56 protein-coding genes (2 of these 56 only partly in view) are annotated in these 56,679 nt (G+C 71.3%); 40 read left to right on the forward strand and 16 right to left on the reverse strand.

Annotation, left to right across the window (positions count from 1 at the left end):
* From ACWEFB_RS13915 to ACWEFB_RS14015, 21 genes are all read left to right on the forward strand, one after another.
* Positions 1-348 carry the final stretch of an ammonium transporter gene (locus ACWEFB_RS13915; protein ID WP_452285395.1) on the forward strand. 1,047 nt of this gene lie to the left of the window's left edge, so 348 of the gene's 1,395 nt are visible here — the last part of the coding sequence; its start codon lies off the left edge, out of view; its stop codon occupies positions 346-348.
* 25 nt (positions 349-373) lie between these two features.
* Complete coding sequence (locus tag ACWEFB_RS13920) at positions 374-712, forward strand: P-II family nitrogen regulator (RefSeq protein WP_173041812.1); 339 nt, start codon at positions 374-376, stop codon at positions 710-712.
* 10 nt (positions 713-722) lie between these two features.
* On the forward strand, positions 723-2,996 hold the full coding sequence (locus ACWEFB_RS13925) for a [protein-PII] uridylyltransferase (protein WP_452285397.1): 2,274 nt from the start codon (positions 723-725) through the stop codon (positions 2,994-2,996).
* Between the two features lie 330 nt (positions 2,997-3,326).
* On the forward strand, positions 3,327-4,883 hold the full coding sequence (gene ffh, locus ACWEFB_RS13930) for a signal recognition particle protein (protein ID WP_452285399.1): 1,557 nt from the start codon (positions 3,327-3,329) through the stop codon (positions 4,881-4,883).
* Complete coding sequence (locus ACWEFB_RS13935) at positions 4,880-5,977, forward strand: amidohydrolase family protein (RefSeq protein WP_452285401.1); 1,098 nt, start codon at positions 4,880-4,882, stop codon at positions 5,975-5,977. Before ffh ends, ACWEFB_RS13935 begins: the two co-directional genes overlap by 4 nt.
* A gap of 410 nt (positions 5,978-6,387) precedes the next feature.
* Positions 6,388-7,794 carry a proline--tRNA ligase gene (gene proS, locus ACWEFB_RS13940; protein WP_452285403.1) on the forward strand — a complete coding sequence of 469 codons (1,407 nt, stop codon included), beginning with the start codon at positions 6,388-6,390 and terminating at the stop codon, positions 7,792-7,794.
* 89 nt (positions 7,795-7,883) lie between these two features.
* Entirely contained in the window at positions 7,884-8,504 is a 621-nt protein-coding gene (locus ACWEFB_RS13945) for a DUF402 domain-containing protein (protein ID WP_452285657.1), read from the forward strand.
* 165 nt (positions 8,505-8,669) lie between these two features.
* Positions 8,670-9,236 carry a hypothetical protein gene (locus ACWEFB_RS13950; RefSeq protein ID WP_452285405.1) on the forward strand — a complete coding sequence of 189 codons (567 nt, stop codon included), beginning with the start codon at positions 8,670-8,672 and terminating at the stop codon, positions 9,234-9,236.
* Positions 9,237-9,251: 15 nt separating this feature from the next.
* Positions 9,252-12,965 carry a PKD domain-containing protein gene (locus ACWEFB_RS13955; protein ID WP_452285406.1) on the forward strand — a complete coding sequence of 1,238 codons (3,714 nt, stop codon included), beginning with the start codon at positions 9,252-9,254 and terminating at the stop codon, positions 12,963-12,965.
* Positions 12,958-13,974: a polyprenyl synthetase family protein gene (locus ACWEFB_RS13960; RefSeq protein ID WP_452285408.1), complete on the forward strand. Its 1,017-nt coding sequence runs from the start codon at positions 12,958-12,960 to the stop codon at positions 13,972-13,974. Before ACWEFB_RS13955 ends, ACWEFB_RS13960 begins: the two co-directional genes overlap by 8 nt.
* 1 nt (position 13,975) lies before the next feature.
* Positions 13,976-16,279, forward strand: a complete 2,304-nt coding sequence (locus ACWEFB_RS13965; RefSeq protein ID WP_452285410.1) for a geranylgeranyl reductase family protein — start codon at positions 13,976-13,978, stop codon at positions 16,277-16,279.
* 238 nt (positions 16,280-16,517) lie between these two features.
* Entirely contained in the window at positions 16,518-17,006 is a 489-nt protein-coding gene (rpsP, locus tag ACWEFB_RS13970) for a 30S ribosomal protein S16 (RefSeq protein WP_452285412.1), read from the forward strand.
* Complete coding sequence (locus tag ACWEFB_RS13975) at positions 16,981-17,241, forward strand: RNA-binding protein (RefSeq protein ID WP_326560423.1); 261 nt, start codon at positions 16,981-16,983, stop codon at positions 17,239-17,241. Before rpsP ends, ACWEFB_RS13975 begins: the two co-directional genes overlap by 26 nt.
* On the forward strand, positions 17,241-17,816 hold the full coding sequence (gene rimM, locus ACWEFB_RS13980; protein ID WP_452285414.1) for a ribosome maturation factor RimM: 576 nt from the start codon (positions 17,241-17,243) through the stop codon (positions 17,814-17,816). Before ACWEFB_RS13975 ends, rimM begins: the two co-directional genes overlap by 1 nt.
* A 56-nt stretch (positions 17,817-17,872) precedes the next feature.
* Positions 17,873-18,649, forward strand: a complete 777-nt coding sequence (gene trmD, locus ACWEFB_RS13985) for a tRNA (guanosine(37)-N1)-methyltransferase TrmD (RefSeq protein ID WP_452285416.1) — start codon at positions 17,873-17,875, stop codon at positions 18,647-18,649.
* A gap of 122 nt (positions 18,650-18,771) precedes the next feature.
* Positions 18,772-19,128 (forward strand): 50S ribosomal protein L19, encoded by a 357-nt coding sequence (rplS, locus tag ACWEFB_RS13990; RefSeq protein ID WP_326560420.1) that lies wholly within the window; start codon positions 18,772-18,774, stop codon positions 19,126-19,128.
* Positions 19,129-19,392: 264 nt separating this feature from the next.
* Positions 19,393-20,205, forward strand: coding sequence for a signal peptidase I (gene lepB, locus ACWEFB_RS13995; RefSeq protein WP_442792134.1), 813 nt, complete (start codon positions 19,393-19,395; stop codon positions 20,203-20,205).
* On the forward strand, positions 20,202-20,858 hold the full coding sequence (gene lepB / locus ACWEFB_RS14000) for a signal peptidase I (protein ID WP_326560418.1): 657 nt from the start codon (positions 20,202-20,204) through the stop codon (positions 20,856-20,858). The genes lepB (ACWEFB_RS13995) and lepB (ACWEFB_RS14000) overlap by 4 nt, the downstream gene beginning before the upstream one ends.
* A gap of 84 nt (positions 20,859-20,942) precedes the next feature.
* Positions 20,943-21,413, forward strand: coding sequence for an NUDIX hydrolase (locus tag ACWEFB_RS14005; protein WP_452285418.1), 471 nt, complete (start codon positions 20,943-20,945; stop codon positions 21,411-21,413).
* Entirely contained in the window at positions 21,413-22,225 is an 813-nt protein-coding gene (locus ACWEFB_RS14010) for a ribonuclease HII (RefSeq protein WP_452285420.1), read from the forward strand. Before ACWEFB_RS14005 ends, ACWEFB_RS14010 begins: the two co-directional genes overlap by 1 nt.
* Positions 22,222-22,545, forward strand: coding sequence for a DUF2469 domain-containing protein (locus ACWEFB_RS14015; protein WP_121158970.1), 324 nt, complete (start codon positions 22,222-22,224; stop codon positions 22,543-22,545). The genes ACWEFB_RS14010 and ACWEFB_RS14015 overlap by 4 nt, the downstream gene beginning before the upstream one ends.
* A gap of 71 nt (positions 22,546-22,616) precedes the next feature.
* Here the strand turns inward: ACWEFB_RS14015 and ACWEFB_RS14020 are convergent, their stop codons facing one another.
* Together ACWEFB_RS14020 and ACWEFB_RS14025 are read right to left on the reverse strand one after the other, a co-directional pair.
* Complete coding sequence (locus ACWEFB_RS14020; protein WP_452285422.1) at positions 22,617-23,738, reverse strand: sulfite oxidase; 1,122 nt, start codon at positions 23,736-23,738, stop codon at positions 22,617-22,619.
* Between the two features lie 118 nt (positions 23,739-23,856).
* Positions 23,857-24,462, reverse strand: a complete 606-nt coding sequence (locus ACWEFB_RS14025; protein ID WP_452285424.1) for a hypothetical protein — start codon at positions 24,460-24,462, stop codon at positions 23,857-23,859.
* A gap of 249 nt (positions 24,463-24,711) precedes the next feature.
* Between ACWEFB_RS14025 and ACWEFB_RS14030 the strand changes: the two genes are divergently transcribed.
* Entirely contained in the window at positions 24,712-25,350 is a 639-nt protein-coding gene (locus ACWEFB_RS14030; RefSeq protein ID WP_452285426.1) for a murein hydrolase activator EnvC family protein, read from the forward strand.
* On the opposite strand, the gene ACWEFB_RS14035 is transcribed toward ACWEFB_RS14030, so the two are convergent.
* The 4 genes from ACWEFB_RS14035 to ACWEFB_RS14050 form a co-directional block, all read right to left on the reverse strand.
* Positions 25,268-26,458, reverse strand: coding sequence for an aminotransferase class V-fold PLP-dependent enzyme (locus ACWEFB_RS14035; RefSeq protein WP_452285428.1), 1,191 nt, complete (start codon positions 26,456-26,458; stop codon positions 25,268-25,270). The two genes, ACWEFB_RS14030 and ACWEFB_RS14035, sit on opposite strands and share 83 nt — an antisense overlap.
* Positions 26,459-26,514: 56 nt before the next feature.
* On the reverse strand, positions 26,515-27,456 hold the full coding sequence (locus ACWEFB_RS14040) for a tyrosine recombinase XerC (RefSeq protein ID WP_452285430.1): 942 nt from the start codon (positions 27,454-27,456) through the stop codon (positions 26,515-26,517).
* A gap of 116 nt (positions 27,457-27,572) precedes the next feature.
* On the reverse strand, positions 27,573-28,337 hold the full coding sequence (locus ACWEFB_RS14045; protein ID WP_452285431.1) for a hypothetical protein: 765 nt from the start codon (positions 28,335-28,337) through the stop codon (positions 27,573-27,575).
* Between the two features lie 112 nt (positions 28,338-28,449).
* A complete protein-coding gene (locus ACWEFB_RS14050) occupies positions 28,450-29,418 on the reverse strand; it encodes a helix-turn-helix transcriptional regulator (protein WP_452285433.1) in 969 nt (322 codons plus the stop codon).
* 117 nt (positions 29,419-29,535) lie between these two features.
* Between ACWEFB_RS14050 and ACWEFB_RS14055 the strand changes: the two genes are divergently transcribed.
* A complete protein-coding gene (locus ACWEFB_RS14055) occupies positions 29,536-29,964 on the forward strand; it encodes a VOC family protein (RefSeq protein ID WP_452285435.1) in 429 nt (142 codons plus the stop codon).
* Positions 29,965-30,061: 97 nt separating this feature from the next.
* On the opposite strand, the gene ACWEFB_RS14060 is transcribed toward ACWEFB_RS14055, so the two are convergent.
* Together ACWEFB_RS14060 and ACWEFB_RS14065 are read right to left on the reverse strand one after the other, a co-directional pair.
* Positions 30,062-31,327 (reverse strand): DNA-processing protein DprA, encoded by a 1,266-nt coding sequence (locus tag ACWEFB_RS14060; RefSeq protein ID WP_452285437.1) that lies wholly within the window; start codon positions 31,325-31,327, stop codon positions 30,062-30,064.
* Positions 31,324-32,844: a YifB family Mg chelatase-like AAA ATPase gene (locus ACWEFB_RS14065; RefSeq protein ID WP_452285439.1), complete on the reverse strand. Its 1,521-nt coding sequence runs from the start codon at positions 32,842-32,844 to the stop codon at positions 31,324-31,326. Before ACWEFB_RS14065 ends, ACWEFB_RS14060 begins: the two co-directional genes overlap by 4 nt.
* 1,459 nt (positions 32,845-34,303) lie before the next feature.
* Between ACWEFB_RS14065 and ACWEFB_RS14070 the strand changes: the two genes are divergently transcribed.
* The 4 genes from ACWEFB_RS14070 to ACWEFB_RS14085 all read left to right on the forward strand — a co-directional run bounded on the left by ACWEFB_RS14070 (position 34,304) and on the right by ACWEFB_RS14085 (position 36,661).
* A complete protein-coding gene (locus tag ACWEFB_RS14070) occupies positions 34,304-35,305 on the forward strand; it encodes a helix-turn-helix domain-containing protein (protein ID WP_452285441.1) in 1,002 nt (333 codons plus the stop codon).
* A gap of 668 nt (positions 35,306-35,973) precedes the next feature.
* Entirely contained in the window at positions 35,974-36,246 is a 273-nt protein-coding gene (locus ACWEFB_RS14075; RefSeq protein WP_452285443.1) for a hypothetical protein, read from the forward strand.
* Positions 36,243-36,455, forward strand: a complete 213-nt coding sequence (locus tag ACWEFB_RS14080; RefSeq protein WP_363599180.1) for a hypothetical protein — start codon at positions 36,243-36,245, stop codon at positions 36,453-36,455. The genes ACWEFB_RS14075 and ACWEFB_RS14080 overlap by 4 nt, the downstream gene beginning before the upstream one ends.
* Complete coding sequence (locus ACWEFB_RS14085; protein WP_452285445.1) at positions 36,452-36,661, forward strand: hypothetical protein; 210 nt, start codon at positions 36,452-36,454, stop codon at positions 36,659-36,661. Before ACWEFB_RS14080 ends, ACWEFB_RS14085 begins: the two co-directional genes overlap by 4 nt.
* An 82-nt stretch (positions 36,662-36,743) precedes the next feature.
* Here the strand turns inward: ACWEFB_RS14085 and ACWEFB_RS14090 are convergent, their stop codons facing one another.
* A complete protein-coding gene (locus ACWEFB_RS14090) occupies positions 36,744-37,853 on the reverse strand; it encodes an NAD(P)/FAD-dependent oxidoreductase (RefSeq protein ID WP_452285447.1) in 1,110 nt (369 codons plus the stop codon).
* Positions 37,854-37,960: 107 nt separating this feature from the next.
* Here ACWEFB_RS14090 and ACWEFB_RS14095 point away from each other — a divergent pair, with 107 nt between their 5' ends.
* Positions 37,961-38,308, forward strand: a complete 348-nt coding sequence (locus ACWEFB_RS14095) for a winged helix-turn-helix transcriptional regulator (protein WP_326560396.1) — start codon at positions 37,961-37,963, stop codon at positions 38,306-38,308.
* Positions 38,309-38,444: 136 nt separating this feature from the next.
* On the forward strand, positions 38,445-38,984 hold the full coding sequence (locus ACWEFB_RS14100) for a GNAT family N-acetyltransferase (protein WP_452285449.1): 540 nt from the start codon (positions 38,445-38,447) through the stop codon (positions 38,982-38,984).
* Between the two features lie 50 nt (positions 38,985-39,034).
* On the opposite strand, the gene ACWEFB_RS14105 is transcribed toward ACWEFB_RS14100, so the two are convergent.
* Complete coding sequence (locus tag ACWEFB_RS14105) at positions 39,035-39,970, reverse strand: GNAT family N-acetyltransferase (protein ID WP_452285451.1); 936 nt, start codon at positions 39,968-39,970, stop codon at positions 39,035-39,037.
* 181 nt (positions 39,971-40,151) lie between these two features.
* Here ACWEFB_RS14105 and ACWEFB_RS14110 point away from each other — a divergent pair, with 181 nt between their 5' ends.
* Genes ACWEFB_RS14110 through ACWEFB_RS14120 form a run of 3 tightly spaced genes read left to right on the forward strand, consistent with a single transcriptional unit; the run spans position 40,152 to position 41,979 of the window.
* Positions 40,152-41,129 (forward strand): pirin family protein, encoded by a 978-nt coding sequence (locus ACWEFB_RS14110; protein WP_452285453.1) that lies wholly within the window; start codon positions 40,152-40,154, stop codon positions 41,127-41,129.
* On the forward strand, positions 41,126-41,491 hold the full coding sequence (locus tag ACWEFB_RS14115; protein WP_452285659.1) for a GNAT family N-acetyltransferase: 366 nt from the start codon (positions 41,126-41,128) through the stop codon (positions 41,489-41,491). Before ACWEFB_RS14110 ends, ACWEFB_RS14115 begins: the two co-directional genes overlap by 4 nt.
* Positions 41,491-41,979 carry a carboxymuconolactone decarboxylase family protein gene (locus ACWEFB_RS14120; RefSeq protein WP_452285455.1) on the forward strand — a complete coding sequence of 163 codons (489 nt, stop codon included), beginning with the start codon at positions 41,491-41,493 and terminating at the stop codon, positions 41,977-41,979. The genes ACWEFB_RS14115 and ACWEFB_RS14120 overlap by 1 nt, the downstream gene beginning before the upstream one ends.
* Before the next feature lie 3 nt (positions 41,980-41,982).
* Here the strand turns inward: ACWEFB_RS14120 and ACWEFB_RS14125 are convergent, their stop codons facing one another.
* Both ACWEFB_RS14125 and ACWEFB_RS14130 read right to left on the reverse strand, forming a co-directional pair.
* Positions 41,983-43,068, reverse strand: a complete 1,086-nt coding sequence (locus tag ACWEFB_RS14125) for a threonine aldolase family protein (RefSeq protein WP_452285457.1) — start codon at positions 43,066-43,068, stop codon at positions 41,983-41,985.
* A 52-nt stretch (positions 43,069-43,120) separates the two neighbouring features.
* Positions 43,121-44,065, reverse strand: a complete 945-nt coding sequence (locus ACWEFB_RS14130; protein WP_452285459.1) for a helix-turn-helix domain-containing protein — start codon at positions 44,063-44,065, stop codon at positions 43,121-43,123.
* Between the two features lie 111 nt (positions 44,066-44,176).
* Here ACWEFB_RS14130 and ACWEFB_RS14135 point away from each other — a divergent pair, with 111 nt between their 5' ends.
* A complete protein-coding gene (locus ACWEFB_RS14135) occupies positions 44,177-44,818 on the forward strand; it encodes a GNAT family N-acetyltransferase (RefSeq protein WP_452285461.1) in 642 nt (213 codons plus the stop codon).
* Between the two features lie 6 nt (positions 44,819-44,824).
* Here ACWEFB_RS14135 and ACWEFB_RS14140 read toward each other — a convergent pair whose 3' ends face one another.
* Both ACWEFB_RS14140 and ACWEFB_RS14145 read right to left on the reverse strand, forming a co-directional pair.
* Entirely contained in the window at positions 44,825-45,658 is an 834-nt protein-coding gene (locus ACWEFB_RS14140) for a GNAT family N-acetyltransferase (RefSeq protein ID WP_452285463.1), read from the reverse strand.
* Positions 45,659-45,845: 187 nt separating this feature from the next.
* Positions 45,846-47,078, reverse strand: a complete 1,233-nt coding sequence (locus tag ACWEFB_RS14145; protein WP_452285464.1) for an acyltransferase family protein — start codon at positions 47,076-47,078, stop codon at positions 45,846-45,848.
* A gap of 165 nt (positions 47,079-47,243) precedes the next feature.
* Here ACWEFB_RS14145 and ACWEFB_RS14150 point away from each other — a divergent pair, with 165 nt between their 5' ends.
* Complete coding sequence (locus tag ACWEFB_RS14150) at positions 47,244-48,590, forward strand: glycerophosphodiester phosphodiesterase (RefSeq protein ID WP_452285466.1); 1,347 nt, start codon at positions 47,244-47,246, stop codon at positions 48,588-48,590.
* Positions 48,591-48,679: 89 nt separating this feature from the next.
* Here the strand turns inward: ACWEFB_RS14150 and ACWEFB_RS14155 are convergent, their stop codons facing one another.
* A complete protein-coding gene (locus ACWEFB_RS14155; RefSeq protein ID WP_452285468.1) occupies positions 48,680-49,057 on the reverse strand; it encodes a YraN family protein in 378 nt (125 codons plus the stop codon).
* Between the two features lie 128 nt (positions 49,058-49,185).
* A complete protein-coding gene (locus ACWEFB_RS14160) occupies positions 49,186-50,334 on the reverse strand; it encodes a DUF2332 domain-containing protein (RefSeq protein WP_452285470.1) in 1,149 nt (382 codons plus the stop codon).
* Between the two features lie 209 nt (positions 50,335-50,543).
* Between ACWEFB_RS14160 and ACWEFB_RS14165 the strand changes: the two genes are divergently transcribed.
* The 6 genes from ACWEFB_RS14165 to ACWEFB_RS14190 all read left to right on the forward strand — a co-directional run.
* Positions 50,544-51,713 (forward strand): hypothetical protein, encoded by a 1,170-nt coding sequence (locus ACWEFB_RS14165; RefSeq protein WP_452285472.1) that lies wholly within the window; start codon positions 50,544-50,546, stop codon positions 51,711-51,713.
* A gap of 274 nt (positions 51,714-51,987) precedes the next feature.
* Positions 51,988-52,836, forward strand: coding sequence for a 30S ribosomal protein S2 (gene rpsB / locus ACWEFB_RS14170; protein WP_326560380.1), 849 nt, complete (start codon positions 51,988-51,990; stop codon positions 52,834-52,836).
* A gap of 132 nt (positions 52,837-52,968) precedes the next feature.
* Positions 52,969-53,796, forward strand: coding sequence for a translation elongation factor Ts (gene tsf / locus ACWEFB_RS14175; RefSeq protein WP_452285474.1), 828 nt, complete (start codon positions 52,969-52,971; stop codon positions 53,794-53,796).
* 182 nt (positions 53,797-53,978) lie between these two features.
* Positions 53,979-54,746: a UMP kinase gene (gene pyrH, locus ACWEFB_RS14180; RefSeq protein ID WP_326560378.1), complete on the forward strand. Its 768-nt coding sequence runs from the start codon at positions 53,979-53,981 to the stop codon at positions 54,744-54,746.
* Between the two features lie 208 nt (positions 54,747-54,954).
* Positions 54,955-55,512 (forward strand): ribosome recycling factor, encoded by a 558-nt coding sequence (gene frr, locus ACWEFB_RS14185; RefSeq protein WP_326560377.1) that lies wholly within the window; start codon positions 54,955-54,957, stop codon positions 55,510-55,512.
* Positions 55,512-56,679 carry the 5' portion of a phosphatidate cytidylyltransferase gene (locus tag ACWEFB_RS14190; protein WP_452285477.1) on the forward strand. The gene runs 323 nt beyond the window's last position, so the window shows 1,168 of its 1,491 coding nt (coding positions 1-1,168); its start codon is at positions 55,512-55,514; its stop codon lies beyond the right edge, outside the window. The genes frr and ACWEFB_RS14190 overlap by 1 nt, the downstream gene beginning before the upstream one ends.

Genomic DNA, 56,679 nt, shown 5'->3' on the forward strand with positions numbered 1-56,679 from the left:
GTCAACGCCGCGATCAGCGACGTGGTGGGCGGCTCCGACGGTCTCTTCTACGGCGGCGGCGCGACCCAGCTCGGTCGGCAGGCCCTCGCCGGCCTGGTCGTCACGGTATGGTCGTTCGCCATCGCCTGGGTGCTGGCCTTCGTGATCGAGAAGACCATCGGCTTCCGGGTCAAGTCCGAGGCCGAGGTCGACGGGATCGACATCGCGGAGCACGCTGAGGCCGGCTACGACCTCTCCACCGGTGGCGGTAGCGGCGGTGGCGGTGCGTTCGCCATGGCCGGGATCGGCACTCCCGGTAGCACCGCGGCCGAGCCGGCCGCTCCGGTCAGCGAAAAGGTCGCCGGTTAACGTTCCTGTGATGGAGGGGTTGGACATGAAGCTGGTGACCGCGGTCATCAAGCCGTACCAGTTGGACGCGGTGAAGGAGGCCCTGCACGCCCTCGGCGTGGCCGGCCTGACCGTCAGCGAGGTCCAGGGGTACGGACGGCAGAAGGGCCACACCGAGGTGTACCGGGGTGCCGAGTACACCGTGGAGTTCCTGCCGAAGATCCGGGTCGAGGTGCTGACCGACGAGATCGACGTCGAGAAGGTCGTCGACGCGGTGGTCACGGCGGCCCGTACGGGCAAGATCGGTGACGGCAAGGTCTGGGTCACGGCCGTGGAGGATGTCGTCCGCGTCCGGACCGGTGAGCGCGGCCTCGACGCGCTCTGAGCATATGGCGATGACCAGGGGAACACCGCCGGCAGTCGGACTGACCGACGACGGAACACCGCTGCTCACCGCCGGGATCGGCGCCGCCGCACGCGAACAGCGTGCGGCGGCGCTCGACGCCTGGTTGGTGACGCTGATGCCGGCAGTACCGGCCGGGGTGGCGCTGGTCGCGGTCGGCGGTCTCGGCCGCCGGCAGTTGTCGCCGTACAGCGATCTCGACCTGGTGCTGGTGCACGACGGCGTGCCCGGCATGGACGAGATCGCCGCCGCGCTCTGGTACCCGATCTGGGACGCCCGGCTCGGCCTGGACCACTCGGTCCGCACCATCCCCGAGGCGCTCTCCGTGGCGCACGACGACGTCAAGGTCGCCCTCGGGCTGCTCGACGCCCGGCACGTCGCCGGGGACGAGGCACTCAGCAACAAGCTCATCGCCGCCGCCGGTGACCAGTGGCGGCGTACCGCCGTGCGGCAGTTGCCGGTGCTGCACCAGGTGACCGCCGCCCGCTGGAAGGCGCACGGCGAACTCGCCTTCCTCCTCGAGGGCGACCTCAAGGAGGCCGCCGGCGGGTTGCGCGACGTGGGCCTGCTGCGCGCCATCGCGTACGCCGGGATCAGCGACGCCCTCCGACCGGCCGTACGCGCCGCCCACCTGCGGCTGCTCGACACCCGCGACGCACTGCACGTGTCCCGGGGCCGGCGGGTCGACCGCCTGGTCGCGCAGGAACGGGCCGCCGTCGCCACCCTGCTCGGGCTCGACGACGGCGACGCGGTGCTGCGCCGGGTGGCCGGCGACGCCCGTACGATCAGCCACGCCCTCGCCGACGCGTTCCGGTCCGCCGACCGGCTCCGCAGCGGACGGCTGCGCGGCCCCGACAACCGGGGCGCCGACGGCCGGCTGCTGCGCCGCCCGGTCGCCCGTGACGTGGTCGAACACGACGGCGAACTCGTCCTCGCCCGGACCGCGATCGGCGCCCGCCCCGATCCCAGCCTGTCGCTGCGGGTCGCCGCCGCCGCGGCCAGCACCGGGCTCCCGATCGCCCGCGCCACCTGCGAGTGGCTTGCCGCGTACTGCCCGCCGCTGCCGACCCCGTGGCCGGCGGCGGCCCGCGCCGCACTGATCACCCTCCTCGGCGCCGGCCCCGGCCTGGTGCCCACCTGGGAAACCTGCGACCGGTACGGGCTGATCGACGGCTGGTTGCCGGAATGGCCCCGGCTGCGCAGCCTCCCCCAGCACAACCCGGTGCACCTGTTCACCCTCGATCGGCACCTGGTCCAGGCCGCCGCCGAGGCGACCGCGTACGCCCGCGAGGTGGACCGGCCCGACCTCCTGCTGCTCGCCGCGTTCCTGCACGACGTCGGCAAGGGCCTGCCCGGTGACCACAGCACCGTCGGTGCCCCGATCGCCGCCTCGATCGCCGCCCGGATCGGCCTCCCGCCGGCCGAGGTCGACCTGATCGAGAAGCTGGTCCGGCTGCACCTGTTGCTCCCCGAGGTGGCCACCCGGCGGGACCTGCGCGACCCGGTGACGATCTCCGGCGTGGCCGAAGCGGTCGGCGACAGCCACACCCTCAGCCTCCTGCACGGGCTCGCCCGCGCCGACGCCCAGGCCACCGGCCCGGCCGCCTGGTCGGACTGGAAGTCCCGGCTGATCGCCGAACTGGTCGGCAGGGTGCACACCGCACTGGACACCGGTGAGCTGCCCGACCCCCCGACACCGGATCCGGCGCTGCTGGAGGGGCCGCTGCCGGCCGTACACCTGGACGGGGCGCGGGTGGCGGTGGCCGCCGCCGACCGGCGCGGCCTGCTCGCCGCGGTCGCCGGTTGCCTGGCCCTGCACCGGCTCGAAGTGCTCTCCGCCGACGCGAGCACGGTCGCGGACCGGGGGCTGGTCGAGTTCCAGGTCCAGCCCCGGTACGGCACCCCACCCGACCCGATCGCGCTCAGCGCCGACCTGCGCCGCGCGGTCACCGGTGACGTGTCGGTGATCCAACGGCTGCGCGGCCGGGCCCTGGCCAGCCGGGGCGGCGGCGCAGCCCCGAGGGTGGTCTGGCACCGGGCCGCTGCCACCGACGCGGTGGTGCTCGAACTGCGCGCCGCCGACTCCGGTGGCCTGCTCTACCGGGTGACGAGCGCCCTGGACGAGGCCGGCGCCCTCGTCCGCGCCGCCAGGATCTCCACCCTGGGCGGCGACGTGGTCGACGCCTTCTACCTCGTCGGCGACTACTCCGACGAGGCCGAACGCGACCGCGTCGAAGCCGCCGTCCTCGCCGCCGTCACCCCCTGACGACCTCTCGCGCCTCTTGTAGAGAAAGAGGCGTTATTCGCGCCCCGATAGGCCCTCTTTCTCTACAAGAGCGACCCGCTCGGCGGGGAGCGGCGGCGGGTGCAGGTGAGCCGGGCGATGGTGAAGCTCGGCGCCCGCGATCGGGCCCAACTCGTCGTGTGCGCGTACCAGTCCGGGCTGGTCGATCCGTGAGACGAGCCGGCGGTGATCGGCGGCCGGTGGCAGCGACGCGGCGGCCGGGGTGCCGGGCGGCTACCCTAGCGTTGGCCGGAAGTGTCGCTGCCGGTCCGAGTCCTGCTCGCGGAAACTAGACAAACGGGATGTTGCGCCGTGTTTGACACCTTGAGTGACCGCCTCTCCGGGATCTTCACCAAGCTCCGTGGAAAGGGTCGGCTCACCGACGCCGACATCGACGCCACCGCCCGGGAGATCCGGCTGGCGTTGTTGGAGGCCGACGTCGCGCTGCCCGTCGTCAAGTCCTTCATCGCGAACCTGAAGGAACGGGCCCGTGGCGCCGAGGTCTCCCAGGCGCTCAACCCGGCCCAGCAGGTCATCAAGATCGTGCACGAGGAGCTGGTCGCGGTCCTCGGCGGCGAGGGCCGGCGGCTCCAGTTCGCGAAGAACCCGCCGACCGTGATCATGCTCGCCGGTCTCCAGGGTTCCGGTAAGACCACCCTCGCCGGCAAGCTCGCCCGCTGGCTCAAGGCACAGGGTCACCAGCCGATGCTGGTCGCCGCCGACCTCCAGCGTCCGAACGCGGTCGGCCAGTTGCAGGTGCTCGGCGGGCGGGCCGGCGTCGAGGTCTACGCCCCCGAGCCGGGCAACGGTGTCGGTGACCCGGTCCAGGTGGCCAAGGCGTCGATCGAGTACGCCAAGCGGGCCGCCCGCGACATCGTCATCGTCGACACCGCCGGCCGGCTCGGCATCGACGCCGAGATGATGGCCCAGGCCGCCTCGATCCGGGACGCGGTCGACCCGGACGAGGTCATCTTCGTGATCGACGCGATGGTGGGTCAGGACGCCGTACGGACCGCCGAGGCGTTCCGCGACGGGGTCGGCATCACCGGCGTTGTCCTCTCCAAGCTCGACGGTGACGCCCGCGGTGGTGCGGCGCTGTCCGTACGCGAGGTCACCGGGCAGCCGATCCTGTTCGCCTCCACCGGTGAGAAGCTGGAGGACTTCGACGTCTTCCACCCGGACCGGATGGCGAGCCGGATCCTCGGCATGGGCGACATGCTCACTCTGATCGAGCAGGCCGAACAGGCCTTCGACTCCGATCAGAAGGAGAAGATGACCGCCAAGCTGATGGGCGGTGAGCAGTTCACCCTGGAGGACTTCCTCGACCAGCTCATCGCCGTACGGCGGATGGGTCCGATCGCCAACGTGCTGGCCATGATGCCCGGCATGGGGCAGATGAAGGACCAGCTCGCCGACCTGGACGACAGCCACTTCGACCGGGTCACCGCGATCATCCGGGGCATGACGCCCGGCGAGCGGACCAACCCGAAGATCATCAACGGCTCCCGCCGGCTCCGCATCGCCAACGGCTCCGGGGTCACCGTGATGGACGTCAACCAGCTGCTCAACCGCTTCACCGAAGCGCAGAAGATGATGAAGCAGATGGGCGGCATGATGGGCATGCCCGGCGCCCGGCGCAAGGCGACCAAGTCGCCGAAGAACAAGCGCAAGGGCACCAAGGGCGGCAACCGGCCCCGCGTCGGCGGCGGTCCCGCCGGTGGGTTCCCCGGTGGCGGTGCCGGCTTCCCCGGCATGCCGCAGCTCCCGCCGGGAATGGACCCGGGCGCCGGGCAGGGCCTGCCGCCCGGCTTCAAGCTGCCGAAACTCGACTTCAACAAGCTCACCAAGCGGCCCGACGACAACAAGTGAGCCAGCTCGACCCGGTTTCACTGCACGTACGCGGAGTCCTGCTCCCCGACGACGAGGTACGTGACCTGTGGCTGGTCGGTGACCGGGTCACGTACGAGCCGGTGGCCGGGGCGCAGACGATCAACGACGGCGGGTTCGTGCTGCCCGGACTCGTGGACGCGCACTGCCACATCGGCATCGCCCCGAGCGGGCGGCCGATCACCGGGCTGGACGAGGCCCGCGCGCTCGCCGTACCGGACCGGGAGGCGGGGGTCCTGGCGATCCGGGACGCGGGTTCGCCGTACCCGTACCCGGAGTTGGACGACGAGCCGGGACTGCCGCGACTGGCCCGCGCGGGCCGGCACATCGCCCCGCCGAAGCGCTACCTGCGCGACATCGGGGTCGAGGTGCCGGCGAGCGAGTTGCGGGCGGCCGTGGCCGAGCAGGCGGCGGCCGGCAACGGCTGGGTCAAGCTGGTCGGCGACTGGATCGACCGGGACGCCGGTGACCTGGCGCCGACCTGGGACGAGGCCACCCTGACCGACGCGGTCCGGGCCGCGCACCAAGCCGGCGTACGCGCCGCGGTGCACACCTTCTCCGAGTCCGCCGTCGACATCATGGTCCGGGCCGGGGTGGACTCGGTCGAGCACGGCACCGGCCTCAGCGTGGACCTGGTCGACGAGATGGCCCGCCGGGGCACCGCACTCGTCCCCACGATGATCAACATCGACACCTTCGGTGGCATCGCCGAACGTGCCGCCGAACGCTTCCCCGGGTACGCGAAACACATGCTCGCCCTGCGCGACGGCTTCCCCGAGGTGGTCCGGGCCGCGTACGAGGCCGGCGTGCCGATCTTCGTCGGTACGGACGCCGGTGGCGGGATCAACCACGGTCTCGCCGCCGAGGAGATGCTGCTGCTGCACGAGCGGGCCGGCATGTCCACCCTGGACGTCCTCGCCGCCGGCTCCTGGGGAGCCAGAGCGTGGCTCGGCTTCCCCGGCCTGGTCGAAGGCGGCCTCGCCGACCTGGTCGTCTACGACACCGACCCCCGCACCGACCTGCGGGTCCTCCGCACCCCGAGCCGCATAGTCCTACGCGGCCAAGTCGTCCGCTGACGCATCGCCCCTTGACCGGTGCGCGCTGAGGTGTCTCGCTTGATCCACGCGCGCTGAGCTGTCGCCGAGGGCGCTCTGGGAACAGCTCAGTGCGCGTGGATCAAGCCCCCAAACTCGACCCCCGCGGCGATCGCCTCCCTCATCCCCGGCTGTGACGACTTTTCGCCCCTATGGGGGCAGCAAGTCGCCACAGCCCTGCCGATCAGCCGCCCAACCCCGCGAGTACCACCCCTCCCGCCCCGTCCCACCCCAAACGTGGGCGATCTTGCAGTTGTGGTGCCGCGAATCGTGGCCTTGGTCGGATTTGTGAACAGCCACAACTGCAAGATCGCCGTGCTCTTCGCGGTGGGGCGGCGTCGGGGGGTGGGGGTGGGGTGGGGGGTGCTGGGGGGCGCATAGGATATGCGGTCATGGCACGCGTGCTCACTCCCCGTGCGGAGGATTTCCCCCGCTGGTACCAGGACCTGATCGCCAAAGCGCAGCTCGCCGACAACGGCCCGGTGCGTGGCACGATGGTCATCCGACCAGCGGGCTACGCCATCTGGGAGCGTATGCAGGCCGAGATGGACAACCGGATCAAGGCGGCGGGGGCGGAGAACGCCTACTTCCCGCTGTTCATCCCGGAGTCCTACCTCAAGCGCGAGGCCGAGCACGTCGAGGGCTTCTCCCCGGAGCTGGCCGTGGTCACCCACGGTGGCGGCAAGCCGCTGGCCGAGCCGATCGTGGTACGCCCCACCAGCGAGACCGTGATCGGCGAGTTCATGGCCAAGTGGGTCGACTCGTACCGGGATCTGCCGCTGCTGCTCAACCAGTGGGCGAACGTGGTCCGGTGGGAACTGCGCCCCCGGATCTTCCTGCGTACGAGCGAGTTCCTGTGGCAGGAGGGGCACACCGCGCACGTCGACGAGGCGGACGCGCGGGCCTACGCCCGCCGGATCCTGCACGAGGTGTACGAGGACATGATGGTCAACGTACTGGCCATCCCGGTGGTGGTCGGGCGGAAGACCGCGCGTGAGCGGTTCGCCGGTGCGACCAGCACGTACACGCTCGAAGGCATGATGGGCGACGGCAAGGCGCTCCAGCTCGGCACCAGCCACGAGCTCGGGCAGAACTTCGCCAAGGCGTTCGACATCACGTACTCCGCCGCGACCGGGGGCATGCAGCACGCCTGGACCACCTCCTGGGGCACCTCGACCCGGATGCTCGGTGGCCTGATCATGACCCACGGTGACGACAACGGGCTCCGGGTGCCGCCCCGGCTCGCCCCGATCCAGGCGTACGTGATGGTGGTCAAGGCCGGCGACGGGGTCAGCGAGGCGGCGGTGAAGCTCCGCGACGCGTTGCGCGACGCCGGGGTCCGGGTCGTACTGGACGAGCGGGTCGACACCCCGTTCGGCCGCCGGGCCGTCGACGCCGAGCTCAAGGGCTATCCGGTACGGGTCGAGGTCGGCCCCCGCGACCTGGCCGCCGGTAACGCGGTCGTGGTCCGGCGTACGGACGGGTCGAAGACCCCGGTCCCGGTCGCCGACGCGGTCTCGGCGGTGCTCGCCGCGCTCGACGCCGACCAGAAGGCCCTGCACGACGAGGCCCTCGAACTGCGCAGGTCCCGCACCTTCGAGGTCAGCACGCTGGCCGAGGCGATCGAGGCGGCGGCCACCGGCTGGGCCCGGGTGCCGTGGTCCGCGGTCGGTGTCGAGGGCGAGGCCGAGGCGAACGGGCAGGGCGTCACCGTACGCTGCCTGGTTCGTGCGGACGGCTCGGTGCCGGACTCGGAGGACGAGCCCGACCTGGTCGCCATCCTGGCCCGCTCCTACTGAGGCCCGCTGATCCTGCGGTGTCCGCCAGTGCCCGCGACGACCTGCTGACCGGGGCGTCCGCGTCCCGGTTCGCCCCCGGCCGGCTGATCATGCACCGCAACGTGCGTCGGGGGCGGATCGGTTGGGTCCGGTCGGCCCGGGTGGTCAGCGACGACGAGCGCGGTCTGCTGGTCTGGATCGCGCGTGGTGCGCCGGTCGCGCACGAGGTCGCCGACGACGGCCGGGGCATGCGGGCGATGCCGTTCGCCGAGTGGCTGAGCCGTTCCTACCGGCTCGCCACCGGCGTCTGGGCGGGTCCGCCGCTGCTGAAGTTCCTGCCGACCGGTGCCGACCACTCGGTCTGGTTGTTCCGCGACGCCGAGGACCGGTTCGCCCACTGGTACGTCAACCTCGAAGAGCACGGGGTGCGCTGGGACGACGGCGAGGTGGCCGGGGTGGACGTGGTCGACCAGGACCTCGACATCGTGGTCGACCCGGACCTGTCCTGGCGCTGGAAGGACGAGGAGGAGTTCGTCGAGCGCCTCGCCTTCCCCGACGGCTACTGGGTGCCGGACGAGGCGGCGGTACGGGCCGAAGGACTGCGGGTGGTACGGATGATCGAGGCCGGCGAGTTCCCGTTCGACGGAACCTGGCGCGACTTCGTACCCGATCCGGGTTGGACGGTGCCGGCGTCGCTGCCGCCGGGTTGGGACCGGCCTCCGGTGCGCTGAGCGCCCGGCGGGGTCTGCGACAGCTCCCGCAGCTCCGCACCGAACCGACCGGCGAGTCCGGACAAAATGGCGCTACCAAGAGTGTCGCCCTCCTGACAGAAGCCGTAAAACCGCAGGTCAGGGCCCTAGGCTCCGGGCAAGTCGTTCCCCTGGTGGGAGGTCCCCGTGGCCGACCAGATCACCTCCTGGGCAGACCTGCAGGCACGCGCGGCCGAGATCCTCGCCCGGGTCAATGCCGACCCCCGGCTGGGCCGCGCCGCTGCGGCCAACCCGCTGCTCGCCATCGAGCGGCTGGACTACAGCATCGACCCCGAGATCAGGCCCGCCCTCGCCGACCAGCTCAGGTTGGGCCCCGGCGCCGCCGGCCGCCTCGCCGACCTGCGTCGGGAGGTCGCCGGACTGGCCGGCCGGGCGGTCGACCCGGACGACGCCGAGGACGTACGGCGGCTCCTCGTCGAAGTCGGCATCGTCGCCGTGGCACCGGGGCCGGTGCTGGACACCAGACCGCCGCGCTGGCGACCCGGTGGCGCCGGCCCGGACCCGCTCCGGCGTCTGCGCGACCAGCATCCGGTGCTGCCGCCGCTGCTCGACTACCGGCGGATCTCGGCCGCCCGGCCCCGGTTCGCACCCGAACGGATCTTCGTCGCGCTGCTCGACGGCGAGCGGACACCGCCGGTGACCGTCGTGGCCGCACGGCTGCGGCGGGGCACCCCACCGACCGCCGACCTGTAGTGCGAAGGGAGGACCATGGCCGACACCCACGGGTTCGACGTCGTGATCGCGGCGACGCCATCGGTCCTGCGCAAGGCGCTGCGCGGAGCCTGGCAGTCCGCCGGGTGCGGCGACACCGGCACGGTCCCCGCGTACGTGCCGATCCCGGCCGGGCTCGAGCTCGGCGGCCGGACCACCTCCGGCGGGCAACTGGAGATCCCGCAGCAGCACCTCGACGCCGAACTGGTGCCCGAGATCGACGGCTGCCGGCTCGTCTTCGGCGCGATCGTCCAGGTGACCCTCGCCGACCCGCCGGTTCCGTCCGCCCGGTTGCTCGACCTGACCGCCACCGTACGGGTCGAGGTGCCGATCGAGCCGCTGCCGGGTTCCCTCGACGTCGGCATCCGGTTCGACGGGCTGCCCCGTACCGCGGTCGACGTGGTGGTCGCCGGTGATCCGGTCGGCGGAAAACTCGACCAGCTCCTCGCCGAGTACCTGCACCTCGCGTACGGCAACGGGGGACCGGGCGGGATTGTCCACCCCGGTGTGCCGACCATCCCGCACGAGCGGGACGAGTCCGGGCAGGCGCTCTCCTTCGGCGGCAACAACTACACCGTCGACACCCACCTGGAGTTGTACGACGACCAGGGCCAGCCCGGCTACCGGATCGAGGTGAGCCGACCCGACCCCGGACACGTGCGGATCAGCCTCCCGACCTACCTGCGGATGTTCGACCTGATCGGGGACGGACCGGCGCCCGAACTGGCCGATCCGATGGGGATCGAGGCACGGGTGGAGATCCTCGCCGAGTTGGAGGCACCGCCGGGGGCGTACACGGTGCGGTTCGACACGGCGGTGGTGACCGTCGGACCGATCGCCCCGGCGCCGGGGCTGGAGGGCACGAACTACACCGTGAACAACGGCAGCCTGTTCGGACTCCTCGAAAACACCCTCCGTACCCGGCTCGGCCGCCACGGCGCGGACCTGGTCCAGGGCTTCGGGCCGCGTACGGTGCCGGTGCCGACCGCCGCGCAGCTCGCCGCGTTGATCGGCGACCTGTTCCACACCGACCTGGCCGCCCGCGGTTACCTGGCGCTCTGGACCCCGCAGGCCGGTGGCGAACGGTTCGAGGCGCGGGACGTCGCCACCCGGGCGCGTTCCGACTCGCTCGTCATCGCGGTCAACGCCGCCCCCGGTGCGGACATCGGGGCGATCGGCCCACTGGTCCCGGCCGGCCGGGAGTTCGCGATCGCGCTGGCCGGACCGGTCGTCCGGGCCGGGATCGAGGCCGCCCGCGCCGGCAACGGCTGGGCCGCAGCGGACCTGCCCCGCCGGGTCGATCGGGACGGCAGCCGCGCCGACGTACGCGAGCTCGACGTCGAGCTGGTCGACGGGGCGATCCGGATGACCGGTGCGCTGACCGTGGTCGACGCGGTCCTCGGCAGCATCGACGTGGACGCCACCTTCCGGGCCGACGCGGGCCTGCGCTGGCATCCCGACGGGGTGCTCGACGCGGACGGGATCCAGGCGATGGAGTACCAGGTGGTCGGTGACCCCGACATCGACCCGGCGGAGTCGACCGCGTTCTGGCTGGTGGCGCTCATCCTCGCGGTGGTGAGCTGGGGGGCGGGCAGCATCCTGGTCGGGATCGTCATCGTGGTGGTGGCCGCCGTGGTCAGCGGTGTCGCCGCCGGCATCGGCAGTTCGACCCGGGCCGACCCGGTCACCGGTGTGCTCCGGGGACTCACCGGCTGGCCTCCCGAACTCGCCCGGATCGGCCGGGTCCGGGCCGTCTTCCACGACCCGATCACGATCGCCGCCGACGGGCTGGTCCTCGCCGGGACCCTGGAGGTGCTCGGCCCCCACCCGCAGACCCCGGTGCTCGCCGCCCGCAGCGGCGGCTCGTACACCGGGACCGCCGGATCCGCGCTGACCCTGACCGCCGGGCACACCGCCCCGGCCGCCGGGTACACCTGGTCGCCCGGCGACGGCAGCCCGGCGGCGGCGACCCGCGACCTCACCCACAGCTACTCCGCCTGCGGCGTCTACCTGGCCGAACACTCCCTCACGATCACCGAACCCGGCGGCGCCACCAGCCGGAGCTTCGCCCTGGTGTACGTGGCGAACGTGCCGCCGATCGTCGACGCCGGCCCCGACCTGGTGGTCGACGAGGGTGCACTCGTCACGCTCGTGGGCCGGTTCTCCGACCCGGACTGGACCGACTCGCACGAAACCACCTGGAACTTCGGTGACGCGTCGGGGACCGAGCCGGGCACGGTGGTCCAGACGAGCAGACAGCCCCGGTCGGAGGGGACCAGCACCGTACGGCACGCCTGGTCCGACAACGGGGTCTACGAGGTGACCCTCCGGGTCCGGGACCGCAACGGGGGGATGGCCACCGACTCCCGGCTGGTGACCGTACGGAACGTGCCACCGACCGTGGACGCCGGGCCGGACCTGTTCACGTACCCGAGCACGGTCCTCACCCTCACCGCCACGTTCAGCGATCCGGGGTGGTGCGACACCCACACCGCGACCTGGGCGTTCGGTGACTGCGCCACCCCGATCCCGGCGGTGGTGACCGAGGTCCACCGGTCCCCGGCGAGCAGGGGGAACGCGGTCGCCGCGCACCGGTACCCGGACCGGGGCACCTTCCTGGCCCGCTGCACGGTTGCCGACGACGACGGCGGTACGGGCAGCGACGAGGTGGTGATCCGGGCGGTCGACGTGGTCAACCGGCACTTCGAGGACGGGTTCACCCAGCGCGGCACCGGGGCGGTGGCGATCGGCTGGGAGCCGTACCTGTGCGCGTCGGCGGCGACCGACACCGCGCCCCGGCACACCGCGAGCAACGTCGTCGTCCACGGTGGACGCCGTGCCCAGGGGCTCCAGGCCGCCGCCCGTGAACGGGTCGGGGTGTACCAGCGGATCGGCGCCAACCCGGACTGGTTGTACCAGCTCACCGCCTGGTACGACCTGGACCAGGCCCGGCCGGGTACGGCCCGGCTCGGCGTCGACCCGGCCGGTGGCCACGACCCGGGCGCCGACACCATCGTGTGGAGCGACGGTACGGCGTCCGAGCGGTGGAGCCCGCTGACCGTACGGGTCACCGCCCGTTCCGCCGCGATCACGGTTTTCCTGGAGGCGTACCGGCCGGACGGGCGGGATCCGGCTCCGGGTGTGGAGCGGGTCTGGTTCGACGACGTGGAGCTGCTCGCGGCGCAGCCGTACTGCCCGCCGGCCCCGCCGCCGCCGACCGAGGTCACGCTCGACTTCGGTGACCGGGAACGGGGTGTCCAGTTCCCGCCGGAGTGGACCGAGCAGGGCTTCGGCCTGCGTACACCCGACGGCGGTGCCCGGTCGGTCGTGCCGTTGGACCCGCCGGCCACCGGTACGGCGCTGCGCCTCGGCCTCGGCCTGGTGCTCCGGCTGCCGCGTCCGGCGGAGCGGGTCACGCTCACCCTGCTCAACGCCGGTGGCCGCCCGCTGTCGCTGATCGCGGTCGACGCGGCCGGCAACATCCGGGACCGGGCGCAGGTGCCCCCGGCCAGTCCGGCGCTGCCGGGAGTCGCGGTGCTGACCGGACCGGGCATCGTCGCGGTCCGGATCGACGGTCGCGGGGTGGAGGCGTTCCTGGTCCGCTGCCGGGTGGTGCTCGAAACACCCGTACCGCCCGGTCCCCGCCCGCCGGCCGGCGGCGCCGGCACCCCGGCGGCAACGGGTCCGATCGGAAGGGGCTGGCGTGGTTGAGTCGAGGAAGGTGATGACGGTGGTCGGTGCGGCGACGGTGGACGACCGGTGGCTGACCAGTGCGCGTACCCGTACCGCCCTGGCCGACCTGGACCGGCGGATGAAGGACGCGGTGGCGTCGCGGGACCCCGGCCTGTGGACGATGGCCACCGCCCTGCTCGACCGGGGCGGCAAACGGATCCGGCCGGCGTTGCTGCTGGTCGCGGGGGAGTTCGGCACCTTCCGGCCGGACCGGTTACTGGACGCCGCCGCCGCCCTGGAACTGCTCCACCTGGCCACGCTGTACCACGACGACGTGCTCGACCGGGCCGTCACCCGTCGGCACGGGCCGAGCGTGAACGCCCAGTGGGGTGACTCGAACGCCCTGGTCACCGGCACGTTCCTGGTGGCACGGGCGAGCGCGCTGATCGCCACCTTCGACGACGGCTACGGCCGGGAGACCGCGCGGGCGCTGGTGGAACTCTGCACCGGTCAGCTCCGGGAGACCGAGAACGCCTTCCACACCGGCCTGACCGAGGCCGAGTACCTGGAGATCATCGCCGGTAAGACCGCCACCCTGTTCGAACTTCCGTGCCGGCTGGGTGCCCGGCTGGCGGGTGCCCCGGACCGGATCGTCACCGCCCTGTCCCGTTACGGCCACGACCTGGGCGTCGCGTTCCAACTCGCCGACGACGCCCTGGACGTCTGGGGCAGCGCCGAGCGGCTGGGCAAGTACCCGCTCGGCGACGTCCGGGAGGGTGTCTACACGCTGTCCGTACTCCGGTTGCTGGCCCGTGGCACACCGGCCGCGCTACGGGTACGGGAACTGCTCGGTGTGCTCGAACCGGGTGCCGCCCAACTGGCCGAGGTACGCAACCTGGTGCTCCGGTCCGGGGTGGTGGACCAGGTCCTCGGCGAGGCCCGCGAACTCGCCGCCCGTGCCCGGAGCCACCTCGCCGGGCTGCCAGCCGGACCGGCCCGGGAGTCGCTGTGGCGGCTGGCCGACCATGCCGTCGCCCGGGCCGGTTGAGATGGCCGGGGAGATCGGCCCGGTCCGGCTCGACGCGGTGGTGGTCGGCGCCGGACCGGCCGGGTCGGCGACCGCGTACCACCTGGCCAGGCGGGGTCGGCAGGTGCTGCTGGTGGACCGGCGCGGCTTCCCCCGGGAGAAGAGCTGCGGGGACGGGCTGACCCGGGCCGCGGTGCGGCTGCTGGCCGATATGGGGGTGCTGGCGGAACTGGACGGGGCGGCCAGGGTGGTCGGGGTCCGGGTCCGGATGCGGGGCCGGGGCAGCCGGGACTTCCGGTACGACGGGGACGGGCCGCTCGCGTACGGGATGGTGGTGCCCCGGCTGGAACTCGACGCGAAGCTCTGCCACTCGGCGGTCCGGGCCGGCGCGACGCTCTGGTCCGACGCCCGCGCGACCTACCTGCTGGGCGAGCCGGGTGCCGTACGCGGGGTGGAGATCGAACGGGAGGGGCGGCGGATGGCGGTCCGGGCTCCGGTGGTGGTCGCCGCCGACGGGGCGTCCTCCGGGCTGGGCCGGCAGGCCGGACTCCGTACGGGCGCGGCGGACCAGACCGGTTTCGCCGCCCGTGGTTATCTCACCGGCGTGGTCGGACTCGACCCGCTGCTGGAGATCCATATGCCCATGTTCGACGTGACCGAACGGCACCTGCTGCCCTCGTACGGCTGGGTCTTCCCGGTCGGCGGCGGGGTGGTGAACGTCGGGGTCGGCCTGTTCGACCCGTCCCACCGGGACAGTGTCCGCAGCCTGTACGACCGGTTCGTGACCGACCTGGTCGCGACCGACCCCCGGTTCCGGCGGGCCCGTCCGGTGGGCCGGATGAGCGGGGCGCCGCTGCGGCTCGACTTCGACCCGGCCCGTTGCGGGGTGCCGGGGCTGCTGCTGGTCGGCGACGCCGCCGGGCTGGTGAGCCCGTTCACGGGCGAGGGGATCAGCTTCGCGCTGGAGTCCGGGACGCTGGCCGCCGCCAAGATCGACGCGGCGCTGCACGAGTCCGCCGACGCACCGGTCGACCCCACCCCGTACGCCCGCGAGCTGGGCGCCCGGCACGCCAATTACTTCGAGTCCGGCCGCCACGCGGCACGCCGTTACCTGCTCACCTGGCGGATGCTGGAGTCGACCTTCGACGACGACCGGCCGATCTTCACCCTGTGCCGGTGGTTGGCGCTGCATCCCGACGGCGTCCGTGCCGAACAGGTCCTCAGGCCGCTCCCACCGCTCGATCCCGGCCTGGGCCGAGCACTGCGGCGGGACCTCACCGCCGTGGCCGAACTGCTGGCCGGTTGCGTACGCGAGGACTGGCCGATGTTCGTCCGACTGCTCGCGGTCGACAGGGACCCGGCGGCGGTCTCGATCCGCCCGGCGGTGCTCCTGCTCGCCGCCGCGTACGTCGGCGGCCGTCGCAACCCGGTCAGCCACGCGCTGGCGGCGGCGGTGGATCTCGGCCTGCTCGCCGGCCTGGCGATGGACGGTGCCGGCGCCTCGCCCGCCCGGCCTTCCCCCGGCCTCCCGAAACCCCGTGGCGCCCCCTCCCGCAACTCCGGCCCGTGGGTTCCGTCGCCCCGCGCCGCCCCGAGCGCCGGTGGCCCGGCCGGTGGTCGGGACGGCGGAACGGGACCGGTGCCGTGGGGGAGCCGGTTCGCCGTCCTGCTCGCCGACTACCTGCTCGCCCGCGCGTACGAGTTGGCAGCCCAGGGCGGGGCGGCGGTGGTGACGGAGTTCGCCGACGCGCTGACCGCGAACTGCGAGGGCCGGGCCCGGGAACTCCGTACCGCCGACGCCGCCCCACCGCTGGCCGGTCTGTCGCCCACGACCGGGGTGGGATCGGTGGCCGGGGTCGACTGGTCGGCGCGGGTGGAGCTGCTCACCGCCCGGATGGCCACCACGTTCGAGCTGCCCTGCCGGTTGGGCGGGCGGCTCGGCGGGGCCGGTCCGCCGGTGGTCGACGCGCTGGCCCGCTACGGGCGGCACCTGGGGGTGAGCTACGCACTGGCCGACGAACTGCGGGCGGCCGGTCGGCAGCCACGGCCGGCGGGTGGCGAGCCGGGGCCGACGGGTGGCGAGCTTCGGGGGAGCCTCGGGGGACCGCGCGGCGTCGCCGTGCCGTCGTTGGAGGGCTTCCCGGCCGAGCTGACCGAGCTGGCCCGGCTGGTCGACGAGCACGCCCGGCAGGCCCGCCGGGCGCTCGACCGGGTGCCCGACGGGCCCGCCCGCGACCTGCTGCACCGGCTGGCCGAGGGGCCGGTGGTCCGGCACGGGTGGTACTCCGGGATGATCGGGGACGACGCGGACGGGGAGGCGTCGTGAGAGCGACGAATCGGACAATCATGGCGAATGGCCAGGTTGACCGGGTCCGAGGTGAGATATCCGTACCGGGTCTGGCACAATGGGTCGCTGGTATCCGGCACGCGTTCGGCGCCCTCTAACCCGGGCGTGTTGCCAGTCCACCGAGTTGTCTCCGGCCCAAACCCCACTGTGCCGGTTGGCGCTCACCCGCCCACCGCCCTTCCGGGCTGGTGAGAATCGCAACAGGAGCGAACAGACTGTGGCCGTAAAGATCCGGCTCCTGCGGATGGGTAAGATCCGCAACCCGCAATACCGCATCGTCGTCGCCGACTCGCGTACCAAGCGGGACGGTCGCGCCATCGAGTTCGTCGGCATCTACCAGCCGAAGGAACACCCGTCGATCATCCAGGTCAAGTCGGAGCGGGTCCAGTACTGGCTGTCCGTCGGCGCGCAGCCGAGCGAGGCTGTCCAGCGTCTGCTGGAGAAGACCGGCGACTGGCAGCAGTTCAAGGGCCTCCCGGCGCCCCCGCCGCTGCTGGTGAAGGACGCCCCGGCCGACCGGCTCGCGATCTACGAGGCCGAGTCCAAGGCCGCCGCCGGTGTTGCCGACGCGCCGGCCGCCAAGCCGGCCAAGAAGGCCGCCAAGGCCGCTCCGGCCGAGGCTGCGCCCGCCGCCGAGGCCGCTCCGGCCGCGGAGCCGGCGAAGACCGAGGAGCAGACTGGTGCCGCCTCCGGCGAGCAGGCCTGACGTGGCTATCCGGCCGGCACTGGAGCACCTGGTCAAGGGCATTGTCGACCACCCGGACGACGTTCGCGTCCGGCTGGTCGACTCGCGCCGGGGCAAGCGGCTTGAGGTACGGGTGCACCCCGAGGACCTCGGCACGGTGATCGGCCGGTCCGGTCGTACCGCCAAGGCGCTGCGCCAGGTCATCGGCTCGATCGGTGGCCGTGGGGTCCGGGTCGACATCGTCGACTCGTACTGATGCTCCTGATCGTTGGCCGGATCGGGCGGCCGCACGGTGTCCACGGTGAGGTAACCGTGGAGGTGCGGACCGACGAACCCGAGGCACGGTTCGCTGTCGGGTCGGTGTTTCGCGCCGACCCGACAGCACCTGCCAACGCACCCGTCCCCGTCGGCCCGGCACCGGTGACCGACCAGGGCGAGCCGGTACGGGTGCCGGAGTCGCTGACCATCGAGACGGTCCGCTGGCACCAGGGCCGTCCCCTGGTCCTCTTCGAGGGCTTCTACGACCGGGATCTCGCCGAGGTGCTGCGCGGCACCCTGCTCTGGGTGGACAGCGCCGACGTGCCCCCGCCGAGCGACCCGGACGAGTTCAACGACCACCAGTTGGTCGGCCTCGCCGCGGTCAGCCCGACCGGTGAAGCGCTCGGCGAGGTGACCCGGATCGACCACGCGCCCGCCTCCGACCTGCTGGTACTGCGTCGACCCGAGGGTGGGGTCGCGCTGGTGCCGTTCGTCAAGGCGATCGTGCCCGAGGTGGACCTGGCCGCCGGCCGGGTGGTGGTCGACGCTCCCGCTGGCCTCTTCGACCTCTGACCGGTCGGTCTTCCGAGTTCCCGACCGGTTGGTCCCCCGAGCTGAGTGTGAGTGGCATGCGCGTCGACGTCGTTTCCATCTTCCCCGAGTACTTCTCGCCCCTGGATCTCTCCCTGATCGGCAAGGCGCGGGCGGGTGGGGTGCTCGAACTGGGCGTACACGATCTGCGCACCTGGACGCACGACGTGCACCGGACCGTCGACGACACACCGTACGGCGGCGGTCCGGGCATGGTCATGCGGCCGGAGCCGTGGGGTGAGGCGCTCGACGCCCTGGTCCCGGCCGGTGACACGCCCCCGCCGCGACTGCTGGTGCCGAGCCCGGCCGGGGTGCCGTTCACCCAGGCCCTCGCCCACGAGCTGGCCGCCGAACCGCACCTGATCTTCGCCTGTGGCCGGTACGAGGGCATCGACCAACGGGTGCTGGCACACGCCGAGACCCGGATGCCGGTCACCGAGGTCTCGCTCGGCGACTACGTGCTCTTCGGCGGCGAGGTGGCGGTGATCGTGATGCTGGAGGCGATCACCCGGTTGCTGCCCGGCGTCCTCGGCAACGCGAACTCCCTGGACGAGGAGTCGCACGCGCACGGGCTGCTGGAGGCGCCGGTCTACACCAAGCCGCCGAGCTGGCGGGAGCAGGACGTACCGGAGATCCTGCGCTCCGGTGACCACGGCCGGATCGCCCGCTGGCGGCGCGACGAGGCCCTGCTCCGTACGGCCGACCGCCGACCGGACCTGCTGGCCGTACTGCCGCCCGAGCAACTGGACAAACGTGACGTGGCCACCCTGCGCGGAGCCGGATTTCAGGTGCCGCCCGCCGATATGGCAAAGTAGGGGGGTTGCCGTGGTCACCCGCGCCGCGGGCGGCTACGAGGATCTCCGGTTCGTGCGGGGATCAGTATCACCCAATCCGCGCGCCGACCCCGGTGCGCCGTGAGCCTTACGAGGATGCAGCGATGAACACCCTGGACGCCCTTGACGCCCAGTCGCAGCGGACCGACACCCCAGCCTTCCGCGCCGGTGACACCGTCAAGGTGCACGCCCGAGTCATCGAGGGCAACCGTTCCCGCGTCCAGATCTTCCAGGGCGTGGTCATCCGCCGCCAGGGCGGTGGCCTGCAGGAGACCTTCTCCGTCCGCAAGGTCAGCTTCGGCGTCGGCGTGGAGCGGACCTACCCGATCAACAGCCCGGCGCTGGACCGGATCGAGGTCGTGACCCGCGGTGACGTACGCCGGGCCAAGCTCTACTACCTCCGTGAGCTTCGCGGCAAGAAGGCGAAGATCAAGGAGAAGCGCGAGAAGCAGTCCAGCTGACCCGGTCCGGCATCGCCCCCGGTCGTGGGGGCGTGCCGTCCTGGCCGGTGGGGACTACGCTGGCCGGCACGGGCAGAAGCGCAACGTCTGACCGCGACGGTTGTCGTGGGGCGGGACGCGTCCGCACTACCGCCCGGGGCCGACTTCGGCTCGACCGGGCGGTAGTGCTGTATCTCGGGACCGGGGAGTTGCGTGGTACGTAGCGTGGATGAACAGGACGACGTCGAGCCCTGGCGCCGACGGGTCCGCCGTGCCCGCAAGCAGATGCCACTCTGGCAGGAACTGCCGCTGCTCCTCGTGGTTGCCTTCTGCCTTGCCGTACTGATCCGCAGTTTCCTGCTCCAGGCGTTCTTCATCCCCTCCGGGTCCATGGAGGACACCCTGCTGATCGGCGATCGGGTGCTGGTCAACAAGGTCGTCTACGACATGCGTGACCCGGTCCGGGGCGAGGTTGTCGTGTTCCGGGGCACCGACCGCTGGGCACCACAGCAGAGCGACGAACCCGAGCCGGGTTTTGTCGGCAAGCTGGGACGGACCGTCGGGGATCTGGTCGGGGTGAGCCGCCCCGGTGAGAAGGACTTCATCAAGCGGGTGGTCGGGGTTCCCGGCGACCGGGTGAAGTGCTGTGACGAGCAGGGCCGGGTGACCGTCAACGACGTACCGCTCGACGAGACCTACGTGTTGCAGGACTCGCCCCTGGACATCCCGCCCGACCCCCGGGAGTGCCGCTCCCGACGGTTCGACGAGGTGGTGGTCCCGGCGGGCCAGCTTTTCGTGATGGGTGACCACCGACTCGTCTCCCAGGACGCCCGGTGCCAGGGCCCGGTGCCGATCGACAACGTGATCGGCCGGGCCTTCGTGGTCGTCTGGCCGTACGCCCGCTGGGACTCGCTGTCGGTGCCGGAGACCTTCGAGAAGCTGCCGGAGGTCGTCGCCGCGCCGGCCGGAACGCGTACCCCGGTCACATCGGACGGCGGTGCCGGACTTGCGGTCGTGCTGCCGATTCTGGGGCCGTTGTTCATTTCCGCGAGTTCCCGGCGTTGGCTCCCAGCTCGGCATCGTAGGCTCCACCCGTGATTGACGAGCAGACCGACAAGCCGAAGCCGCGTAATTCCTTCTGGCGGGAACTTCCGATCCTGCTGGGCGTGGCCGTGCTGGTCGCGGTCCTGGTCCGGGCATTCGTGCTGCAGACCTTCTACATCCCCTCACCGTCGATGCAGCACACCCTGGACATCAACGACCGGGTGCTCGTCAACAAGCTGGTCTACGACTTCCGCGAGCCGCACCGGGGCGAGGTCCTGGTCTTCCGGGCGCCGTTCGAGTGGAGCAACAACCCCGACGGCGAGGACTTCATCAAGCGGGTCATCGGCGTCGGCGGCGACCACATCGTCTGCTGCGACCCGCAGGACCGGCTGATGATCAACGGGCACTCGCTGGACGAGCCGTACATCTTCACCGAGAACGGGGTCCGGGACCCGGCCGCCGACGAGGAGTTCGACATCACCGTGCCGAAGGGGCGGCTCTGGGTGATGGGCGACCACCGGTCGGCCTCCGGCGACTCGCTGGAGCACTGGGAGCAGTCCAAGGCCGGTAATCCCGACGGGGACATCAACCTGGCCACCATCCCCGTGGACTCCGTGGTCGGGCGGGCCTTCACCGTCTTCTGGCCGCTGGACCGGGCCAAGTGGCTGTCGGTGCCGGACTCGTACGACGGGGTCCCCAATTCGTAACACCCGACCGTGCGGTCCCCGATCCGTCGTCTTCCGCCCCGGCCGCCCGTATTCGGGCGGACCGGGCGCGTCTAGGCTGAGCCGGTGACCGTCTTCACCCCTCGCCGGGCAGCCAGGGTGCTGCTGCTCGACGGCGCCGACCGGGTGCTGCTGTTCCGGGGGTGGGATCCGGCGCGGCCGGACCACCGTTACTGGTTCACCCCCGGTGGCGGTCTGGACCCCGGTGAGTCCCCGGCCGACGGCGCGGTCCGCGAACTGGCCGAGGAGACCGGGTTGCGGCTGAGCGCGGACCAGGTCGGCGAGCCGGTCTGGCAGGAGGTCACCGAGTTCCCGTTCGGCGGCCGGTGGTACCGCCAGGAACAGGAGTTCTTCCTGGTCCGGGTGCCGGCCGAGCTGGCCTTCGAGGTGGACACGGCCGGTTTCGACCAGATCGAGCGGGACAGCATCGATGAGCACCGGTGGTGGTCGGTGGCCGAGCTCGAGGCCACCGCCGACCGGTTCTATCCGACCGAGCTGCCCGCCCTGCTGGGCCGCCTGCTGGGCGGTGAGCGGTAGTGCTGACCCCGCCGCGCACCGTGGTCCGCCGCGAGGGCGGCCTGTACGCGCTGGAGCGAGCCCTGCAGCGGCGGGGCTTCCGTCACGTCGCCGGGGCGGACGAGGCCGGCAGGGGCGCCTGTGCGGGCCCGCTGGTGGCCGCCGCGGCGATACTGCCCGAGGGGCGCCGCGGCGAGATCGACGAGCTGGCCGACTCGAAGCTGCTCACCCCGGCCGCCCGCGAACGCGTCTACCGGGCCGTGGTCGACCAGGCCCTGGCGTACGCCGTGGTGGTCATCCCGGCCGACGAGGTCGACGCGCGCGGGCTGCACGTCTGCAACCTGGCGGCGATGCGCCGGGCGCTGGCGTCGCTGTCCACCCGACCGGAGTACGTCCTCACCGACGGGTTCGGGGTGGACGGCCTCGGTGTGCCGGGGCTCGCCGTGTGGAAGGGTGACCAGGTCGCGGCCTGTGTCGCCGCCGCGAGCGTGCTGGCCAAGGTCACCCGGGACCGGATCATGGTGGAGCTGGACGGCCGGTATCCCGGATACGGGTTCGCCGAGCACAAGGGCTACATCACGCCGGAGCACACGGCCGCGCTGGAGCGTCACGGCCCGTGCGAGGAGCATCGCTTCTCGTACGTGAACGTGGCGTCGATCTCCGGTCGGGCCGGGCGCCCGCCACGGTCCCGGCGCCCGGTGCGGGTGGGTGGGGATGAGTCGAGGAAGCGGACGACCCCGCCAGGGGGTACCGTCGGCGTGGCGTTGGGGGAGCAGCCTCGGCCGCCAGCGTCGGTGGGGGAAGATGTGGCCATGGAAGGCGGAGTGCGATGAGCGCGGAAGATCTCGAGAAGTACGAGACCGAGATGGAACTGCAGCTCTACCGGGAGTACCGCGATATCGTCCGCCAGTTCTCCTACGTGGTCGAGACCGAGCGCCGGTTCTATCTTGCCAATCAGGTCGACCTGCACGTGCGGAACTCGGACGGCGAGGTCTACTTCGAGGTGGAGATGCACGACGCGTGGGTCTGGGACATGTACCGACCTGCGCGCTTCGTGAAGAATGTCCGGGTCATGACGTTCAAGGACGTCAACGTCGAAGAGCTGGAAAAGCCGGAGATCTCCCTTCCAGCGGATTCCGGCTTCGGTAACTGAGCTGACTAGCTGAGCACGGCAGCGAGCTGACGGCGGGGGCCGGTCGCAGGGCGGGCCGACCCCCGAACCGCTCACTCGTCGAGGACGACGACGACCTCGACCCGCTGCACCAGGTTGTTGGCGAACCCGCCCCGATTCCACGGCTGCTCCACCGGCTGCGTACGTCCCGACGCGTCGGTAGCCCGAGCGCTCAGGGTGTACCGGCCGGGGGCGGCGTCCCAGTCGTACCGCCAGCGGACCCAAGCCCACCGGGTACTGCCCGTACCGGTGGCGGGCGCCTCCAGGGTGGCCGGGGACCAGGTGAGGCCGCCGTCGACGGTCACCTCGACGCTCGTCACCGGGGCGTGGCCGGACCAGGCCCGACCGGTCAGCGGGACCGTACCGGGGCGCAGCGCGCGGGACCGGGACATGAAGTCGGGGAAGCCGGGCGGCTGGACCAACGCCCTCGGCTCGATCCAGGACACCGGCACGCCCGGATCGTCGGCGTCCTGGTGTACCCGGTAGGCGACCGCGTTCTGGTACCCGTCGAACTCCCGGTCGAGCACCTCGATCCGGTGCAGCCACTTCACGTGTGCCATGCCGTACCACCCCGGCACGATCAGGCGCAGCGGGGAGCCGTGCTGCGGCAGCAGCGGGGCACCGTTCATCTCGTACGCCAGCAGCACGTCCTCGCGCAGAGCCTCGGGCACCGGGAGGGAACGCTGGTAGTCCTGCTCCACCCCGCGCTCCACGCCGTGATCGGCGCCGGTGAAGAGTACGTCGACCGCGTCCGCCGCCAGCCCGGCCTCACGCAGCAGCGGTGCCAGCGGGGTGCCGGTCCACTCCGAGGTGCCGACCGCCTCGACCAGCCAGGGCTGGCTCACCGGGCGGGGCTCCAGCAGTGCGCGCCCGTTGCCGGCGCACTCCATCGTGACCCGGTGGGTCACCCGGGGGCGGCGCTCCAGTTCGGCCAGGTCGAGGATCAGGGGCTGGTCCACCAGACCGTCGATGGTGAGCGTGTGGGTCTCCGGGTTGGTGTCCGGAATGTCGTAGTGGGTGAGCAGGTAGTGCAGACCGACCGGTGTCACGTCGTACCGCAGCGCCTCCAGCGGGAGCCCGTGGTTGCGGGCGGCCAGTTGCAGTTCCTCGGCGCTGATCCCCTCGCCCGGCTCAGCCAGCCGCGACGGGCCGCTCACCTCGTTCACCGTGGTCATCGGTAGGCCTTCCCGGTCCGGGGCCCGCGGTTGTGGGCGGGCGCACCGGACCAAGACTAGGTTCCGTCGGGTCTGACTCAGCAGGGGCGGTCATCCGCACGTGTTCCCGGTGGCCAGGTCAGAGCATCCAACGGTTGCGCTGGACAAAGGGCAGGCGGGCCCAGATCCGCCCGAGGCCCCAGGTGTGACCGGCGTACGCGGCGGCGAGGACAACCAGGACCACGGCGTAGATCAGGTGGTAGTCGGTGATCGGGTTCGTCGATCCCGACGGCTCACCGGCGCTGGTGAACCTGGCGAGGGGGAACTCGGCCAGCCACATCATCGCCATGATCAGCGCGCCGGAGCCGGCGGCCACCCGCAGACCGATCCCGGCGATCAGGGCGATGCCGACGGCCGCCATGCCGGCCATGAACAGGGTGTCGGCCCACCAGGTCCCGGCGATCGAGTGGGCGATCGACTGGATCGGCCCGACCTCGACGTTGGAGAGGAAGCCCTTGGTGGGCGAGCCACCGTTGATCCAGGCCCGCTCGGTGGGGGTCGAGTACGCCAGGCCGAAGGTCTTGTCCAGGAACGCCCACAAGAAGACGAACCCGGTGCTGATCCGGAGCACGGCCAGGGCGCGGGCGGCGGTGGTGGTGAGCATGTGGCCCGGTGAGAGGGCCTGTTCCAGGGCGTGCGCCGGGGTCGCCGCCGAAGCCTTGCCGCCGCTGTTGATGGTGGTCATCGTTGCCTCCGCTGCTAGAAGCTCTTTTTGACACCCTCACCATCTCCCGCGCCGCCACCCCACCGCGCGGGCCGGAACACCCCACTGCGGCAGGACCAAAGTCCCGACCTTCGATCGACCCTCCACCGTGGTTGGTGTCACATAGCAGATCAACAAGCTCGGCGGGCGTTCTCCACAGCCGGTCCGGTTGTCCACAGGTCCGGCCCGTACCCGTTGCGCTGCCCCACACCGCCGGGCACGCTGCCGGCCATGAGGACGTACCGTCGCCCCGCCCTGGCCCTGCTGGTGTTGTCGCTGGCAGCAACGTTGGTGACGGCCGTACCGCCCGTCCCGTCAGCGGCGGAAGGGGTGCCGGTCGGGTCGGCCTGGCGGTGGCCGCTGGCTGGCGTACCCCGGGTGGTCCGGCGGTTCGACCCGCCGCCGCTGCCGTGGCAGTCCGGGCATCGTGGGGTGGACCTTGAGGGAGACGCGGGCTCGCCGGTCCGCGCGGCCGGTGCCGGTGTGGTGCTCTTCGCCGGACGGGTCGCCGGCACGCCGCTGGTGAGCATCTCCCACGCCGACGGGCTGCGGACCACCTACCAGCCGGTCGAGCCGTCGGTGCAGACCGGTGACCGGCTCGCCGCCGGGGATCCGCTCGGCACCCTGCTTCCCGGCCACCCCGGCTGTCCCGCGCCGGCCTGCCTGCACTGGGGCCTGCGCCGGGGCGAGCAGTACCTCGACCCGCTCGCCCTGCTCGGCCTGGCCCGGGTCCGGCTGCTGCCGGTGCTCAACCGCCGCCCGAGGGCCGGACCGGGGGCTCGCCGGCTCAGCGCGCGGCGGCGAGCAGACCGGGCAGGGCCTCGGCGAGACGGTCGTACTCCTCGGCCCGGTTGTAGACCTGGGCGCTGAGCCGCACCCAACCCCGACCGTTCCACGGGGCGAGGAAAACATCGGTGGCGAGGGTGTCCGCGACCCGCTGCCGCAGGGTGATCGCCTCGGGCAGGGTGGCGCCGACACCATCCGGCAACGGAACCAGACGCATGGACATCGTCGGTCCGCCGGGGTCCGGCAGGTCGGCCGGTCCCAGACCGAGCGCCGCACCCACAACCCGCTGCCCGTACGCGGCCAGCCCGGCGTTGTACGCCCTGACCCGGTCCACACCGAGGCTCCGCAGGGCGAACACACCCACCGGGGCGGCGAGCCACGGGCTGTAGTCCAGCGTCGCCTGGTACTCGACGCTGAGCGGGAACCCGTTCTCCTGCTCCCAGGAGACGACCAGCGGTTCGATCCGTCCCCGCCATCGCGGGGACACCACCAGCGCGGCGGTGCCGCGCGGGGCGTACGCCCACTTGTGCAGGTTGCCGACCCAGAAGTCGGCCCCGATCCCGTCCACCTCGACCGGGAGCATTCCGGGGACGTGCGCGGCGTCGACCAGCACCGGGATGTCGAGTGCGCGGGCCACCGAGACGATCGCGGTGACCGGGAAGAGGCGGGCGGTGGGCGAGGTGATCTGGTCCACGATCAGCAGCTTGGTCCGCCCCGGCCGCAGACCCGACCGGATGATCTCGACAAGTTCCTCGTCCGTGGCGGCCAGCGGCACGGTCAGGGTTCGCGCCACCGCGCCCGTACGCCGGCACTCCCGCTCGACCGACCAGGCGACCGCGCCGTACCCGTGGTCGGTGCTGACCACCTCGTCACCCGGCTCCAGACCCACCGACTGCAACACCACCGCGGCGCCGGTGGTGGCGTTGCCGACCAGTGCCGTCCCCTCCGGATCCGCGCCGAGGAAGGTGGCCAGGTACCGGCGGGCGTGGGCGATCCTGTCGGTCAGCCCACGGGTGTAGAACCGCTGCGGGTTCGACTCGGTCTCGTCGCGCAACCGCTGCTGGGCGCGCTGGACCACGATCGGCACGGTACCGAAGGAGCCATGGTTGAGGTGGGTGATCGCCGGGTCGAGCGAGAAGAGCAGGCGGGCCCCGGGAATCGGTTCGGGCGGCGGTGACGCTGCGTCGCTCACGTGATCATCCTAAGCCCCGCCCCCGTCCCGGTCGCCGTCCAATTGACGAACCGTGGTCAGGCGCGGGGGTGAGCCTGGCGGTAGGCGGCACGAAGTCTTTCGGCGGAGACGTGGGTGTAGATCTGGGTGCTGGACAGGGAGGCGTGTCCCAGCATCTCCTGTACGGCACGCAGGTCGGCGCCGCCTTCGAGCAGGTGGGTGGCGGCGGAGTGGCGCAGCCCGTGCGGGCTGGTACGGGGCAGCCCGGCCGCCGTCGCGTAGTTGGCAACCAGCCGACGAGCGATCGTCGGCAGGAGCCGCCCGCCCCGTTGCCCGAGCAGCAGGGCGTCCCCGCTCTCCGGCCCGGCCAGCGCCGGACGCCCCAGCCGGAGCCAGCCGTCGAGCGCCTGCTGTGCCGGTACGCCGTACGGGACCGAGCGTTCCTTGTTGCCCTTGCCGAGCACCCGTACGACCCGTCGGGCGTGGTCGACGTCGCCGAGGTCCAGCCCGCACAGTTCGCTGACGCGTACCCCGGTGCCGTAGAGCAGTTCGAGCACGGCCCGGTCCCGCAGCAGCACCGGGGACGCCTCGTCACCGGGGGCCAGGACGAGCGTTGTCGCCTGGTCGGCGCGGAGCACGCTCGGCAGCTCCCGGTGCGCCTTCGGGCTGGCCAGCGCCGCACCGACATCGGTGGCGATCCTGCCGGTCCGGTGCGCCCACCCGCTGAACGTACGCGCCGCCGCGGCCCGCCGCGCCAGTGTCGTACGGGCGGCACCGAGCGTACGGACCTTCGCCAGCCAGCTCCGCAGTGCGGCGAGATCCAGGTCGGCAGGGGTGCCGCCGCCGAGCCGGACGGCGTGGTCGAGCAGCGAGACGATGTCCGCCACGTAGGCCCGGACGGTGTGGGTGGACCGGTTCTCCACCTTGGACAGGTGCCGGGCGAAGTCGTCCACCGCGTCACGCATCGGCTGCGGCAGACGCTCGTGCGTCGCTCGGGTACTGCGGGTCTCACGGCTCATCACCCGTGACCGTCGGCCGTATGCCCACCGGAGTCAAGCCGGCTCGCCGGGAACCTTCGGGATGGGGTGGGCCGGACCAGAGTTCCTCCGGTCCGGCCCGCTCACAAGCTGATCCGTCAGGCGGTCGGGTTCTGGGCCTGTTCCTTGGCGCCCTGGACCCGGCTGATCAGGTCGTGCACCGGCTTGGTGCCGCTGCCGACCATCACACCGGTGACGATCGCGTCGACCCAGACCGGCAGCCCGTCCCACTCCGGACCGGCGACCGCGTGCAGGACGTAGAAACCGCCGGCGCTGGAGGCGACAGTGGCCAACGCGGTCGCGATGCCCCAGGCGACGATGGTCCGGTTGCCCCTGGCCCGTTCGACCCGCGCCTTCGCCTGTGCCACCGCGACCAGGTCGGCGTGGGTCGGGTTGCTGGTCCGGTTCGCCAGCGCCACGATCGTCTGTTCGAGCGCTGCCTCGGTACGCCGACCCGGGAACCACCGGGAGAACGGCTCCAGCACCCGCTCGACGGCGGCGGCGAAGACGAGCAACGTACCGAAGACTGCGGTGGTGTCCGGGGGCTGGATGATGGCGGCGGCCCCGCCGCTCGACCAGATCTGCCACGCGCCGTAACCACCGGCGCCGATGGTCGCGAACGCCGCGAGTACGGCACCGAACCCGGCCTGCTGGGACGTGGCCGAGGCGGCCTCCGCTGCGGGCGCCTCGCCGTTGCCGCCGGCCGGCTGACCCGGATCAGGGGTGCCGGTGGCGGCCGATGCGTCGCCGTTGGCCGGGGTGGACGTGGTGGTGTTGGCCTGGGCGGCGGCAACGCGTCCGACCGCCGTCACCACCAATTGCCCGGCGTTGTCCAGAACGGACGCGCGTCGTACCAGAGCCATGAAAAACCCTCCGTTTGGGCGACTTTGCGCTGAGCCGTGCGGAAGGCTACGCCCCATCGATGTCGCGGATGTCACGGGGAGTGGGAGCGCTGCCGCCCCGACCGGCATCCCGTCAGTCCACTTGCGACTCTGCGGCGGCGGCCGAGTAGCGGTCGGCGAGCGTACGCAGGTGGTCGCGGAGTTCGGGCGGGTCGAGCACGGTGAAGGGGACGTCGAGGTGGCCGAGGAATCCGGCGAGGTCGTGCAGGAGGTCGGAGGCGGTTTCCAGGAGGCAGTTCCGCTCGTCGATGACGGTCAGCAGTCCGGCCTCCGGGGGCATCCGTTCGGCGATGACCTCGGCGGGCACGTGCAGGCGTACCCGGGCCCGGTATTTCCAGGCCAGTGAGCGCAGGCCGCGCATGACGTGATCGGCCGCCCCGCCCTCCGGTGGCTCCCGAGGGGTGAAGCGCGGCCCGTTCGGCAGCCTGGGCCTGATGCGGTCGGCGCGGAACGTACGCCAGTCCTGCCGGTCGGTGTCCCAGGCCACGAGGTACCAGCGGCGTCCGGTGTAGACGAGCCGGTGGGGCTCGGCCCGGCGGGTGGTGGCCTGTCCGTCGCGGTCGAGGTAGTCGAAGCGCAGCAGCTCATGGTCGCGTACGGCACCGGCGATGACGGTGAGGGTGTCGATGTCCACCGTCGGCCCGCCACCCGCCGCGGATTCGGTGGCCGAGCGCAGCGCGTCGATCCGGTGGCGCAGCCGGGTCGGGAGGGTCTGTTCGAGCTTGGTCAGGGCCCGCAGTGAGGGGTCCTCGATCCCGGCGACCGTGCCACCCGCGGCGGCGCGGAGCCCGACGGCAACCGCGATGGCCTCGTCGTCGTCCAGTAGCAGCGGCGGTAGCGCGGTGCCGGCACCGAGTTGGTAGCCGCCGGTCACGCCGGTTGAGGAGTGCACCTGGTAGCCGAGCTGGCGCAGCCGCTCGACGTCGTTGCGGACGGTCCGGGTGGTGACGTCCAGGCGGGTCGCCAGATCCGCACCCGACCAGGTACGCCGGGTCTGCAACAGGGTCAGCAACCGCAGCAGCCGGACCGAGGTCTCCAACATTCCCGAAGTCTGCCAGGCATTGAGGAACGGGAGGTTCCGCAATGGCCGGTAGCGTTTCTTTCAGCACCACGGAAAACGCGTTGACCAGCGAAAATGATCGACTTTGGAGGATTAGTCATGAGCGGCACTCCGATTCTGCGCGGCATGGCCACCGTCACCTACTTCGCCGACGACCTGGACGCGGCAACCCGGTGGTACGCCGAACTGCTCGGCATCGAGCCGTACTTCGAGTTCCCCGGTCCGGACGGCAAGCCCGGGTACCGGGAGTTCCGGCTCGGCGACTACCAGCACGAGCTGGGCCTGATCGACGGCCGCTACCGGCCCGGCGGCGGGTCGACCGAGCCCGGCGGCGCGGTCCTGTTCTGGCACGTGGACGACGTGACGGCGGCCCTGGAGCGGCTGATCTCCATGGGCGCCAAGGAGTTCGAGCCCCGCGTCGACCGCCCCTCGGGTTTCATCACCGCCTCGGTGGTCGACCCGTTCGGCAACGTCCTCGGCGTCATGTACAACCCCCACTACCTCGAGGTCCTGACTACCCGCTCCTGACCGCCCACCCCGCCGACGATCTTGCACTTGTGGCGCCCGAGTAGCGGCACCTGGTCCGGATTTGCGTACAGCCACAAGTGCAAGATCGCCGGACTGGTTAGGGGGCGGGGGCGATGGTGGTGGGGCGGGGTGACGGGGTGGCGATGGCGTAGCCGCCGTCGCGGCGGACGATCAGGTCGAGGTCTTCGAGCAGGGCGAGTTTGCGCAGCGTGTGGCGTACGTCCAGGCCGGCGCGGGCGGCCAGCTCGTCCGGACCGAGGGCGCCTCGCCGGGGGAGTGCCTCCAGGACCAGGGCCGATTCCTCGTCCAGCAGGTCGCGCGGCTGCCGGGGCGCGCGGGCGAGCGGCGCCAGGTCCGCGCCGATCCGACCGACCTCTTCGAGTACGTGCGGCAGCCCGGTGACCAGCCGGGTGCGCGGATGTTCGCGGAGCAGTTCGTGGGCGCCCACCGACATCGCCGAGGTCACCGGCCCGGGGACGACCATCGCAGGCCGGTTGATGGCGAGCGCCCGGCGTAACGTCTGGGTGGCACCACTGCGGGCTGCCGCCTCGACCAGCACCGTCCCGGCGGTGGCGGCGGCGATCAGCCGATTCCGGATCAGGAACCGGTGACGCAGCGGCTCGGCGCCCGGCATCCACTCGCTGATCAGCAGACCGCTCTCCACTATCCGGTCGAACAGCGAACTGTTGCCCACCGGATACGGCCGATCCACCCCACACGCGAGTACGGCCACCGTCAGCCCACCCGCGTTCAACGAGCCCCGGTGCGCGGCGGCGTCGATGCCGTGCGCCCCACCGGAGACCACCGTCCATCCCCGGTCGGCCAGTCCGTAGCCGAGTTCGGTGGCGACGTAGCCGCCGTACGGGCTCGCGGCTCGGGCACCCACCACGGCGACCGCCCGGTCCAGGGTCTCGGCCAGCGGCCACTGTCCGCGTACCCAGATGGCGAGGGGCGGTGCGGTTTCCTGGTCGATTTTGCGGTCGGCGCCGGGCAGGGACAGCCGTTCCAGGTCACGTACCTGCGACGGCCACTCGCTGTCCTCCGGTACGACGATGCGGGCGCCGAGCCGTTCGGTGTGCGCGATCGCGGCGGCGGCCACCTCGCGAGGGTCGCCCGCCGCCAGCCGAGCCGCTACCGCCGTACGCAGCCGTCGATCCGGTACGTCACCGGCGAGCAGCCGGTCCAGCGCGCCGACCGGCCCGTACTCGTTCGTCAGCCGGTAGACCGACCAGGTGCCCGGTTCGGCGAGCCAGGTCAGCGCGACCCGAGCCAGCCTGATCTCGGCCAGTTCGTCGGGCGGTGCCGGTGGGTCCAGGGTCGGGCGGATCGGCTCCGCTGACGTGGCCCGGTGCGGATTACTCATGATGCCTCCCTGGTACGCAGATGGGTTGCCTCGTTGACGTCGTCGGCGTTCGGCCGGTCCCGGCCGTCGAGGTCGGAGATGGTCCACGCCATCCGGATGATCCGGTCGAAGCCACGCGCGGAAAGGGATCCCTGGTCCAGGCGCCGGCGTAGCCCGTGGGTGCTGGCCGCGGGCAACCGCCAGCGGGCCTGCCGCAGGTACGGACCGGGTACGTCGGCGTTGACCTTCCAGCCGAGCTTGGCCCAGCGGGCGGTAGCCACGGCCCGTGCCGCCGCGACCCGTGCCGCCACCTCGGCGGAAGACTCGTTCGACTCCCCGCTGTCCATCAGCTCGGCCGCCCGCAGCGGGCTCAGTTCCACCTGCACGTCGATCCGGTCCAGCAGCGGCCCGGAGATCCGGGACAGGTACCGCCGACGGGCGAGCGGGGTGCATTCGCAGTGGGTGTCCCCGGCCGGTTTCGCACAGGGGCAGGGATTGGAGGCGAGTACGAGCTGCACCCTGGCCGGATACTCGGTGCCACCATTGGCCCGGTTGATCACGACCCGCCCGTGTTCCAGCGGCTGCCGCAGCGCGTCGAGCGCCCGCGACTGGAACTCCGCCGCCTCGTCCAGGAACAAAATTCCCCGGTGCGCCAGTGACACGGCTCCGGGACGGGCCAGCCCCGATCCGCCCCCGACGATCGCCGGCACGGTCGCGGTGTGGTGCGGAGCCTGGAACGGCGGTCGGCGTACGAGGTCTCCGCCCGGCGGCAGGATGCCGGCGATGGAGTGCAGCGCGGTGACCTCCAGGGCGGTGTCGTCGTCCAGTTCGGGCAGGATCGACGGGAGCCGTTCGGCGAGCATCGTCTTGCCGGCACCGGGCGGCCCGAGCAGCGCCAGGTGATGCCCACCCGCTGCGGCGATCTCCACTGCCCTCCGCCCCAGCCCCTGACCGGCGACCTCGGACAGATCCGGCCCCGGCACGGGTGGCGCCGTCGTGCGCGGTGGCGGATCAAGCAGCGCGGCCCCGTCCCGGACGTACGCGACGAGCCGGTGCAGGTTGTCCACCGCCCGTACCCGTACCCCCGGCACTACTGCGGCCTCGGCGGCGTTCCCGACCGGTACGACCACCCGACTGATCCCCGCTCGGGCCGCCGCCGCGACCATCGGCAGTACGCCCCGGATCGGCCGGACGGTCCCGTCCAGCCCCAGTTCACCGAGGATGACCACGTCCTCCAGCGGCGCCAGCGGCAGTTCACCGGAGCCGCCGAGCATGGCGGCGGCGATGGCGAGATCGAAGCCGGAGCCGTGTTTGGGCAGGGTGGCGGGGAGCAGGTTGACGGTGATCCTGCGGTTGGGCCAGTGCTGGCCGGAGTTGACGATCGCGGCGCGTACGCGGTCACGGGCTTCGTTGAGCGCGGTGTCGGGCAGTCCGGACAGGACAACGGCGGGCAGTCCGGGGGCGAGATCGGCCTCGACCTCGACCAGGTGCCCGGTCACCCCGACCAGGCCGACACAGAGCACCTTCGCGTAACTCACCGCGACGACCCAAACTCATCAGTGTCGGGCGGGCGTTGGCGGCAGTTCGGCGGTCCGGCTGCTGGTGTCGCGCAGGGCGTTGCTGCCAGGTGTACGGATCTCGCTCGTCGTAGGGATGTCATGGCTGAAAGATGACCGATGCCCGCAGGACAGCGCTGGCGGCTCGGCACCGCTGTGGACAACGTAGGGGCCCTGTGGACAGCCGGACGATCAAGCCTTCGATGTGCTATCGGGTCTTATTTCGGACGGAGGGTAAGTAATGATGACATTGCGATCTTATGGTACGGGCGTAATTAGATCGTGCAGGGTGCGGAAGCGCGGGTGGGCGTTCTGGTGGAGTGCCGACGCTATCGAAGGTCGACCCGTGTGGCAGTCAGGGGCGGCGACGGGGGCGCCGGGCTCGTGACCGGATCACCAGAGGTGGGCGTCCGTTGCCTACGCGTTGTGTCAGGTATGACGCGTGAGTAGGACATGCATGTCGCATACATGCGACTTCCGTGTCAGAATCGAGCTAGCTTCCGCTCAGATAATGAACAAACCTGCTGGTGTTGCGCTTGCGGAACACCTGGGATCGGAGAGTCCCCCCGCCCCATGGTTGCAGCCCCGAGGCGAGGGAATCTCCCGCTGGTGGCCCCGTCTAACCCTTGGGTTAGGTGGGGCCACTCCAGCTTCCGGACAAGAACGCGTCCATCAGCCGGACGGTTTCCGTGAGGATTCTGATGATCAGGACCCCCAGGTCACCTGCCTTCCGGTAGCGACCGGTCGGCGGATCTTGCTCCGGGCCGGCTGGCCCGGTCGGTTGCGACACCTCGCACCACCTCCTTCCCAACCGTGGGCGAGAAATCTCGACCACGATGGAGAAGTAGGTTGCGCTACCTGTCGATGCACCTAGGACAGATTAGTGGTGCCCCTCTCCGGATCCAGCCTCACCATCAACCGGCCGAGGCGCAGGTGGTGCGTTCAGCACGTCTGCGCACGCTCATGCATGATCAACCGTGGCGAGTTACATATATCAATCCGCTTTAGTCCTAAGTGGCAGATAGCGAATAAAGGTTGAACCTATCCTCCGACGTCGTTGGTGATGCGGAGGCAACCGCAGGTCAACCTCATCGCGTGGACCCAGTTGAGGCGCCATCGTGCCTAGGTGCGAAGACCGCACCGGAGCAAATCAGCTTTTAGAGATAACCCTCCAGGTATGCCGGGTGCCGGACGAAGCTCCGCTCCATCCCTCGTGTCCCTTCACGAAGGGCGCCACCGCGGGTCGGCGGGCGGTCGCCAGTCCCAAAGTCTCGGTTGCCGTCCTGTTCCGGCCAGTGGTACCCGAATACCCCTGGCCCTCCATATCTCGGGTCGTGGCCGGCGCCTTCGATCGTTCTGACCGTGTACCGTCCGAACTGGCGACTCCCGGGGGAAGAGGCCCGGCGGTTCCGCTGTCCAGTCCTCTACCCGGGGAGTACCGATGCCGCCTGCGCCCATCGTCGACCCGCGATTCCCGGCACGCCTGCTTGAGCTGCGTATCGCTCGCGGTCTGTCCCTGCGTGACCTGGCCAAGCGCGTCTACTTCAGCAAGAGCTACCTGCACGATCTGGAGATTGGCCGAGGTCGGCCGACACCCGAGACTGCCCGACGCCTGGACGACGCGCTTGAAGCCGGCGGTGCGCTCGCCGCGCTGGTTGTCGACGCACCGGCCGTGACCACGCCGGATGACCAAAAGCGAATCGAGTACGTGATCGATCGGCCGTCACGGTTGGACGCCGCCACCGTCCACCTGCTCGCCGACTCATTGGCCGCGCAGCGACGTCTTGACGACGCGATGCCCGCGCCGATGATGCTGCCGTGGGCCGTGCCGCAGTGGCGCACCGTCCTGGATTTCACCGTGCAGGCTCGCGGTCTCCACGCGTCCGAGATGCATGCTGTCGCTGCGGAATGGACGCAGTTCGTCGGCTGGCTGCACGCCGAGGCTCGCAACGACGCCGAGGCAACGCGAGTGTTGGTCGAGGCGGCCGAACAGGCTGACCAGATCGACAACGGCCCGCTTGCCGCCCAGGCGGAGAACTTCCGGGGCTACTTGGAACGCCAGCGTGGGAACCCTCGCGGCATCGTGAGGCACTTCCTCGCCGCGTACAACACGCCGGGGGCGACCGCGTTGCAGCGGGTTGGCGACGCGGTGCAGGCCGCGCACGGGTACGCGCTGCTGGGAGACCGGGTTGCGGCTGGACGCCTGCTTGGCGAGGCGAGCGACCTCACCGAGACTGCGTCTGCGGAAGAGCCTCTGGGCGCCGCGTACTGGTTGACGCCGACGTTCTCCCGGATGGGCATCGGGCTGGCGTACCTGGCGCTCGGCAAGACGGCCGCTGCAGTGGACAACCTGCGTGCAGGGCTGGACAGCCTGCCGGACGACCAGCGCGACGCCGAGTGGACGACGGAATACCGGCAGGCGTTGGCTAACGCGGGAAGCTGAACGATCATCTGTCCGGAAGCTCCACCGGACAGATGGCGAACAGGTACGGACAGGTAACTCCTGGTGATCGTCGTCGTGCGCCGTAACGATGGGAGTGAGCACGGCCGGTAGCGGGTTCCCATTCCTGGATCGTCTTCCGCTATCGGTCGTGCCCCCGATCGTGTCGGGCCTGACCCGTGCAGGCTCGGCTCGGAGGTGCCGCTGCCCTGGGATGGGTCGTCGCGCACCTCCGGCCACCTGACGGAGGAATGCGATGCGATGGCTCGAACCCACCGACCCGGAGCCGGCCCCACCGGTACGGCCCGGCCCGGCGACCGAGTACCCCGCGCGGTGCGGTGCGTACCGGCCGGCGGACGCTCCGCCAGTGTCGGAGCCGCCGGTGGCCCGGTCCACGGGGGCCTTGATCCGGATCCTCTGGAACACCCGGCGCCCCCGGTGGGTGTGGCGGCGGCGATGAACGAACTCCAGCAGTGGTTCTCCAGATTCTCCCGGTCCCTATGGCCCTCACTGCACGGGATCGCCCGCGTGATCGTTGCCCGCCACGAGACCGGGGAGGAGTGCGGGCTGTGCCCTTGCTACGCGCCCGGCAGGTGCAGCCGGCTCCGGTGGGCACGGCAGCTCGTGACCGATCCGGAGATGCTGACCGCCGTGAAACAGGAGGCGGTGACATGACGGTGAACATCGGCCCGGTATCTCGGGGCACGGTCCTGCACCTCGGGCCAGGTGAGTGGTACGCCAACGGCAACCTGGCCACAGCGGAGACCGAGATCCAGGTGGTGGCCGTCGACCCCACCGACCCACGTACCCGTGACAACGAGCAGGAAGTCTGGGTGTCCGCCCACTGGTCGACCTGCACGGACCCGAACCGGCCGGGGCACCTGCCCTGTTTCGGCAACTACGTACGAGTCGCCGCGATCGTGCGGGAGGTGGCTGCCGGATGAGTCGGATGGACGAGCCGCTCACCGCTGCGGCGATCCGGATGGGCGCCGATCTCACACTGCGGCAGCACCAGCCCGGCCGGCATCCCTGGCAGCCGGGGACGTGCCGTCAGTGCACCCCCGACGGCTGCCCACAACTCGCCTGGGCGATCAAAGTCCGAAATCCGGACGCACCCGCACCGGTTGTCGCGGCGACGGATCGCGCCTCGTGACCATTTCCTACGTCAAGGTCACGGTGAACCTGGTCCGGCCCGCCGACGAGGCGCTGACCCGGCTCGCGGCCGAGCAGGGCACCAATCGCACGGTGGCGATGAACCGGGCGCTCCGGGTGGCGGCGGTCCTGCACGACCTGGCCCCGAATGGGCACCTCACGGTTACCCGTCCCGACGGGACCACCGCTGACGTGTACCTGGTGTGAGGCTCCGGGTCGGCGGCAACCGACCAGGACAGGGAATACGGGGAGGTCCCGCCCAGGCGGGACCTCCCCGATCCTGCTCGGGTCAGACCCGCTCGGGAGCGTCGAACTGGGCGCTGTACATCTCGACCAGCATGGCGCGGCCCTTGATGCCGGAGATCGCCTCGGCACCGGCGATGCCCTCGATCCAGGGGAGCTGTCCGGCACCGCCCTCCGGGCCGAGCGGAACCGCGATCATGACCCCGGCCGGCTCGTACGTCGCGACTTCACCCTCACCGGTGATCAGCGTGCGCAGGTTCGCGGCGACCAGCTCGGCCTGCCGGGTGGCCATGCCCGCCATGTTCGCGTCGGCGTCGGAGATGTCGCCGATGGCGAAGACTCGGTCCTGACCGGTGACCCGGAGCTGGTCGTCGACCCGAACGTACCCCTGCTCGTTGCGGGCTTCGGCGAGCGCGCCGTGCAGGTAGTCGGTTTGCAGGCCGACGCCGAAGCAGCGGTACCAGATGTCGGCGGTCAGTTCCTCGCCGTCGACCGTGGTGACCGATACCGGTCCGGCGGTGGCCGGGGCGATGCCGGGCAGCGCGTTCAGCCGGCTGCCGAGCTTGAGTTCGACCCCGAGTTTGTCGAGCTGGGCGCGCAGTTCGTCGCGGAGCGCCTGGTCGAACCGGCCGGGCAGGATGTCCGGTCCGGAGTCGACCAGGGTCACCTGCTTCTCCGGGAAGGACGACTTGATCTCCCCGGCGAGTTCCAGGCCGGACGGCCCGGCGCCGACCAGCAGCACCCGCTGGGCACCGCGCAGCTCCTGGTGGGCGTCGCGGAACTTGGCCTGGGCGGTCGCGCTCTCCGTCTCGTCGCTCTTGGCGGGGAACGGGTAGGACGAGCCGGTGGCCAGGATCAGGTAGTCCGGCTCCAGGCGCCCGCCTCCGGCGAGCGTGACCTGCCGGCCTTCGACCGCGGCGGCCCGGTCGCGCACGAACCGTCCGTGGTGCAGGAGCCGGCTGTACGGGAGGAAGATCCGCTCCACCCACTCCGGCTCGACCAGTGCGCGCCATGCGGCCACGTTGTGCAGGAAGGCGTCGGAGGGGTCGACGAGGGTCACGTCGGCGACGTCGTCGAGTGCCTTGGCGACTTTGAATCCGGCGTATCCGCCGCCGATGACGGCCACGCTCGGACGCGGCCGGGTTGTCTCAGTCATTGCTCGTAGCTCCAGGTTTGATAGTCACTTCTAATACCGGGTTAACCGTCGGCAAGACTAGCCGCTTCGAAAAGCATAGCGCCAGCGGATCTGCTAGCTTTGGTGGTATGACCAGCGCCGTCAACCACGCAGGAGACTGCGACCGCGCCGACGCGGCCCTGGCACGCGCGTTCGGTGTGCTGGGCAAGCGGTGGAGTGCCCTGGTGCTCGGCAGCCTCCGTAACGGGCCGGCTGGATTCCGCGAGTTGTCCCGAGCCGTCGAGGGTGTCAGCGATTCGGTGCTTTCCGACCGGCTGTCCGAGTTGACCGAGGTCGGCCTCGTCGCCCGTACGGTGGAGCCCGGGCCGCCGGTGGCGGTTTCCTACCAGCTCACTCCGGGTGGGCAGGCGCTCGTTCCGGTCCTCACCGAGATCTCCCGCTGGGCCACGAACCACCTGCCCGCCGACAAGAGCTGATCTTCCGGAGCACCTCGCCGGCATAGCGGGCGACAACAATCGGCGCCGCGACCTGCCCCGACCAGGCGTCGAACCCGACCAGGGTCTGTGGTGAAAGTCGCTGGTCACGGGCCTTGGGCTGTGTTTCCATGCCGCAGTGAAGATCGAGAACGTGTCCGGCGCGGACGTACCCCTGAGGGTCCGACAGCGGACTGATCGCGACCTCGGTGACTGTGTGCGGGTGTTGGCGGAGGTCCATGAGCGCGACGGTTATCCGGTGAACTGGCCCGATCTCCCGGACGCATGGCTCACGCCGCCATCGCTCATCGCCTCCTGGGTGGCGGAACTGGATGGCCGGATAGCCGGCCACATCGTCTTGTCCCGAAGCGGGGAGGGAGACGCGGCACCTGGGCTGTGGGGCGATCGTACGGGCGTGAGTATCGACGCGACTGCCGTGGTCAACCGACTGTTCGTCGCTCCGTCGGCCCGCGGCCGTGGGATCGGTGCGCTGCTGATGGCGCAGGCTGTCGGAGAAGCACGGGATCGCGGCTTGCATCCGGTGCTGGACGTGGTGGCTTCCGACACGGCGGCGGCGGCTCTTTACGAGAGGCTCGGCTGGCAGCTGCTGGCCACGGTCGAACAGCAGTGGAGCCCGGAGCAGAAGGTTTCCGTCCGGTGTTATGCCGCGGCAACCTGACGGTAGTGCCCTGGAACGATCAGGATCGACTCTCGCGACAGGCCCTGGCGTCAGAGCGGGCGGACGTACTCCATCCGGTTGGCGAAGTTGTCGTATCCGGCGCGCTGGAAGCCCCTGAACATGGCGACGTTGCGTACGTCGCAGTCGCCCCGGATCTCGGTCGCGCCGTTCCCGGCCAGGATCGCCGTGCCCCGCGCCACCACCGACGAGCTGTAACCCTTGCCCCGGTGCGCCGGTGCCACGCCGACGAACCCGATCACCGCGAAGGCGGGGTTGTGCGCGGGCAGGCTGACCACCGCCGGGCTGCCGTCGGCGGCGTACCCGATCTCCCACCACTGCGGCTCGTGGTGGAGTTCGGCCGTCTCCTCGAACAGCAGCTCGGCGGCCCGGCGCAGGCTGTGCCGGCGTACGTCCTCGGTCAGCCTGGCGTCGGCGGTGTCGGCGAGCAGGGTTTCCAGCAGGTCGACGAAGGGTTCCCGACCCAGCTCGGCCAGGGACCGGAACCGCAGTCGCCCGTCCTGCGCGGGCAGCTCCCCGCCCGCCAACCAGCGGAAACGTCGGCCGTCGCGAGCCACCGTGAAGCCGGCCCGGCGCAGCAGCTCACCGCGCTGCTCGGGATGGCGCTGGAACTGCGGTGCCTGGGCCGGGGAGTCGACCACGTGCCCCAGTTCGGTCGCGCCGAGCGTCCTGGCCAGGGTCGCCGCCTCCGCGAGCAGGGCCAGCCCGACGGCCGGCTCGGTCCCGTCCCAGGGCGCTTCCAGGAGGACAACGTCGCTCGGCACCTCGTGGCCCGGCATGGTCCACAGCACCACGCTGCCGACCAGGTGACCGCCCTCCTCCGCCACCAGGCACCACTCCGGTCGTGTGCAGCGCTTGGCGAGCAGGTCGGTCAGATACGCGGCGGTGCCGGCGGAACGCTCGGCGTCGTCCGGATACCGCACGAGTGCGGGGATCTCGTCGGCGTGGGCAACACGGATCGTGGTCAAGAAAAGCCCTTCGGGTACGGCGGCGTGCGGACCGTCCCGCAGCCGGCGGCAGCCGATGCCAGCCGAACGCTTCCACCGGCATCGCCAAGGAGTAGATCATGGGTACCGCACCCGACGGGGGGCTACGCTCGCTGGGTTGACGGCGGAGATCCGGTCGCCGTCGGGAGGCTGGAGGACGTACGTGAGCACCACGGAGGCCGATCCGGAGTTCACCACCTGCGAGTCCGGACCCGAGGGACTCCAGATCCTGGAACCCCGGCTGGTCCCGCTGGGCGGGCTGCGGGCGCTGAACGTACGCCGGACTTTGCCGCAGCGGGCCAGGTCGCTGATCGGGGCGTGGTGTTTCGTCGACCACTACGGCCCGGACGACGTCACCGAATCCGGTGGGATGTCGGTCAACGGGCACCCGCACACCGGACTCCAGACCGTGAGCTGGCTCTTCGACGGGGAGATCGAACACAAGGACACGGTCGGCTCGGTCCGTACGGTCCGGCCGGGCGAGGTGAACCTGATGACCGCCGGCCGGGGCATCGCCCACTCCGAGTTCTCCACCCCCGACACCACCGTCCTGCGCGGGGCGCAGCTCTGGATCGCCCTGCCCGACCACGAGCGGCACGGCGAGGCACGGTTCGAGCACTACACCCCCGAGCCGATCAGCCTCACCGGGGCCCGGGTGAGCGTCTTCATCGGTTCCCTGATGGGCTCGACCTCCCCGGTCCGTACGGCCACCCGCCTGATCGGGGCGGAGATCCGGATCGAGGTCGGCGCGACGGTGACCATCGAGGTCGACCCGACCTTCGAGCACGGCATCCTGGTCGACGACGGCCGGGTCACCGTCGCCGGTGCCGGCGTCGGTCAGTCCGAACTGCTCTTCGTCCAGGCGGGACCAAACACCCTGACCGTCACCGCCGAGCAGGGACCGGCCAGGATTCTGCTGCTCGGCGGCGAACCGCTCAACGAGCGGATCATCATGTGGTGGAACTTCATCGGGCGTACGCACGAGGAGATCGTCGAGTACCGCAACCGGTGGCAGGCGCAGGGTTTCGGCGAAGGCGACCCCGGCGCCGGTGACCTGCCCTACGGAACGTTTCCCGCCGACTGGGAGCAGCTCATTCCCGCGCCACCCCTGCCGGGTGGCCGGCTGAAACTCCGCCCCTGAGCCCGTACCCCGAGAAGGAGAGACGAGACCCGATGACGAACACCGCCCCCGAACCGACCGTCGAGCTGGACGAGCCCGGACACCGGTACACCATCACCGTCGACGGCACGGTCGCCGGATTCGCCAAGTTCTTCGACAACAACGGCCAACGGGTCTTCTTCCACACCGAGATCGGCAAGGAGTACGGCGGCCAGGGGCTGGGCAGCCTCCTGGTCACCGGGGCGCTCGACCACGTACGCACCGCCGGGCTGCGGATCGTGCCGATCTGCCCGTTCGTGAAGACGTACCTCACCCGCCACCACCAGTACGACGACCTGGTCGACCCGGTCACCCCGAACCTGCTCGCCCGGCTCGGTGCGTAGTGAAACCGGGTCGCCGGCTCTACCTCGACAAACAGTCACCCGCGATCTTCAAGTCGCTCAACGCGACCGCGATCCAGGTACGGGCCCAGGCCACCGAACTCGGCCTGGGCCGTCGCCTGCTCGAACTGGTCAACATCCGGGTCTCGCAGCTCAACGGGTGCGGGTACTGCCTGCAACTGCACACCGCGCGGGCACTCGCCGAGGGCGAGACCACGCACCGGCTCTCCGTCCTGTCCGTCTGGCGGGAGACCGAGCTGTTCGAGGCGAAGGAACGGGCGGCGCTGATGCTCGCCGAGGGGGCGACCCTGGTCGCGGGGGAGCGGACCGGTGACGCCGACTACGCGTGGATCGAGTCCGTGCTGACCGCCGACGAAATCTCCGTACTGAGCTGGGCGGCGATCACGATCAACGCGTTCAACCGGGTGTCGATCCTCAGCCGGCACCCCGTACCGGTGGAGAGCCCGGCGGTGACCGCGGACGCCAGGTAGGCGTCAGTCGCGGACCGCGCGCAGCACCAACTCCCGGAGCAGGTTGACCACCTCGGTCGGGGTGAAGTCCATCGCGTTCTCGTGCACGGTGACCTCGAAACTCGACCTGGTCGGATCCGGCGCGGACCGGATCCGGCCGAAGAGTTGGACGCCGTGTTCGGCCAGGATCGCGGCGGCGGCCCGTTCGACCGCCGCGGGGCCCGCGGGCAGGTGGACGTGGAACATCGGCGTCTGCGGCGGATCCGGCCAGGCCAGGGCCACGCCGTCGGCGTTGATCGCCGCCGCGATCGCGATCGCATGGTCGCGGTAGGCCGGCATCCGGGGCAGCAGGGTGTCGAGCCCGGCGAGCGCGGCCAGGGCGAGCGGCCAGGCGTCATGGATCGCACCACCGAGCCGGGTACGCCACACCGCCGCCTCGGCGATCGTCGCCGCGTCACCGGCCAGAATCGCGCCGCGTACGCCCTGGAGCGCCTTGTAGAGCGACACGTACACGGTGTCGAAGAGACCGGCGATCTCGTCGAACGGCCGGCGGTAGTAGGTCTGCGCCTCCCAGAGCCGGGCACCGTCCAGGTGCGTCGCCGCCCCACCGGAGCGTGCCGTCTCGACCTGCGCCAACAGCTCCTCCCACTCGGGCAGCAGGCCGCCGATGTCGCGCTGCGGCAACTCCCACAGCACCGCCGCCAGCGGCTCACCGATGGATTCGAGGTCCGCGCCGGTCATCAACCGGTGCCGGTCACCGGCCGGGTGGAAGCGCAGCCCGTGCACGACCTGGTAACCCTGCGCCTCCCAGGCATCCAGATGGGTCTGCGGATGCGCGGCGAACGCGGGCACGTTGCGGCGCTGGGCGTGGATCCGGAGCGCGACCTGCTGCGCCATCGTCCCGGTGGGGAAGAACAGCGCGGCCTCCTTGCGCAGCAGGGTCGCCACCCGCCGTTCGAGCTGCGCCACGGGCCCGTCCGGCCCGGACGGCGGGGTGTCGGCGTCCACCCGTTCCAGGAGATCCCGCAGCACCACCTGCGGGCTCAGCCGGATCGGCGCGTGTGCGAACAGGGAACGCCGGATCGGCGGACGGGCATCGGGCGCGGGCATGATCCAGAGCATGCCCTTGCTGCCACCTGTTTGCAATAAGGGTTGTCCTTCGTCACCCGGCGGGCGCCGGGGCCGGTGGACCGGTCGGCGTCGCGCGCAGTGCGGCCAGCAGCCAGGTGAACGCGGGCACCGCCGGTGGTGCCGGGGCGACCCCGTTGACCAGGCTCAACAACTCCCAGTACCGCTCCACGGCGGGATCGGCCACCGTCTCCAGCCAGGTCAGCAGGGCGGCCCGCTCCGGCTCCGGCAGGTCGGCGGGGACGATCCGGGCAAGCACCGCCGCGCCCACCGAGGACTCCGGCGCGACCCCCTCCGCCACCGCCCGCCCCGCGTGCTCGACCACCGCCGGGCGGATGGTGAGACCGAAGTCCAACCGGTTGTCGTCCCCACCGGTCAACACCATTCGTCGTACGGACCGACGGAAGTCCTCGTCCGCGACCAGGTCCGCCAGCTCCACCCAGGCGTCCACCTGCTCGGCGGTCGCGTCGTCGGGCAACTCCGTCGGCAACTCCCGCATCCATCCCGCGACCACCAGAGCGTCGGAGTCGTCGACCCCGGCGAAGATCTCGTCGACGAAGTCGTCGATGACCTGCTGGCGCTCCCGTACCGAGAGTCGGGCCAGTTTGTGGATCAATGTCAGCTCCTCGGTTGTGCTGCCACGGTTCGCGACGGTGGCCAGTACCGCCCGGCGCAGCCGCAACGTACGGATCTCCGCGTCGAGGGCCCGGACGTGTAGTAGCGCCACCTCGGGCAGGGTGTCCTGTCGGGCGAGCACCCGGCGTACAGCATCCAGGCCGAGACCGAGTTCACGCAGGGTACGGACCAGGTCCAGCCGGGCCACCGCGGTCGCGTCGTACCGGCGGTAGCCACCGGTGGACCGGTCCACCGGCGGTACCACCCCGATGTCGGACCAGTAGCGGATCGTCCGCACCGCCAACCCGGTACGCCGCGCCAACTGCCCGATCGTGTACCGCTGCGGGGCGGTGCCGTCGTCCATGGGACCAGCCTGCACCCTCCACCCACCGGAGACTCAAGCTCCCGGTTCAGGGGGCAGCCGTCCACCGTGGTCCGAACTATGATTGCCGTTCCGGAAACCGGGGGGGAAATCATGTCCGGAAGTGTGACCGTACGGCGGGCCGGCGCGGACGAGGCGGCGGCGATCGCGATCGTTCTCGGCGAGGCGAGCCTGGACGAGGCCGTGGTCGGCTGGGTGGTGCCGGACGAGCGGATACGCCGCGACCGGCTCACCTCCGGCGCGGAGCAGACCGTCGGCTGGGTGCACGGGGTGCTCGCCACCGGCGAGATCCTGGTCGCCCAGGACGACTCCGGCGGGATCGGCGGGCTGTCCCTGTGGGAGTACACCGACGGTGGCGCGGTCGCACCCGCACCCGCCCCGGAGGAGCTGACCGCCGTCTTCGCCCAGGCCTACGGCGAGTACGCGCCCCGGATGGCCCTCGTGCACGAGCTGACCCAGCGCCGTCACCCACGCGACGAGCCGCACTGGTATCTCCAGTTGATGGTGGTCCTACCGGATCACCGGGGCCGTGGGCTCGGCGGCGCGATGCTGGCCCACCAACTCGCCCGAGTCGATGCCGACGGCGTCGCGGCCTACCTGGAGGCCAGCACTCCCCGCAACCGCAGGCTGTACGAGCGACACGGGTTCCGGGCGCTCGGCGCCCCGATCGTGCTCCCGGACGGCGGCCCCGGCATCCAACCCATGTGGCGACCGGCGGTCACCCCGGTCACCTGACCCCGGTCAGGCCGGGAGGTCCGCCTGCCAGACCCAGTTGCGGCGGTCGTAGTTGACCCGGAAACCGAGCCGGAGCATGTTCTCCAGCGACGCGTTGTGATCACCTTCGGCCGGACGGCCGGTCTGCGCGGTCAGCCAACGGCAGCCGGCCTCGGCGGCGCCGCGGGCGCGGGCCGCCAGGAGTGCCGACTGGGCGCCCCGACCACGATGGGTGGGCAGGGTCGACGCACCGCAGATCCCGCCGGCCTCACCGTGGACGAACAGGTTGGCGGCCCCGACCATCTCGTCGCCGTCCCAGGCCGCGTACGCGCGGAAGTCGGGGTGGGCGACGGTGGCGGCCATCATCTCCGCCAGACCCTCCTCGGGCATGCCGAAGCCGCGCATCAGGACCGAGGCCCACTGTGCGGCCTGGGTGGTGTCGACCTCGGTGATCCGCAACGTCGTCTCGACCGTCGGGAAGTCAGCCACCTCGCGGGCCAACTGCACCCAGTACGAGCCCGGCGTGATGCCCTGCGCGGCGCAGATCTCGTCCCAGTCGTCCGGCAGCCGGGACGGGGCGATCTGGATCGTGGCCTGCTGGCGGCCCTGCGTCCGGTAGAAGTCGCAGACCTCGGCGATCGTCTTGGCGGTCACCGGCTCGTCGAAACCGAAGCCGAGGGCCTTGTTCCAGTAGCCCCCGGCCGGGTCGTGTCGCATCGACACCGCGACGCCGCCACCGATCCGGGTCTGCGCCATCCCGAGGGTCGACTGGACACTCTCCGGTGTGCCGGACTCGTACCGGAACATCACCTCGGCCTCGGCCAGTTCGGCGAGCGCGGACAGTCGATCATCAACCGACACGGGGGATCCTCCGGGCGACAGGTGGTGGTCGGGCACGCTGAGCAGCGCCTACGCCCGTACGGCAGCCACAACTATGGGCAGGACGGTATACGCGTACCAAGCCGACCCGGCGACCGAACGCTGTGATCTGGACCTCGGTGTGACGCCCACTACCCGTGAGGGTTCGCGGCGGCGGCGGCGTACCCGGTCAGTTGACCCGCTCGGCACTTCGGCCCTGCGGGGTGGCCCGATCGGCAACAGGATCGTGCGCCGTGCCCGGATCGCCGTCGCTGTTGCTGTCGCGGTCGGTTGGGCCGGGCTGGCGCGGTACCCGGGCGGGTGGCGGTGAGGTCGACGGTGGGCGCCGTCGGGGCCCGAGCAGGCGCATCATCGGGGTCTCGACGAACCGGTACAGCAGCCCGGCGAGGACCAGGTTGAGCAGCAGGAAGCCGACCGCCGCGGCCGGTCCCTGCCAGCCGGGGAAACCGCCCTGATGGTTCGTGGCCCGCAGGATGCTGGTCACCACGAACACGTGCACCAGGTAATAGGCGAAGGACACCTCGCCGAGCCAGCGCATCGGCCGGGACCGCCACGGCGACCAGGTTCCGCGTACGTCCGCCTCGGCCGCCGCCGCGATCACCAGGATGTACGCCGCGGCGAGCAGGGTCGTCCACAGCTCGGCGCGGATCCACTGGGTGGCGGCCACCCACGTGAGCAGGAAGATCACGGTCGCGACCTTCAGGTTCGGGCCGCGCCACCGGCCGCGCACCATCAGCTCGGCCGCCGCCACCCCCATCCAGAACTCCAGCGAACGCACCAGCGGGAACACCTGGGTGAACCACCACCGGTCCGCCTCCGGCACCAGGAGCTGACCCGGCCAGAGGGAGAGGATCAGCAGCGGCATCGCGACGATGACGGCGACCAGGACCCCGGGGCGCAGGCGGCGGATCAGCGGAAGGACCAGGGGCAGGCACAGGTAGAAGAACAGCTCGCAGGAGAGCGACCAGCTCACCGTGTTGACGCTGTAGAACCAACCCGGAGTCGGGTTCCAGGCCTGCACCAGGAAGAGGTTGGTGATCGCGACCTTGAGGTTGAACGGGTCCGCCCAGTAGAGCCCGAGCAGCAGCACCGCCGCCCAGAGCACCACGTGGTTGGGGAAGATCTTCGCGGCCCGGCGCCGCCAGAACGCCAGCGGGGTGTCACCGGGTCGGGCCGACCAGACCAGCACGAACCCGCTGAGGATAAAGAAGAACTGGACCCCGGACAGGCCGAGGGTGAACACCTTGCTGACCACGGCGTGGTAGTCGGGCTCGGCGATGACCCGCATCGTCCCGACGTGGAAGCCGAAGACCAGCATCGCGGCGACCCACCGCAACCCGGTCAGTGACGGCAGCTTGCTCAGGGGTCGGCCAGCGGCGGTGGCCGTGGGAGTGCTCGTCATGACGCCCGGCACTCTAACCGGTACGCCGGCACCGGCCACCGGCACGGGTCCGCTTCCGTTCGGGATCGGCCACTTCGGTCGACGATGAGTCGTACATCCTTGATTTCCGTACTCGTCACTGATTCGGGGTCGACTGTTCCCCGGTCCGCCCTACCGTGCCCAATCATGGTCTTCACTCGATCGGGCCTCGCGCCCGCCCGTGCCACCACCCCCGGCCGGGTCGCCGTCGCACTGCTGGCGCTGGCCGCCTCGGTGTCCACGCTCACCGCCGTCGACAACACCACGCCGGCCGCAGCCGCCCCCGGCAGCGTGGTCGTCTCCGCGAACTTCGACACGGGCGGCCTGCCCGCCGGCTGGCGGGCCGTCGACGGTGACTGGACGGTCAAGAACGGCCGGCTGTACGGGGCCGCCGGCAGCGGCTCGAAGAAGATCACCTTCGGTCGGCACCTGAACGACTTCCGGCTCGAGGCGACGGTCCGGTTCGAGTCGGTGGCCGAGGCGACCCGGTGGACCGCGCTCGGGCTCGACGTACCGGCCGCCGGTGCCCCGCCGTGGTGGATCGCCACCCTGCGCAGCGGCAGCACCGCCACGAACGGGCTGGAGTTCGCCCAGCTCACCACGGCGAACACGTGGAACGTGACGAACACCGCCGCGGCGCCTTCGGCGGCCGGCACCGGTCGGGACGTCCAGGCGCTGATCGTGAACGGGGCCACCGTCTCGTTCGACAACGTCAAGGTCACCGAGCTGGCGCCGAGCCCGTACCTCCGGCCCGTCGGTGCGCCGCTGACCGTCATCGCCCACCGGGGCGCCTCGGCGGTGGCGCCGGAGAACACCCTGGTCGCCCAGGACATCGCCCGGAGCAACGGGGCCGACTGGATCGAGAACGACGTCCAGCCGAGCAAGGACGGCGTGCCCTTCGTGATGCACGACAGCACGGTGAACCGGACCACCAACGGCACCGGCGCGATCCGCAGCCTCACCGCCGCCCAGCTCAAGCAACTCGACGCCGGTTCGTGGTTCGGCTCGCAGTTCACCGGCGTACGCCTGCCGACGCTGGCCGAGCAACTGGCCGACCTGCGTACCCGTGGTGGCAAGCTGCTGCTGGAGATCAAGGGTGCGCACACCAAGGCCGAGGTCGGCCGGATCATCGACATCATCCGGGCCGAGCAGATGACCGGCCGGGTCTTCATCCAGAGCTTCGAGACCAGCGCGCTCACGTACAGCTACCAGCTCGCCCCGGAGATCCCGCTCGGCCTGCTGCGCAGCACCCTCGACACGGACCCGGTGGCGATAGCGCGGCAGTACCACCTGACCGCGTACAACCCGGCGGTGGCGGCGTTGACCGCCCGTCCGGCGGTCATCGCGAGCCTGCACACCGCCGGGGTGGCGCTGATGGTCTGGACGGTCGACTCGGCCACCCAGTGGCAGCAGCTCAAGGGCCTCGGGGTGGACGGGATCATCACCAACCGGTCGCCCGAACTCGTCGACTGGAACGCCGCCAACCCCGGCTGACCCACACTCCGCCGGTTGGGCGCGCCGCCTCGGTGAGCCGTGCCGCCGATTGGCGCGGCTCACCAGCCGGGGGTCAGCCGGCCGGGGGTTCAGAATGCGCCCTTGAGGTGTTCGACCCGGGCGGGGCCGCGCGGTGGTGCGAAGACCGAGACCACGTCGAAGCGGACCTCGGCCGGATGGGCGCCGGACTGCTCCAACCACTGCGCGGCCAACCGCCGCAACCGCCGTGCCTTGGCCGGCACGACCGCCTCGGCGGGAGAGCCGAAGGTGGTGCCCCGTCTGGTCTTCACCTCGCAGAACGCGAGCACGGGACCGTCCCAGGCGATGATGTCGATCTCCCCGGCGGGACCGTGCGCCCCGGCGGGCGTACGCCAGTTCCGGTCCACCACCCGCAGACCGTTCGCCACCAGGTGCCGTACGGCACAGCGCTCGCCGTACGCGCCGACCGCCTTCCGTTCCAGCGTCATGGGGTCGAGGGTGAACGGACCGGCCGTACGGCGCAGCCGGTGAGGGCGAGCCTGTGGACGACGGGGCGCCCTGTGGACAGCCGGACGATCAAGCCACCCCGTGCTATGCGGCTGATTGCCAGCGCTGGTCAGGCCGGTGGCGCGTACGCGTACGTCATGGGGTGCCATTCCAACCAGTCGCCGTGTCCGCCGGTGCGGCCCAGCACCTCGACGGTGGCCCGGCCGTCGCGCCAGGCGACCACGGTGAGCAGAGCGGCGGCGAGCACCCCCGGCGGTCCGGCCGTCGCCGGTCGCCGGTCGAGGAAGAGTTCGGCGCCGGAGACGGACGCCTCGTTGAGCACCACGGTCAGGTCACGCCGGGCGCCGAACCCGGCCAGGATCGCCGCCAGCCGCTGCCGGTCGGCGCGGTCGAGATAGGTCAGCGCCATCGAGGCGAAGACCACCGGCACCACCCCGTCCGGCACCTCCGCCAGCAGGGTGGGCAGGGTCTGCACCATGTCCCCGGCGACCAGTCGCGGCCCGACCAGGGCCACCTCGGCGAGGGCCGCCTCCAGCCGGGCCAGCCGTTCGGTCTGCTCCGGCCAGACGCAGGCCCGCAACCAGTCGGTGGCCAGCGGATCCGTGGCGTCGATCGGGGCGAGGTCGATGCCGACCCGATCGGCGACGGTCAGCTCGGTGGCGGCCGGTTCGGGCCAACCGGGACCGTGCAGCCCGACCGTCATGGTCAGCGACTCCGGCACCCCCGCCGGCCCGTAGGTCTCGGTGCGGCCGTCCGGGCCGACGTACCGGCAGGCATACCGGTCGCTGATCAGCAGCAGGCCGGCGCTGGTGCCGAGTTCGACCAGGTGCAGCGGGCGGTCCTCGGCGTACGCGGCTGCCCGGCCGAAGCCCGCCCGCAGCACCGCACCCCGCCGGGCCTCGTTGGTCTGGGTGGTCCTGGTTCCGCAGATCGCCGTCAGTTCGTCCCGGTACGCACCGACCAGGTCGGCGAACGCCGCGCCCAGCCCGTCGTCGACCTCCCGCCCACCGCCGAGGGTCGGCAGGTACGCCGCGAGCCGATGCCCCGCCGCGGTCGTCCGGAGCAGGTACTGCACGGCGGCGAAGTAGAGGATCGCCCGTCGCTGCCCGGGACCGGCGGCGCGCAACGGCCCGGACAGGTCCGGTCGTTCGGCGAGCAGTGCGGAGAGGTACTCGTACCGGGGGGAGACACCGCGGAACTCGTGCCGGGCGAAGCGGCGGAACATCTCCGCCAGGGCGAACTCCTCGGTAACCGTCATACCGGGTGATGGTCCGCCGACCGGCCGTCGCGCGCAGCGACCTTCGTCACGTGCCGGTACGCACCCCCGGCCGCACTGCTCCCGTCGGGGAATCTCCGCAACGCGGATAAAAAGCGGCGCCTCGGCCGGAAGTCAGAAGCGGCAACAAGCCGGGCATCAAGGTCATCTAATTGGCGCCGCCTCGGGCGGGTCGTTTACGGTGCCCGATCGTGGATGGACAACGGAACTTCCCCGAGGGGCAGGAGCAGCCGCGCTGGTACGCCGACGAGCGCGGATATCCCGAGTCGGACTGGCGGACCAGCACCGACGCGCGCTACCCGGCGGAGTCCGAGCGCTATCCCGAGTCCGAGCGTTATCCGGCCGGCTCGGACCGGCACTCCGCCGACCCGGACGGCGACTCCCACCGGGACAGGTACCCCGCCGTTCCGGACCGGTTCGCCGTGGACCCCGACCGGTTCGTCGCCGATCCTGACCGCCTCGGCAGTCGCGATCCTGACCGCCTCGCCGGGGAGTCGGATCGGTTCCGCGCCGATCCGGACCGGTTCCGCAACGAACCCGACCGGTACGCCCCCACCGGCTACGCCGACCCGATCGACCTGGGGCGGGACCCGCTCGAAGCGATCCGGGTACGGCCGGACGCCGTCCCCGTACCGGCGGAGCGTGGTGGGCGGGACGCGGCGGACCCGGGGCGGGGCGGGGACGTACCGACCGGCCGGGGCGAGACCACCGGGCGGCTGGCCGAACCGGCGGTCGACGGTGGGTGGGGCGGGACCGAACCGGCCCACAGCGCGGGCGGTACGGAACGTCCGCCGCTGTCCGGCTACCCGATCGTCGCCGGTGGCCGGAGCGCGCAGCAGCCCGCCCCGGCGGTACCCGGTGCGGGTCTGTCGTCCCCGCAGGCCGACCCGGCCGCCGGAGCACTGCACCTGCCCACCGGCCCAATGATCATGATCCCGGCCCAGCCGGCCGACCTCCCGCCGGGACCCGAGTTCCCCACCGGCGAGCCCACCGGTCTGTACGGCGAGCCCGCCGATGGCCCCCGCCGCATCGGTACGGGTGGCGCCCCGGCCGGGGACGGCGTCTACCGGACCCGCCGCCCGGTCATCGCCCTGCTCTTTGCCGTACTGGTGGTGATCTTCGAGGTACCGGCGCTCCGGATCCTGGTCGACGGGGCGATCGGCGGGACGGTATCGCCCAGCGGGGTCATCTCCGGGGCATTCCTCGCGTTCGGCCTCCCGATGTTCGCCACCGGCATGTACGCGCTGCTGACCGGGGGTGCGGCCATCGGTGATCCGGGCAGGGTGTGGCTGCGCCCGCCGACCGCGTACCTCACCGTCGGGTTGGTCCTGTTCGTCGCCGCCGCGCTCGCCGCCGGCTGAGCGGGTACGCACCACCCGTTCCCCGCGTCACCGGTGTCCCCGCGTTCGCCCGGCCTGCCGGGCTTGTGCGGGGGCGGGGGGCGCGGGGCGTACACTTGGCAATGGCGACCGCCCTGCGCGGTCGACCTCGCGCGCCCTTTCCACGGTTGCCCGTGGGACGACGGCCCCCTGGTCCCGATCTTGATTGGGCCCACCATGACCGTCGACCAGGCGCCAGGACGCCGGGCCAACCGGCCCGGCGTGACAACCAGGGACATCGAAGGAGCACCCCACCATGGCCGTAGTGACCATGCGTCAGCTGCTGGAAAGTGGTGTCCATTTCGGGCACCAGACCCGCCGCTGGAACCCGAAGATGAAGCGCTTCATCTTCACCGAGCGCAACGGCATCTACATCATCGACCTGCGCCAGACCCTCGAGTACATCGAGACGGCGTACGAGTACGTCCGCCGGACCGTCGCCGAGGGCGGCAGCATCCTGTTCGTCGGCACCAAGAAGCAGGCCCAGGAGGCCATCGCCGAGCAGGCGACCCGGGTCGGCCAGCCGTACGTCAACCACCGCTGGCTCGGTGGCATGCTGACCAACTTCCAGACGGTCTACAAGCGGCTCCAGCGGATGAAGGAGCTGGAGGCGCTCGGCGACCTCTCCGGCACCGCCGCGGGTTACACCAAGAAGGAGACCCTGCAGCTCTCCCGGGAGAAGATCAAGCTCACCCGGACGCTCGGTGGTCTGCGGGACATGACCAAGGTTCCGGCCGCGATCTGGGTCGTCGACACCAAGAAGGAGCACATCGCCGTCGACGAGGCCCGCAAGCTGGGCATCCCGGTGATCGCGGTACTCGACACCAACTGTGACCCGGACGAGGTCGACTTCCCGATCCCGGGCAACGACGACGCGATCCGCTCCGCCGAACTGCTCACCCGCGTGATCGCGGCGGCGGTCGGCGACGGCCTGATCGCCCGCTCCGGCAAGCACCGTGGCGGCGACGAGAAGCCGGAGCCGGGTGTGGTGGCCGCCGACGAGCCGCTCGCCGAGTGGGAGCGCGAGCTGATCGAGGACACCGACAAGAAGGCCGACGACTCGGAGCCGAAGGCCGCGGAACCCGTGGCCGCCGCCGCTGAGTGACCCTGCCGCCGGGTCGGCCGGCCGCACACCGCGGCCGGCTGGCCCGAGCGCGTACGTGGACACCACGCGCCCGGACCGAGTTATCCCTTTAGCAGATCATCAATCGCAGTCCCAATCACCGAAGAGAGAGTCATGTCAGACTTCACCGCTGCGGATGTCAAGCGGCTCCGCGACCTGACCGGCGCCGGCATGATGGACTCCAAGAAGGCGCTCACCGAGGCTGAGGGCGACTTCGACAAGGCCATCGAGCTGCTGCGTATCAAGGGTGCCAAGGACGTCGGCAAGCGGGCCGGCCGTACCGCCGCGAACGGCCTGGTCGCCCACTCCGGCAAGGCGCTGCTCGAGCTCAACTGCGAGACCGACTTCGTGGCCAAGACCGCGGACTTCATCGCGCTGGCCCAGCAGCTCGTCGAGCACGGCGAGCAGGCGGGTGTGAGCGACGCCGAGGGGCTGCTCGCCTCGACGCTGGACGGCAAGACCGTCGCCGACCTGATCCAGGAGCAGTCCGCCAAGATCGGCGAGAAGCTGGTGCTCAACCGCTTCGCCGTACTCGACGGGACCATCGCGGTCTACCTGCACCGCAAGGCGCAGGACCTGCCGCCGGCGGTCGGCGTACTGGTCGAGTACACCGGCAAGACCGACGAGGCCGCCGACGCTGACGCGCGCGGCGCGGCGATGCAGATCGCGGCGATGCGGCCGAAGTTCGTCACCCGTGACGAGGTGCCGGCCGAGACGGTCGAGTCGGAGCGGCGCATCGCCGAGCAGACCGCCCGCGAGGAGGGCAAGCCGGAAGCGGCCCTGCCGAAGATCGTCGAGGGTCGGGTGAACGGCTTCTTCAAGGACTACGTCCTGATCGAGCAGCCGTCCGTGACGGACAACAAGAAGACGGTCAAGCAGGTGCTCGCCGAGGCTGGCATCACCGTGACCCGCTTCGTCCGTTTCGAGGTCGGCCAGGCCTGACGGATCCCACCGTCGGTCCGGGCCACCACTGCGGCCCGGGTCGGTGAGGGACTGAGACAAACCACGAGGAGGCCGCCGGTGTACATGACAGGCACCGCGGCCTCCTCGTCACATAGGGTCGGCAGCGGCAGGTGCGGCGACGGGGCAGCGGACGGGATGTCCGCGGAAGAGAGGCGGGTCGGATGACGCAGGTGGTTAGTGATCGGAGCCTGGCGGCGGACGATCCGACGGCGCCGCCGCCCGGTCGGGCCCGCCGGGTGGTGCTCAAGCTCTCCGGTGAGGTCTTCGGCGGCGGGGCGATCGGGGTCGACCCCGACGTGGTCCAGGCCATCGCCCGGCAGATCGCGACCGTCGTACGCCGTGGCGTGCAGGTCTCCGTCGTGGTGGGCGGTGGCAACTTCTTCCGCGGCGCCGAGTTGCAGAAGCGCGGCATGGATCGCGCACGGGCCGACTACATGGGCATGCTCGGTACGGTGATGAACTGCCTCGCCCTCCAAGACTTCCTGGAGAAGGAGGGCATCGAGACGCGGGTGCAGAGCGCGATCACGATGGCCCAGGTGGCCGAGCCCTACATCCCGCTGCGGGCGATCCGGCACCTGGAGAAGGGCCGTGTGGTCATCTTCGGTGCGGGCGCCGGGATGCCGTACTTCTCGACCGACACCGTCGCCGCCCAGCGGGCGCTGGAGATTCGTGCCGACGTCGTGTTGATGAGCAAGAACGGGGTGGACGGGGTCTACTCCGCCGATCCGCGTACCGACCCGACCGCCAGCAAGTTCGACAAGATCACCTTCTCCGAGGTGCTCCGCCGTGGGCTCCGGGTGGCCGACGCCGCCGCGTTCAGCCTCTGCGAGGAGAACGGCCTGCCGATGCTGGTCTTCGGGGCCGAGGGCGACGACACCATCATCCGCGCCGTCGGCGGCGACCGGATCGGGACCTTGATCACGGCGTAAGCCGGGACCATCGAGCAGAGCACGGCGTAAGCCGGGACCATCGAGCAGAGCACGGCGTAAGCCGGGACCATCGAGCAGAGCACGGCGTAAGCCGGGACCGGACAGCAGAGCAACGGCGTAAGCCGGGACCATGAGCAGGGCACGGCGCGAGCCGGGCAGCCGGGCATGAGAAACGACTACGACTTAGCAGAGGGAGGCGAGGGAGCAGGTGATCGACGACACTCTCCTCGAGTCCGAGGAAAAGATGGAACGTGCGGTCGAGCACGCCAAGGAGGAGTTCGGTGCCATCCGCACCGGGCGGGCTACTCCGGCCATGTTCTCCAAGATCATTATTGACTACTACGGGACCCCGACGCCACTGACCCAGATGGCGTCGGTCGGCGTACCCGAGCCCCGGATGGCGATCATCAAGCCTTACGACGCCTCGCAGCTACAGGCGATGGAGAAGGCGATCCGCGACTCCGACCTCGGCGTCAACCCCGGCAACGAGGGTAACCAGCTCCGCATCCTGCTCCCGCAGATGACCGAGGAGCGGCGCCGGGAAATGATCAAGGTGGCCCGGAACAAGGCAGAGGAAGCCAAGGTGGCGATTCGCAACATCCGCCGCCGGGGCAAGGAGGAGTTCGACCGCATCGTCAAGGACGGCGAGGCGGGTGAAGACGAGGGGCGCCGCGCCGAGAAGGAGCTGGACGACCTCACCCAGAAGTACTCGACGCACGTCGACGAACTGGTCAAGCACAAGGAAGCCGAGCTGCTCGAGGTCTGATGTCCTACCTCGACCCCAACGGCAGCGCCGAGTCACAGGGCCGGCAGCGCCAGGACGGACCTGCCGGCCCGTACTGGCCGGATGCTCCCGAGGAGCCTCGACTTCGGGCGCGGCACACCGGTGCCGCGCCCGAGGCCGTTGCCGACCCGCCGGGCTATGCACCCGTGTCCGGGTACCGGCACGGTGACGCGCCGGCCCGTCGCGACGGCTACACCGGCCCGCCCGGTCCGTACGGAGGACCGCCCGGCCCGTACGCGGGCGCGGACCGGCCGGACGGGCCTGCGTACGGACCGGGGGACTCCGGTGCGGGCTACCCCGGCGGCGGCTACCCGGGTGGCGACGACCTGGCCGACGCGGGTGCGAACGGGCTGACCGATCCCGTCGGCTGGGCACCGATCCGCGGCTTCGACCAGCAGAACCAGCAGAACCAGCAGAACCTGGTGGCGCCGCCCGGTCACCCGAACCAGCCGACAGCGGACTACGGCGACCCCCGGCAGGGGCGGCCGGAGCAGGTCGACCCCGGCCGACTGCACCCCGAGTACGTCGAGCACGGTCCGGGCGGGATGCCCGACGGTGCACCGGCCCTCGATCCGGAGGAGGCCGAGCCGAGCGGCGCGCGTCCCCGTACCGGTCGACGTCGAGCCGGCCGTGGACGGCCCGCGACCCTGCCGGCGAACAGCCGGGCCGGGCGCAACCTGCCGGCCGCGATCGGCGTCGGGCTCGGCCTGGGCGCGGCGGTGGTCCTTCCCCTCGTCCTGCTGCCGGTCGCGTTCTTCCCGGTGATCGCCGCCGCGGTGGCGATCGGCATCTGGGAGATGACCCAGGCCGTACGGCGCGGCGGCGCCGAGGCGCCGTTGGTGCCGTTGGTCGTCGGTGGTGTGCTGATGGTGGGGCTGGCCTGGTGGGCCGGCCCGGACGCGCTCAGCCTCGGGCTCCTGGTGACCGTGCTCGCGACCATGGTCTGGCGGCTCGGCGACGGACCGGCGGGCTTCCAGCGGGACATCACCGCGGCGACGCTGATCGCCGTCTACGTGCCGTTCCTGGGTGGCTTCGCCGCGCTGCTCGCCGCCGAACCCACCAACGGGCCGCTGCGGGTGGTGGTGACCATCGCCGCGGTGGTGCTCTCCGACACCGGCGGGTACGCCGCCGGGGTGATGTTCGGCAAGC

The organism is Micromonospora sp. NPDC004704 (genome assembly GCF_053601675.1).

Bases quoted from the DNA above. Each gene is read 5' to 3' on its own strand.
- ACWEFB_RS13920 (WP_173041812.1), top strand. From the start codon at position 374: ATGAAGCTGGTGACCGCGGTCATCAAGCCGTACCAGTTGGACGCGGTG.
- ACWEFB_RS13925 (WP_452285397.1), top strand. From the start codon at position 723: ATGACCAGGGGAACACCGCCGGCAGTCGGACTGACCGACGACGGAACA.
- proS (WP_452285403.1), top strand. From the start codon at position 6,388: ATGGCACGCGTGCTCACTCCCCGTGCGGAGGATTTCCCCCGCTGGTAC.
- ACWEFB_RS13945 (WP_452285657.1), top strand. From the start codon at position 7,884: ATGCACCGCAACGTGCGTCGGGGGCGGATCGGTTGGGTCCGGTCGGCC.
- ACWEFB_RS13955 (WP_452285406.1), top strand. From the start codon at position 9,252: ATGGCCGACACCCACGGGTTCGACGTCGTGATCGCGGCGACGCCATCG.
- ACWEFB_RS13965 (WP_452285410.1), top strand. From the start codon at position 13,976: ATGGCCGGGGAGATCGGCCCGGTCCGGCTCGACGCGGTGGTGGTCGGC.
- rimM (WP_452285414.1), top strand. From the start codon at position 17,241: ATGCTCCTGATCGTTGGCCGGATCGGGCGGCCGCACGGTGTCCACGGT.
- trmD (WP_452285416.1), top strand. From the start codon at position 17,873: ATGCGCGTCGACGTCGTTTCCATCTTCCCCGAGTACTTCTCGCCCCTG.
- rplS (WP_326560420.1), top strand. From the start codon at position 18,772: ATGAACACCCTGGACGCCCTTGACGCCCAGTCGCAGCGGACCGACACC.
- lepB (WP_442792134.1), top strand. From the start codon at position 19,393: ATGCCACTCTGGCAGGAACTGCCGCTGCTCCTCGTGGTTGCCTTCTGC.
- ACWEFB_RS14015 (WP_121158970.1), top strand. From the start codon at position 22,222: ATGAGCGCGGAAGATCTCGAGAAGTACGAGACCGAGATGGAACTGCAG.
- ACWEFB_RS14020 (WP_452285422.1), bottom strand. From the start codon at position 23,738: ATGACCACGGTGAACGAGGTGAGCGGCCCGTCGCGGCTGGCTGAGCCG.
- ACWEFB_RS14025 (WP_452285424.1), bottom strand. From the start codon at position 24,462: ATGACCACCATCAACAGCGGCGGCAAGGCTTCGGCGGCGACCCCGGCG.
- ACWEFB_RS14030 (WP_452285426.1), top strand. From the start codon at position 24,712: ATGAGGACGTACCGTCGCCCCGCCCTGGCCCTGCTGGTGTTGTCGCTG.
- ACWEFB_RS14040 (WP_452285430.1), bottom strand. From the start codon at position 27,456: ATGAGCCGTGAGACCCGCAGTACCCGAGCGACGCACGAGCGTCTGCCG.
- ACWEFB_RS14045 (WP_452285431.1), bottom strand. From the start codon at position 28,337: ATGGCTCTGGTACGACGCGCGTCCGTTCTGGACAACGCCGGGCAATTG.
- ACWEFB_RS14050 (WP_452285433.1), bottom strand. From the start codon at position 29,418: ATGTTGGAGACCTCGGTCCGGCTGCTGCGGTTGCTGACCCTGTTGCAG.
- ACWEFB_RS14055 (WP_452285435.1), top strand. From the start codon at position 29,536: ATGAGCGGCACTCCGATTCTGCGCGGCATGGCCACCGTCACCTACTTC.
- ACWEFB_RS14060 (WP_452285437.1), bottom strand. From the start codon at position 31,327: ATGAGTAATCCGCACCGGGCCACGTCAGCGGAGCCGATCCGCCCGACC.
- ACWEFB_RS14070 (WP_452285441.1), top strand. From the start codon at position 34,304: ATGCCGCCTGCGCCCATCGTCGACCCGCGATTCCCGGCACGCCTGCTT.
- ACWEFB_RS14075 (WP_452285443.1), top strand. From the start codon at position 35,974: ATGACGGTGAACATCGGCCCGGTATCTCGGGGCACGGTCCTGCACCTC.
- ACWEFB_RS14080 (WP_363599180.1), top strand. From the start codon at position 36,243: ATGAGTCGGATGGACGAGCCGCTCACCGCTGCGGCGATCCGGATGGGC.
- ACWEFB_RS14090 (WP_452285447.1), bottom strand. From the start codon at position 37,853: ATGACTGAGACAACCCGGCCGCGTCCGAGCGTGGCCGTCATCGGCGGC.
- ACWEFB_RS14095 (WP_326560396.1), top strand. From the start codon at position 37,961: ATGACCAGCGCCGTCAACCACGCAGGAGACTGCGACCGCGCCGACGCG.
- ACWEFB_RS14125 (WP_452285457.1), bottom strand. From the start codon at position 43,068: ATGCCCGCGCCCGATGCCCGTCCGCCGATCCGGCGTTCCCTGTTCGCA.
- ACWEFB_RS14130 (WP_452285459.1), bottom strand. From the start codon at position 44,065: ATGGACGACGGCACCGCCCCGCAGCGGTACACGATCGGGCAGTTGGCG.
- ACWEFB_RS14135 (WP_452285461.1), top strand. From the start codon at position 44,177: ATGTCCGGAAGTGTGACCGTACGGCGGGCCGGCGCGGACGAGGCGGCG.
- ACWEFB_RS14145 (WP_452285464.1), bottom strand. From the start codon at position 47,078: ATGACGAGCACTCCCACGGCCACCGCCGCTGGCCGACCCCTGAGCAAG.
- ACWEFB_RS14150 (WP_452285466.1), top strand. From the start codon at position 47,244: ATGGTCTTCACTCGATCGGGCCTCGCGCCCGCCCGTGCCACCACCCCC.
- ACWEFB_RS14155 (WP_452285468.1), bottom strand. From the start codon at position 49,057: ATGACGCTGGAACGGAAGGCGGTCGGCGCGTACGGCGAGCGCTGTGCC.
- ACWEFB_RS14160 (WP_452285470.1), bottom strand. From the start codon at position 50,334: ATGACGGTTACCGAGGAGTTCGCCCTGGCGGAGATGTTCCGCCGCTTC.
- rpsB (WP_326560380.1), top strand. From the start codon at position 51,988: ATGGCCGTAGTGACCATGCGTCAGCTGCTGGAAAGTGGTGTCCATTTC.
- tsf (WP_452285474.1), top strand. From the start codon at position 52,969: ATGTCAGACTTCACCGCTGCGGATGTCAAGCGGCTCCGCGACCTGACC.
- pyrH (WP_326560378.1), top strand. From the start codon at position 53,979: ATGACGCAGGTGGTTAGTGATCGGAGCCTGGCGGCGGACGATCCGACG.